This window comes from Nocardia sp. NPDC020380 (genome assembly GCF_044386975.1).
GTDB lineage: Bacteria > Actinomycetota > Actinomycetes > Mycobacteriales > Mycobacteriaceae > Nocardia.
The window spans coordinates 57,672-112,293 of record NZ_JBIRVQ010000024.1; the positions used below are offsets into that span (position 1 = coordinate 57,672).

General features: G+C 65.0%; 60 protein-coding genes and 3 pseudogenes (1 of these 63 running past the window's edge). 35 read left to right on the plus strand and 28 right to left on the minus strand.

Features of this window, described 5'->3' with window-relative positions; translation table 11 throughout:
• Positions 1–387: the 5' portion of an adenosine deaminase gene (locus ACH438_RS42645; protein WP_397016431.1), read on the minus strand. It extends 654 nt beyond the left edge of the window; only the first 387 of its 1,041 coding nucleotides appear in the window; the start codon lies at positions 385–387; the stop codon falls past the left edge of the window.
• A gap of 340 nt (positions 388–727) precedes the next feature.
• Between ACH438_RS42645 and ACH438_RS42650 the strand changes: the two are divergent.
• Positions 728–976: pseudogene (locus ACH438_RS42650) on the plus strand (hypothetical protein); the annotation flags it as partial.
• A gap of 68 nt (positions 977–1,044) precedes the next feature.
• Here ACH438_RS42650 and ACH438_RS42655 read toward each other — a convergent pair.
• The 4 genes from ACH438_RS42655 to ACH438_RS42670 form a co-directional block, all read right to left on the minus strand.
• Positions 1,045–1,332: a hypothetical protein gene (locus tag ACH438_RS42655; protein ID WP_397016310.1), complete on the minus strand. Its 288-nt coding sequence runs from the start codon at positions 1,330–1,332 to the stop codon at positions 1,045–1,047.
• A gap of 165 nt (positions 1,333–1,497) precedes the next feature.
• Positions 1,498–2,154 carry an MBL fold metallo-hydrolase gene (locus ACH438_RS42660; RefSeq protein WP_397016312.1) on the minus strand — a complete coding sequence of 219 codons (657 nt, stop codon included), beginning with the start codon at positions 2,152–2,154 and terminating at the stop codon, positions 1,498–1,500.
• Between the two features lie 290 nt (positions 2,155–2,444).
• Positions 2,445–3,605, minus strand: coding sequence for an epoxide hydrolase family protein (locus ACH438_RS42665; protein ID WP_397016314.1), 1,161 nt, complete (start codon positions 3,603–3,605; stop codon positions 2,445–2,447).
• Between the two features lie 293 nt (positions 3,606–3,898).
• On the minus strand, positions 3,899–4,513 hold the full coding sequence (locus tag ACH438_RS42670) for a TetR/AcrR family transcriptional regulator (protein WP_397016316.1): 615 nt from the start codon (positions 4,511–4,513) through the stop codon (positions 3,899–3,901).
• A gap of 151 nt (positions 4,514–4,664) precedes the next feature.
• On the opposite strand from ACH438_RS42670, the gene ACH438_RS42675 reads away from it, so the two are divergent.
• A complete protein-coding gene (locus ACH438_RS42675; RefSeq protein ID WP_397016318.1) occupies positions 4,665–5,399 on the plus strand; it encodes an SDR family NAD(P)-dependent oxidoreductase in 735 nt (244 codons plus the stop codon).
• Positions 5,400–5,500: 101 nt separating this feature from the next.
• Complete coding sequence (gene arr, locus ACH438_RS42680) at positions 5,501–5,914, plus strand: NAD(+)--rifampin ADP-ribosyltransferase (protein ID WP_397016320.1); 414 nt, start codon at positions 5,501–5,503, stop codon at positions 5,912–5,914.
• A 172-nt stretch (positions 5,915–6,086) separates the two neighbouring features.
• Here arr and ACH438_RS42685 read toward each other — a convergent pair whose 3' ends face one another.
• Positions 6,087–6,902 carry a cupin domain-containing protein gene (locus ACH438_RS42685; protein ID WP_397016322.1) on the minus strand — a complete coding sequence of 272 codons (816 nt, stop codon included), beginning with the start codon at positions 6,900–6,902 and terminating at the stop codon, positions 6,087–6,089.
• 269 nt (positions 6,903–7,171) lie between these two features.
• On the opposite strand from ACH438_RS42685, the gene ACH438_RS42690 reads away from it, so the two are divergent.
• Positions 7,172–8,020, plus strand: coding sequence for a helix-turn-helix domain-containing protein (locus ACH438_RS42690; RefSeq protein WP_397016324.1), 849 nt, complete (start codon positions 7,172–7,174; stop codon positions 8,018–8,020).
• 52 nt (positions 8,021–8,072) lie between these two features.
• Here ACH438_RS42690 and ACH438_RS42695 read toward each other — a convergent pair whose 3' ends face one another.
• From ACH438_RS42695 to ACH438_RS42705, 3 genes are read right to left on the minus strand one after another with little or no spacing between them, the layout of a single operon-like run.
• Positions 8,073–9,530, minus strand: a complete 1,458-nt coding sequence (locus tag ACH438_RS42695; protein WP_397016326.1) for a flavin-containing monooxygenase — start codon at positions 9,528–9,530, stop codon at positions 8,073–8,075.
• Positions 9,527–11,149, minus strand: coding sequence for a GMC family oxidoreductase (locus tag ACH438_RS42700; RefSeq protein ID WP_397016328.1), 1,623 nt, complete (start codon positions 11,147–11,149; stop codon positions 9,527–9,529). The genes ACH438_RS42695 and ACH438_RS42700 overlap by 4 nt, the downstream gene beginning before the upstream one ends.
• A gap of 3 nt (positions 11,150–11,152) precedes the next feature.
• Positions 11,153–11,794, minus strand: coding sequence for a TetR/AcrR family transcriptional regulator (locus ACH438_RS42705; protein ID WP_397016330.1), 642 nt, complete (start codon positions 11,792–11,794; stop codon positions 11,153–11,155).
• A gap of 202 nt (positions 11,795–11,996) precedes the next feature.
• Between ACH438_RS42705 and ACH438_RS42710 the strand changes: the two genes are divergently transcribed.
• A complete protein-coding gene (locus tag ACH438_RS42710) occupies positions 11,997–12,881 on the plus strand; it encodes an aminoglycoside phosphotransferase family protein (protein WP_397016332.1) in 885 nt (294 codons plus the stop codon).
• 115 nt (positions 12,882–12,996) lie between these two features.
• Positions 12,997–13,446 carry a hypothetical protein gene (locus tag ACH438_RS42715; RefSeq protein ID WP_397016334.1) on the plus strand — a complete coding sequence of 150 codons (450 nt, stop codon included), beginning with the start codon at positions 12,997–12,999 and terminating at the stop codon, positions 13,444–13,446.
• A gap of 130 nt (positions 13,447–13,576) precedes the next feature.
• On the opposite strand, the gene ACH438_RS42720 is transcribed toward ACH438_RS42715, so the two are convergent.
• Together ACH438_RS42720 and ACH438_RS42725 are read right to left on the minus strand one after the other, a co-directional pair.
• Complete coding sequence (locus ACH438_RS42720) at positions 13,577–14,113, minus strand: GNAT family N-acetyltransferase (protein WP_397016433.1); 537 nt, start codon at positions 14,111–14,113, stop codon at positions 13,577–13,579.
• A 298-nt stretch (positions 14,114–14,411) separates the two neighbouring features.
• A complete protein-coding gene (locus ACH438_RS42725; protein ID WP_397016336.1) occupies positions 14,412–14,852 on the minus strand; it encodes a hypothetical protein in 441 nt (146 codons plus the stop codon).
• A 352-nt stretch (positions 14,853–15,204) separates the two neighbouring features.
• Between ACH438_RS42725 and ACH438_RS42730 the strand changes: the two genes are divergently transcribed.
• Positions 15,205–15,942, plus strand: coding sequence for a class I SAM-dependent methyltransferase (locus tag ACH438_RS42730; RefSeq protein ID WP_397016338.1), 738 nt, complete (start codon positions 15,205–15,207; stop codon positions 15,940–15,942).
• A 246-nt stretch (positions 15,943–16,188) separates the two neighbouring features.
• Positions 16,189–16,893: an enoyl-CoA hydratase-related protein gene (locus ACH438_RS42735; protein WP_397016340.1), complete on the plus strand. Its 705-nt coding sequence runs from the start codon at positions 16,189–16,191 to the stop codon at positions 16,891–16,893.
• A gap of 304 nt (positions 16,894–17,197) precedes the next feature.
• Here the strand turns inward: ACH438_RS42735 and ACH438_RS42740 are convergent, their stop codons facing one another.
• Complete coding sequence (locus ACH438_RS42740) at positions 17,198–18,532, minus strand: hypothetical protein (protein WP_397016342.1); 1,335 nt, start codon at positions 18,530–18,532, stop codon at positions 17,198–17,200.
• Positions 18,533–19,105: 573 nt separating this feature from the next.
• On the opposite strand from ACH438_RS42740, the gene ACH438_RS42745 reads away from it, so the two are divergent.
• Positions 19,106–19,282: a hypothetical protein gene (locus ACH438_RS42745; protein ID WP_397016344.1), complete on the plus strand. Its 177-nt coding sequence runs from the start codon at positions 19,106–19,108 to the stop codon at positions 19,280–19,282.
• Positions 19,283–19,624: 342 nt separating this feature from the next.
• On the opposite strand, the gene ACH438_RS42750 is transcribed toward ACH438_RS42745, so the two are convergent.
• Positions 19,625–20,542, minus strand: coding sequence for a LysR family transcriptional regulator (locus tag ACH438_RS42750; RefSeq protein ID WP_397016346.1), 918 nt, complete (start codon positions 20,540–20,542; stop codon positions 19,625–19,627).
• A 112-nt stretch (positions 20,543–20,654) separates the two neighbouring features.
• Here ACH438_RS42750 and ACH438_RS42755 point away from each other — a divergent pair, with 112 nt between their 5' ends.
• From ACH438_RS42755 to ACH438_RS42775, 5 genes are all read left to right on the plus strand, one after another.
• The gene (locus tag ACH438_RS42755) at positions 20,655–21,302 is read left to right on the plus strand and encodes a disulfide bond formation protein DsbA (RefSeq protein WP_397016348.1); all 648 of its coding nucleotides are present in this window, start codon (positions 20,655–20,657) and stop codon (positions 21,300–21,302) included.
• Positions 21,303–21,333: 31 nt separating this feature from the next.
• Positions 21,334–22,029 (plus strand): dienelactone hydrolase family protein, encoded by a 696-nt coding sequence (locus ACH438_RS42760; RefSeq protein ID WP_397016349.1) that lies wholly within the window; start codon positions 21,334–21,336, stop codon positions 22,027–22,029.
• Positions 22,030–22,044: 15 nt separating this feature from the next.
• On the plus strand, positions 22,045–23,454 hold the full coding sequence (locus tag ACH438_RS42765) for an MDR family MFS transporter (protein WP_397016351.1): 1,410 nt from the start codon (positions 22,045–22,047) through the stop codon (positions 23,452–23,454).
• Positions 23,455–23,572: 118 nt separating this feature from the next.
• Positions 23,573–24,094 (plus strand): hypothetical protein, encoded by a 522-nt coding sequence (locus ACH438_RS42770; RefSeq protein WP_397016353.1) that lies wholly within the window; start codon positions 23,573–23,575, stop codon positions 24,092–24,094.
• A 203-nt stretch (positions 24,095–24,297) separates the two neighbouring features.
• Entirely contained in the window at positions 24,298–25,263 is a 966-nt protein-coding gene (locus ACH438_RS42775; protein WP_397016355.1) for an NAD(P)-dependent alcohol dehydrogenase, read from the plus strand.
• Between the two features lie 43 nt (positions 25,264–25,306).
• Here the strand turns inward: ACH438_RS42775 and ACH438_RS42780 are convergent, their stop codons facing one another.
• Together ACH438_RS42780 and ACH438_RS42785 are read right to left on the minus strand one after the other, a co-directional pair.
• Entirely contained in the window at positions 25,307–25,930 is a 624-nt protein-coding gene (locus ACH438_RS42780) for a carbonic anhydrase (RefSeq protein ID WP_397016357.1), read from the minus strand.
• Between the two features lie 63 nt (positions 25,931–25,993).
• Positions 25,994–26,857: an NAD(P)-dependent oxidoreductase gene (locus tag ACH438_RS42785; protein WP_397016359.1), complete on the minus strand. Its 864-nt coding sequence runs from the start codon at positions 26,855–26,857 to the stop codon at positions 25,994–25,996.
• Between the two features lie 97 nt (positions 26,858–26,954).
• On the opposite strand from ACH438_RS42785, the gene ACH438_RS42790 reads away from it, so the two are divergent.
• A complete protein-coding gene (locus ACH438_RS42790; RefSeq protein ID WP_397016361.1) occupies positions 26,955–27,530 on the plus strand; it encodes a CGNR zinc finger domain-containing protein in 576 nt (191 codons plus the stop codon).
• Between the two features lie 93 nt (positions 27,531–27,623).
• Entirely contained in the window at positions 27,624–28,361 is a 738-nt protein-coding gene (locus ACH438_RS42795; RefSeq protein ID WP_397016363.1) for an SDR family oxidoreductase, read from the plus strand.
• 34 nt (positions 28,362–28,395) lie between these two features.
• On the opposite strand, the gene ACH438_RS42800 is transcribed toward ACH438_RS42795, so the two are convergent.
• Entirely contained in the window at positions 28,396–29,013 is a 618-nt protein-coding gene (locus ACH438_RS42800) for a helix-turn-helix domain-containing protein (RefSeq protein WP_397016365.1), read from the minus strand.
• A gap of 472 nt (positions 29,014–29,485) precedes the next feature.
• On the opposite strand from ACH438_RS42800, the gene ACH438_RS42805 reads away from it, so the two are divergent.
• The 3 genes and pseudogenes from ACH438_RS42805 to ACH438_RS42815 form a co-directional block, all read left to right on the plus strand.
• Positions 29,486–30,307 carry an alpha/beta fold hydrolase gene (locus ACH438_RS42805; RefSeq protein ID WP_397016367.1) on the plus strand — a complete coding sequence of 274 codons (822 nt, stop codon included), beginning with the start codon at positions 29,486–29,488 and terminating at the stop codon, positions 30,305–30,307.
• 58 nt (positions 30,308–30,365) lie between these two features.
• Positions 30,366–30,767 carry a hypothetical protein gene (locus ACH438_RS42810; RefSeq protein WP_397016369.1) on the plus strand — a complete coding sequence of 134 codons (402 nt, stop codon included), beginning with the start codon at positions 30,366–30,368 and terminating at the stop codon, positions 30,765–30,767.
• Between the two features lie 594 nt (positions 30,768–31,361).
• Positions 31,362–31,553, plus strand: a pseudogene (locus ACH438_RS42815) (type II CAAX prenyl endopeptidase Rce1 family protein); the annotation flags it as partial.
• Here the strand turns inward: ACH438_RS42815 and ACH438_RS42820 are convergent.
• Positions 31,499–32,998, minus strand: coding sequence for an MFS transporter (locus ACH438_RS42820; protein WP_397016371.1), 1,500 nt, complete (start codon positions 32,996–32,998; stop codon positions 31,499–31,501). The pseudogene ACH438_RS42815 and the gene ACH438_RS42820 overlap by 55 nt on opposite strands.
• A gap of 184 nt (positions 32,999–33,182) precedes the next feature.
• Here ACH438_RS42820 and ACH438_RS42825 point away from each other — a divergent pair, with 184 nt between their 5' ends.
• A complete protein-coding gene (locus ACH438_RS42825; RefSeq protein WP_397016373.1) occupies positions 33,183–33,797 on the plus strand; it encodes a helix-turn-helix domain-containing protein in 615 nt (204 codons plus the stop codon).
• Between the two features lie 253 nt (positions 33,798–34,050).
• A complete protein-coding gene (locus ACH438_RS42830) occupies positions 34,051–34,743 on the plus strand; it encodes an alpha/beta fold hydrolase (RefSeq protein ID WP_397016375.1) in 693 nt (230 codons plus the stop codon).
• A gap of 33 nt (positions 34,744–34,776) precedes the next feature.
• Here the strand turns inward: ACH438_RS42830 and ACH438_RS42835 are convergent, their stop codons facing one another.
• Entirely contained in the window at positions 34,777–35,037 is a 261-nt protein-coding gene (locus tag ACH438_RS42835) for an FAD-dependent oxidoreductase (protein WP_397016377.1), read from the minus strand.
• Between the two features lie 562 nt (positions 35,038–35,599).
• On the opposite strand from ACH438_RS42835, the gene ACH438_RS42840 reads away from it, so the two are divergent.
• On the plus strand, positions 35,600–36,016 hold the full coding sequence (locus tag ACH438_RS42840; RefSeq protein WP_397016379.1) for a TetR/AcrR family transcriptional regulator: 417 nt from the start codon (positions 35,600–35,602) through the stop codon (positions 36,014–36,016).
• Positions 36,017–36,032: 16 nt separating this feature from the next.
• Here the strand turns inward: ACH438_RS42840 and ACH438_RS42845 are convergent, their stop codons facing one another.
• The 4 genes from ACH438_RS42845 to ACH438_RS42860 all read right to left on the minus strand — a co-directional run bounded on the left by ACH438_RS42845 (position 36,033) and on the right by ACH438_RS42860 (position 38,713).
• Complete coding sequence (locus tag ACH438_RS42845) at positions 36,033–36,527, minus strand: pyridoxamine 5'-phosphate oxidase family protein (RefSeq protein ID WP_397016381.1); 495 nt, start codon at positions 36,525–36,527, stop codon at positions 36,033–36,035.
• A 122-nt stretch (positions 36,528–36,649) separates the two neighbouring features.
• Positions 36,650–37,324, minus strand: a complete 675-nt coding sequence (locus tag ACH438_RS42850; RefSeq protein ID WP_397016383.1) for a DUF3558 family protein — start codon at positions 37,322–37,324, stop codon at positions 36,650–36,652.
• Positions 37,325–37,372: 48 nt separating this feature from the next.
• Entirely contained in the window at positions 37,373–37,624 is a 252-nt protein-coding gene (locus ACH438_RS42855) for a hypothetical protein (RefSeq protein WP_397016385.1), read from the minus strand.
• Between the two features lie 156 nt (positions 37,625–37,780).
• A complete protein-coding gene (locus ACH438_RS42860; protein WP_397016387.1) occupies positions 37,781–38,713 on the minus strand; it encodes an NADP-dependent oxidoreductase in 933 nt (310 codons plus the stop codon).
• Between the two features lie 48 nt (positions 38,714–38,761).
• Between ACH438_RS42860 and ACH438_RS42865 the strand changes: the two genes are divergently transcribed.
• Complete coding sequence (locus tag ACH438_RS42865; protein WP_397016389.1) at positions 38,762–39,142, plus strand: winged helix-turn-helix transcriptional regulator; 381 nt, start codon at positions 38,762–38,764, stop codon at positions 39,140–39,142.
• A gap of 194 nt (positions 39,143–39,336) precedes the next feature.
• Here the strand turns inward: ACH438_RS42865 and ACH438_RS42870 are convergent, their stop codons facing one another.
• The 3 genes from ACH438_RS42870 to ACH438_RS42880 form a co-directional block, all read right to left on the minus strand.
• Complete coding sequence (locus tag ACH438_RS42870) at positions 39,337–39,918, minus strand: YciI family protein (RefSeq protein ID WP_397016391.1); 582 nt, start codon at positions 39,916–39,918, stop codon at positions 39,337–39,339.
• Between the two features lie 93 nt (positions 39,919–40,011).
• Positions 40,012–41,274, minus strand: coding sequence for an MFS transporter (locus ACH438_RS42875; RefSeq protein ID WP_397016393.1), 1,263 nt, complete (start codon positions 41,272–41,274; stop codon positions 40,012–40,014).
• Between the two features lie 249 nt (positions 41,275–41,523).
• On the minus strand, positions 41,524–41,958 hold the full coding sequence (locus ACH438_RS42880; RefSeq protein ID WP_397016395.1) for a nuclear transport factor 2 family protein: 435 nt from the start codon (positions 41,956–41,958) through the stop codon (positions 41,524–41,526).
• A 113-nt stretch (positions 41,959–42,071) separates the two neighbouring features.
• Between ACH438_RS42880 and ACH438_RS42885 the strand changes: the two genes are divergently transcribed.
• Both ACH438_RS42885 and ACH438_RS42890 read left to right on the plus strand, forming a co-directional pair.
• Positions 42,072–42,326, plus strand: coding sequence for an Ada metal-binding domain-containing protein (locus tag ACH438_RS42885; RefSeq protein ID WP_397016397.1), 255 nt, complete (start codon positions 42,072–42,074; stop codon positions 42,324–42,326).
• A gap of 6 nt (positions 42,327–42,332) precedes the next feature.
• Positions 42,333–43,121, plus strand: a complete 789-nt coding sequence (locus tag ACH438_RS42890; RefSeq protein ID WP_397016435.1) for a helix-turn-helix domain-containing protein — start codon at positions 42,333–42,335, stop codon at positions 43,119–43,121.
• A 35-nt stretch (positions 43,122–43,156) separates the two neighbouring features.
• On the opposite strand, the gene ACH438_RS42895 is transcribed toward ACH438_RS42890, so the two are convergent.
• Entirely contained in the window at positions 43,157–43,702 is a 546-nt protein-coding gene (locus ACH438_RS42895; RefSeq protein WP_397016399.1) for a hypothetical protein, read from the minus strand.
• Between the two features lie 198 nt (positions 43,703–43,900).
• On the opposite strand from ACH438_RS42895, the gene ACH438_RS42900 reads away from it, so the two are divergent.
• Positions 43,901–44,275 carry a hypothetical protein gene (locus tag ACH438_RS42900; RefSeq protein WP_397016401.1) on the plus strand — a complete coding sequence of 125 codons (375 nt, stop codon included), beginning with the start codon at positions 43,901–43,903 and terminating at the stop codon, positions 44,273–44,275.
• 98 nt (positions 44,276–44,373) lie between these two features.
• Here the strand turns inward: ACH438_RS42900 and ACH438_RS42905 are convergent, their stop codons facing one another.
• Positions 44,374–45,030, minus strand: coding sequence for a TetR/AcrR family transcriptional regulator (locus ACH438_RS42905; protein ID WP_397016403.1), 657 nt, complete (start codon positions 45,028–45,030; stop codon positions 44,374–44,376).
• 100 nt (positions 45,031–45,130) lie between these two features.
• On the opposite strand from ACH438_RS42905, the gene ACH438_RS42910 reads away from it, so the two are divergent.
• The 8 genes and pseudogenes from ACH438_RS42910 to ACH438_RS42945 all read left to right on the plus strand — a co-directional run bounded on the left by ACH438_RS42910 (position 45,131) and on the right by ACH438_RS42945 (position 53,580).
• Entirely contained in the window at positions 45,131–45,913 is a 783-nt protein-coding gene (locus tag ACH438_RS42910) for an SDR family NAD(P)-dependent oxidoreductase (RefSeq protein WP_397016405.1), read from the plus strand.
• Positions 45,914–45,988: 75 nt separating this feature from the next.
• A complete protein-coding gene (locus ACH438_RS42915) occupies positions 45,989–46,633 on the plus strand; it encodes a hemerythrin domain-containing protein (RefSeq protein ID WP_397016407.1) in 645 nt (214 codons plus the stop codon).
• A gap of 78 nt (positions 46,634–46,711) precedes the next feature.
• Positions 46,712–47,629, plus strand: a pseudogene (locus tag ACH438_RS42920) (IS5 family transposase).
• A gap of 458 nt (positions 47,630–48,087) precedes the next feature.
• Positions 48,088–48,507, plus strand: coding sequence for a DUF4913 domain-containing protein (locus ACH438_RS42925; protein ID WP_397016409.1), 420 nt, complete (start codon positions 48,088–48,090; stop codon positions 48,505–48,507).
• A gap of 358 nt (positions 48,508–48,865) precedes the next feature.
• Entirely contained in the window at positions 48,866–49,948 is a 1,083-nt protein-coding gene (locus ACH438_RS42930; RefSeq protein ID WP_397016411.1) for a serine hydrolase domain-containing protein, read from the plus strand.
• 185 nt (positions 49,949–50,133) lie between these two features.
• Positions 50,134–51,483 (plus strand): serine hydrolase domain-containing protein, encoded by a 1,350-nt coding sequence (locus ACH438_RS42935; protein WP_397016413.1) that lies wholly within the window; start codon positions 50,134–50,136, stop codon positions 51,481–51,483.
• A 157-nt stretch (positions 51,484–51,640) separates the two neighbouring features.
• Complete coding sequence (locus tag ACH438_RS42940; protein ID WP_397016415.1) at positions 51,641–52,237, plus strand: hypothetical protein; 597 nt, start codon at positions 51,641–51,643, stop codon at positions 52,235–52,237.
• A 140-nt stretch (positions 52,238–52,377) separates the two neighbouring features.
• Positions 52,378–53,580, plus strand: a complete 1,203-nt coding sequence (locus ACH438_RS42945; RefSeq protein ID WP_397016417.1) for a dipeptidase — start codon at positions 52,378–52,380, stop codon at positions 53,578–53,580.
• Between the two features lie 164 nt (positions 53,581–53,744).
• On the opposite strand, the gene ACH438_RS42950 is transcribed toward ACH438_RS42945, so the two are convergent.
• The gene (locus ACH438_RS42950) at positions 53,745–54,275 is read right to left on the minus strand and encodes a helix-turn-helix domain-containing protein (RefSeq protein WP_397016419.1); all 531 of its coding nucleotides are present in this window, start codon (positions 54,273–54,275) and stop codon (positions 53,745–53,747) included.
• A gap of 94 nt (positions 54,276–54,369) precedes the next feature.
• Here ACH438_RS42950 and ACH438_RS42955 point away from each other — a divergent pair, with 94 nt between their 5' ends.
• Positions 54,370–54,567 (plus strand): hypothetical protein, encoded by a 198-nt coding sequence (locus ACH438_RS42955; RefSeq protein ID WP_397016421.1) that lies wholly within the window; start codon positions 54,370–54,372, stop codon positions 54,565–54,567.
• The last annotated feature ends 55 nt before the right edge of the window (positions 54,568–54,622 follow it).

The window sequence follows — 54,622 nt, forward strand, 5'->3', positions numbered from 1 at the left end:
CATGCCCCACTGGTGGTGACCGTCTTCGAGTGCGGCCAGGACCGGGTTCATGATCGTGGCGATCTCGACTCCGTGGTCGAGGAAGGTCTGCGGGCCGAGGAACACCTCGGCGTGCACCACATTGTCGGCGTGTGCTCGCCGCAGATACGCCATGGTCATGTCGTAGAAATCGGGCTCGCCGACGAGCACCCGGCAGCCTTGGTAGTACAAGTCCAGGAAGGACTGGAGGTTACGGAAGTCGTAGGCCGCCTGCAGATCTCGCGGCGAGGGCCAGGGCAGCTCCACGCCGTTGCGGCCGGCCAATTCGAACATCAGGTCCGGTTCGATCGAACCCTCGAGGTGCATATGCAGTTCCGCCTTGGGCAGACCCGCGATGAAGGCTCGCATATCCACGCTCGATCTCCCGCTCTGGCAACGAAGTCCGCGCTATCTGTTGTATCACGACCCCACCCCGGGTGAGTCGCACCCCTACCTTCGGAATTCCCTGTCCGGCAGCCGCATTCACAACCATTCCGCTCGGGCATCGTCCGGTGACTTACCGGCCGCCTGTGAGAAAATGGGCCGGCTGTCGGAACTTCCGATGTTGCCCCAGGTCAGAAAACGATCTTTCCCGCGAGGGGAATGTCCGGGTAACTCGGGGTGCGGGGATCGAGTTGCGGGTGCTGTGGCGCCAACCGGCTGTCGAGGATGGCCGCTACCCGGGGGATAAAAGCAGCAACACGGATTTGCGGTGATGCTCCGGAACGCACTGATCAAAGCACCCGAGGTGTTCACCGACAGCAAGCAGCAACTCGGCGATGCCGTGGACCAGCTCGTCGCCGCAGCACACGACACCGGCGACATCCGCCAGGAGATCACAACACGCGACATCCTGCGCATGGCCTACGGCATCGCCATCGCTTTCGAAGAGGCACCCGAAGCCTGTGACCGCATCCTCACGGTCATGTTCGACGGACTGCGCCCCGCGGTTGTGTAGCGCTCTGCCCCTTGATTATCCGGTACCTAGGGGGCCGGCTCGGACCGCCCGCCTCGCGGCACAATCGCTCATTCTTGCAAGCCGGAGTCAGATTGCCGATCGGTGCGCCGCCAGGCTTGCACAACACTCGGCCAGGCCAGAACCCACACTGTCACGCCTACGGCGAGGCTGGCGAGCATCGACCACGAATAGCGGCCGGACAACAGGTCCGCACCGATCGAGATCACGCTGCCGACGGTGAGGATCACCAAGAAGAGGGCGCCCCCGCGCAGCCTGACGACTCTGGCTGGCAAAGCCAGAGCCTTCTCCCGCGCATTGTGCGTACCGGGGTGGCCTTCCCCATCGGTGTGGGTCATACCCGCAGCGTAACGACCATTCAGTCCTTTAAGACCTGATGGGCGGGCAAATCCACGAGAGGAACCAAGGCCTGCTCCTGCAGGTCAGGAGTGGGCCTCGGTCGAGTCAGCCGGTCGGCGGCGGTCGGTGCTGATGCTCAGCCGATGCCTGATTCGTGAAGGGGTTCACCAGCCGCGCTCTCGCCACTCCTGGAGGTGCGGGCGTTCGGCGCCGAGGGTGGTGTCTGCGCCGTGGCCGGGGTAGATCCAGGTCTGGTCGGGGAGCTGGTCGAAAAGTTTGGTCTCGACGTCGGCGAGGAGGCTGGCGAAGGCTTTCGGGTCTTGGTGGGTGTTGCCGATGCCGCCGGGGAACAAGCAGTCCCCGGTGAAGACATGGGTGTGCCCGTGCGGGTCGTCGTAGATCAAGGCGATGCTGCCGGGGGTGTGGCCGACCAGGCGCCGCGCGGTCAGTTCGATCCGCCCGACGGTGATGGTGTCGCCGTCTTCCACCGGTATATCGGTCGGGACGGGGATGCCCTCGGCGTCGTAGCGTCCGGCGTAGGTGCGAGCACCTGTCGCGTCGACCGTCTCGCGCAACGCGGCCCAGTGGTCCGGATGCCGGTGGGTGGTCACCACGGAGGCGATACCACTGTCGCCGATGAGGGTGAGCAGTGTGTTCACTTCCGCCGCGGCATCGATCAGTAGTTGCTCATCGGTCGCGCGGCACCGCAGTAGATAGGCGTTGTTGTCCATCGGGCCCACTGCCACTTTCGAGATCGCCACATCGGTCAGTTCCCGCACGTCCGCCGGGCCACCGACCTTCACTACTCCCGGATATGTCATGGGACAAGATTACGGCCAGGGACCCGCACCGATCATTGAATCCACGTTCACCACAACACTGTTCAGATCCTGTCCACGATCCAGACCGTCGTTTCCAGCCTCAGGAGACACCGAATCTCGATGTCTCACGGAGACCCCACACGTCGCCGTCGAAGCACTAGAATCACACAGGCCGATGAGCCGTAGCTTGTTCGTCAGTGGCCGCTTGAGACAGCACGGGTCGCGGCATCAGCGGACGTCGGAAAGCACTACCGTCCAGTGGATCTCACGGTCACGGTCGTCGGGCCCGTCTAGCGACTTCGGGCCTGCCGGAAGGCGTTTCGCAGCTCGCTGACCAGCACATCGGAGTGTTCCCAGCCCGGGTAGTGCCCGCCGTACTCCATCTCGTTCCAGCTGATGAGGTTGTGGTAGCGGCGTGCTGCCCAGCGCTGGGCGACCGGGAACGGTTCGCCCGGAAACAGCGTGCAGGCGGTGGGCACGGTCACCGCCTGCTCGTTCTGCGCCTCTGCGGTGCGCGGACCCCACCGCAACGCCTCCCAGTACCAGCGAGCGGTGGAAGCGCCGGTGCCGGTGAACCAGTACAAGGCGATATCGTCCAGCTGTTGCTCGACGCTGACACCACCGCCTGCCTCGGGTCGCGTGTCGGAAAAGGCGACCAGCGCCTCGCTCAGCCACGCGGCGAGCCCTGCGGGAGAGTCGAGCAAGGAGTAGCCGAGCGTCTGCGGGAGCATGCCCTGGACGATCACATGGGTGGGGCCGGTCATCATGAATCTGGTCCGTTTGGCGATCATGGCTTTCTCCGCCTCGTCGGCCGTTGTCACGTCCTCGGGGAGGGGAGAGGCGATCGGCATGGTCAGATGCAGTGCCGCAACGCGCTCGGGTGCCAGGCGCGCCAGTTCGGTGCTGACGAATGCGCCCCAGTCGCCGCCGTGCGCCCCGAAGTGCTCATACCCCAGCCTGGTCATGAGATCTGCCCAGGCCCGTGCGGTACGGCCGGGGTTCCAGCCGGGTTCCTGGGGCCGCTCGCTGAACCCGAAACCGGGCAGGGCGGGCACGACCACGTCGAAGGCGTCCTCGGCGGAACCGCCGTGCGCGACCGGGTCGGTCAGCGGCCCGATAATGCTCTCGAACTCCAGCACCGAGCCGGGCCAGCCGTGCGTCAGTATCAGCGGGAAGGCGTCGGGCTCGGGCGAGCGCACGTGCCAGAACGCGATGTTCAGCCCGTCCAGACGGGTACGGAAGTGCGGCAACGCATTCCATCGCTTCTCCACCGATCGCCAGTCGTGCAGTCGCCAGGCGCCCAACAGGCTCTGCAGGCGTTCCAAGCCGATGCCCTGCGTGCCGTCGGGAACTGTCTCCGCTTCGGGAAGCCGGACGCGGTCGAGACGCTCGTGCAGGTCCTTCAGGTCACGTTCCGGAATGCTCACGGGAAAACGTTCGATCTCGGTCACCACCGCGATAGTAGGCCGCGGATGCCCGACATGCCCGATGCCCGAAATTACGTGCCGCCCTGCAGTGTTGATCAGTTCGATCATGTTGCGCTGCCGGAGGGGCGCTATGAGCACGCGGCGCAGGCAGTCTGGGGCTGCTGCCCTCAGGGACGCGGTGGTTGGTAAATTTCCGCTCGTAGGGAATTGCGTACTCCCTGCGCCGCAGCCGATCTCGCCGCGCAGAACGCCTGCCCAGTGGCGTCGTCGCTCACTGCCAGCTCTGTCGACCTCGGATCTGGTCGGCAGCGTTGCACTCAGTCCTCGGCCGCCTCCGGTTGTGCCGCAGGGAGGGCATTGTCGATGAGTATCGCGGCGATGGCGGCGGCGGACGGGAGGGTCTCGATGTCGAGTGCTCGGGTGCGAGCCGAGGCGCCGTCGAGGAGTAGCGCCAGTTGTTCGCCGAGTTGTTCGGGGTGGGTGGCGCCGGCCTGGCGGGCGGTTTCGGCGAAGCGGGCGGCGACGGAAGCCTTGTAGTCGTGGGCGCGGCGGCGTGCGGGGTGATGGGGGTCGGTGATCTCGACGGCGGCCGCGATGAACGGGCACAGCGGTGTCACCTCCTCCGGTGGTAGCTGCTGTGGCTTGTCGAAAGCGGCGAGCAGACGTTCACGGGGAGTGAGGTCGAGGCGGTCGAACACGTCGGGCATGGTGTCGGGGTCGAGCTGGCGCAGGTACTCGGTGACGAGCTCGTCTTTGCTGGTGAAGTGCTGGTATGCAGTGCGTTTCGACACTTGGGCGACCGCGCAGAGCTGGTCCATACCGGTGTTGTTGATGCCTTGTTCGCGAAACAGCCGCCGTGAGGCGTCGAGGATCCGTTCGTGCGCCCCCCTTCCTCGACGTTGGCCGCGGGGACCCTTCTCCAACTCGGTCATCGTTCGATTCTACCGCGCGGGTAACGGTCGGTGTACTTAGCTTGCGTGCCGGTCGGCAAGCCGCTAATTTAAGTACACCAATCTGTTTACATAGCTTGGTTTATGCAGGTAGAAGCGATGCTTCCGGCCGATGCGAAATGAAGGAGTGATCATGGGCAAGCTCGATGGCAAGGTCGCGGTAATCACGGGAGGGACGAGCGGTATGGCGCTGGCCAGCGCCAAACTGTTCGTCGAGGAGGGCGCGTACGTCTACATCACAGGCCGGCGGAAAGACGCTCTGGACGAGGCCGTCGAGCTGATCGGGCGCAATGTGACCGGCGTGCAAGGCGATGCGTCCGACCTGGGCGACTTGGACCGCCTGTTCGAGACGGTCGCACGGGAGAAGGGCAGTATCGACGTGCTGTTCGCGAGTGCCGGGACAGCGGAGGCGGCCAAGCTCGGCGAGATCACCGAAGCGCACTTCGACAACACCTTCGGACTGAACACGCGCGGCACGTTGTTCACGGTGCAGAAGGCGCTGCCGCTGTTCAACGATGGTGGATCGATCTTCATGACCGGGTCGATCGCCTCGGTCAAGGGCTGGCCCGACTACAGCGTGTACGCGGCGAGCAAGGCCGCGCTGCACGCACTCGCTCGCGTGTGGTTGTACGAGCTGAAGGACCGGCGGATCCGGGTCAATGTGCTGAGCCCGGGCCAGATCGCCACGCCGATCCAGGAACAGTTGTTCGACGCGGAGACCAAAGCCCGTTTCGAAGCCTTGATTCCGCGGGGGAAGATGGGCCGGCCCGAGGAAATCGCCTCGGTCGCACTGTTTCTCGCCTCGGACGACTCGTCGTTTGTCAATGGTATGGAGTTGGCCGTCGACGGCGGCACCTCCGCGATCTGAGCTCACCTCGCGCCCGAGCCGCACTCATGAGTGCGGCTCGGCCCAGGCGCGCAATGATGCGGGAGAATCGCTCATCACATCAAATAGAGGAGAGGATTCACGTGTCTGGAAAGCTCGATGATGGACCGTTCTTCCATGGCACGATCGCGGATTTGCGGGTGGGCGAGTTCCTGACCGCGGGCCGCCCATCCAACTACCGGCCTGAGATCGTGATGAACCACGTCTACTTCACTGCTCTCGTCGATGGGGCAGGTCTCGCTGCGGAGATCGCCGCAGAACTGTCGGAGGGCGACGCAATTCCGCGTGTGTACGCGGTAGAGCCGACCGGGGAGTTCGAGAACGACCCGAACGTGACCGACAAGAAGTTTCCTGGTAACCCGACCCGGTCCTACCGCAGTAGCGCCCCGCTGCGCATCGTCGGCGAGATCACCGACTGGACGCGCCTCACACCCGAACAGTTGCAGACCTGGCGGAATCGGCTGTCGACCGTTGTGCGTGGCGAGATCCTGAACTGACGATCACCCGTGACCCACCAGGGTGGCTATTGCAGTGGGTACGAGCCCGGGTCTCAACTGGTCGTGTCGAGATCCGAGTGGCTCCTGTACGTACGGCCTCAGACCCACTCTCCTCGCGACCGTGCCCGTCAGGGTGCTGCTCGTTGTTCATTCTTGTCGATCGACGAGCTGGTCAGGCTGCCTCTGGGGTGACCAGCTCGGCATTCACCCCGTCGGCGAGCAGGAAGTACGCGAGGAACGTGACCCCCTCGTTTTGTGCGTCGAAGCGTGATATGCGTGCGCCCGCGGGCTCGTAAAATGTATCACCGGGCTCGAGCACGGTCTCCGGCTGGCCCTCGATTTGATAGATGGCTGAGCCGGTTTCGATATTGCCGAAGACCGGGCCGTTGTGAATGTGCAGACCTGCGGCGTGTTCGGGCGCGAGGGTGATCCGTCTGATCTCGACCCGCTGGGCGGTCAGGGGCTCAGGCAACTCCTGGTCCATGACGATCGCACGGCTCATTTGCGGTAGGGGCTCGACCTGCTCTTCGCTGCCGTATTCGGCGTCGGTGACGACCTCCGCGAATTCTGCCGTTCTCCCGTCTTCCGGCAGCTCTTCGATTGCCACATGAGTCATCGAGCTGGTGGATATCGCACCGTGCCAATGCCATTCACCGGCTCCGATCCGCACGGTGTCGCCCGCTCGGATGGTCTCGACCTGCCCGCCACGGCGCTGTACGAACCCGGTGCCCGCAGTGACCACGAGCACCTGTCCGACCGGATGATGGTGCCAGCGGGTGCGAGCGCCCGGTGTGAAGTGGACGCTGTCGACCTGGGTACGTGAGGGGCCGTCGGGGGTGGCGAGTTCTTCGATACGGGCGTCGCCGGTGATCCACTCGGAGGAAGCGGGTACGCCTGTGTGAGGAGCGCGGGATATGCGCATGCTGTGGTGCTTCTTTCGATCGTGTGTGGTGTTCGGTGCTCGGTGGGCTGGAAGGCCGAGCAGCACAAGAATTCCCTCGATCGTCCAGCCGAAATGCAGTTCGTCGGCGACGGTGGGAACGCAGCGCTGCTGTTCGGCTGTCCGAAGCGTATGGGCGTCGAGAAGGGAAATCGATTACCTGAGAGGTAATTCCGCAGCGCGGACACCGGCAGCCGGGTGAGGCGATCGGCGCCGCGTGGTAGCAGGAGGAATGCCATGCACCTGGATTGTGTTGTCGCAGCTGCGCAGGGCGGGGACCGTCGTCCGGCGATATCGACAGCACATGAGGAGTTCGCTTGCCGAAGGCCACCAGCTCGTTCGGCGATTTGTTGCGCGTATGGCGGCGCGCTCAGGGGGTCACCCAGCTCGAACTCTCGATCGCCGCCGGGGTATCCACGCGCCATATCAGCTTTCTCGAGACCGGCCGTGCCACCCCGAGCCGGCCGATGACCTTGCGTCTGGCGCACGAACTCGACGTTCCGGCCCGCGAACGGAACACCTTGCTGATTGCCGCCGGGTACGCCCCGGACCATGTCGAAAGCGTGTGGGACGCACCGGAGATGGCGAGAGCCCTGCAGTCGGTCGATCTGCTCCTCGACAGTCACATGCCTTTTCCCGCGATGGTGACCGACTCGATGCGCAATATCGTCCGAGCCAATCCGGCCATCGAGATCTTCACCGAAGGTCTGCCGCCGCACCTGCTCGGTGACGACGGCACCGGTGGCAATGTGGCACGGATGGTGTTGCACCCCGAAGGGTTGTCGACCCGCCTGCTGAATCTGCCGCAGATCCGCGCCGCCATGCTCGAGAGCCTGCGCGCCCAGCTGTCCGCCCGGCCCGCGCCGCGCCTTGCCGCACTGTTGCTCGAATGCGAGTCCTATCCATGCCCACCGGCCACAGCCGAACCTGCCTCGGTCGGCGAGGTGTTGCTGTCCGGGCAACTCCGCCGCGGAGACCGCGTCCTGTCCTTCCACAGCGCCCTGTCGACCTTCGGCACGGCCGCAAACCCGACGATCGCCGACCTCACCCTCGAACTGGTCTACCCCGCCGACGAACAGACCGCCGAGTTCATGCACCGCTTCGCCAACGGCCAGCGACCCGCTAGCTGGAACCAGCGATCCCTCCGCGCACAATCTGTTTCCTGATCGAGTGGATCCGGCCGGAACCGACACGAACGGGAGGCATTCGGGGACGTGCTCACGCTCGCGTCGCGATGTAGTCCGTGGGGTTGAAGCGTGCAGTCATGCGGCGGAGGCGACGTGCCGACCAGGGCCAGGAGAAGCCGTTGCGGCCGTTCTTGTCGAAGTAATAGCTGCGGCATCCGCCTGAGTTGTAGACAGTGCTCTGTAGCGCGGCTTGGACGTCGTTGTTGAACTGCTGCATCACGTGTGCCCGGACTTCCAGAGATACCGCGCCGCTGCGCCGCAGATGAGTCAGTGCCTGAACCACCTGCTGCAACTGGGACTCGATGATCAGGAACCCCGACGCGACGGCCGATACGTTGGGCCCGAAGAGGATGTAGAGGTTCGGAAAGCCGGGCACGGTGGTCCCGAGGTAAGCCTGTGGGCTGCCGTCCCAGTGCTCGGACAGACTGCGTCCATCACTGCCCTTGACCTTGCCCGCGATCGGCATGTCGAGGATCTTGAATCCGGTCGCCATGATCACGACATCGACCTCGGTCTTGGAATTGTCTTCCCCGACAAGGGTATTCCCGCGAACGGCGGTCAGGCCGGTCGAGACAACCGAGACGTTCGGACGCGCGAGCGCCGGGTAGTAGTCACTCGACATCAACAGCCGTTTGCAGCCGACCGACCACTCGGGCGTGAGGGCGGCACGCAACGCGGGGTCATCGATGGCCGCGCGGATGTTCTGGCGTCCGATCCACTTGAAGGCCGCCTGCCCCCAGCGATGGTTGAACGCGATATTGGTGAGTTCGAGAATCAGTTCCTCACGCCGGCGGTTGAATTCGTGCACCCACCCCAGCCGATGCACACCCAGGCGTCGCACGATCCGGGACGGCGCGGGTTCCATCTTGGGCACCACCCACTGCGGAGTCCGTTGCAGGACATGGAGTTCGGCGACCTGCTCGGCGATGCTCGGCACGACCTGGATCGCCGAGGCTCCGGTTCCGACGATCGCCACCCGCTGTCCGGTCAGATCGACGTCGTGATCCCAGCGCGAGGTGTGGAACACCGGCCCCGGGAAGGAGTCGAGGCCGTCGATGTCGGGCAGACTCGGCTCATGCCACGGTCCAGCGGCGGCGACGAGCGAACGGGCACGGATCTCGCCGCCGCTGGTGTCCAGCACCCAGCACCGCTGCGGCTCGTCCCAGCTCGCCTCGAACACCTCGACCCCGAGACGCAGATGCTCGCTGACACGGAAGCGATCGGCGGTCTCGCGCAGATAGGACAGAATCTCCGGCTGCGGCGCGAACTTACGACTCCAGTCATCGTGGGGCGCAAAGGAATACGAGTAGGCGATCGAGGGGATGTCGACCGCACACCCCGGATAGGTGTTGTCCCGCCACACGCCACCGACACTGTCGGCCTTCTCCAGCACCACGAAGTCGGTGATCCCCGCCTCGCGCAGCTTGATCGCGGTGCCGAGACCGGAAATGCCGGCGCCGATCACGGCAACCTCGAACAGGGGAGTCATGCGTCCTCCAGGACCAGTTGGGCGGCGCGCTCGCCGATCATCATCGACGGCGCGTTGGTGTTGCCGCCGGGAATGGACGGCATCACCGATGCGTCGGCGACGCGCAGCCGCTCGATGCCGCGCACCTTCAATTCGGGGTCGACCACGGCTCGCTCGTCCACGCCCATACGGCACGTGCCGGTCGGGTGATAGACGCTCGAAATGCGTTGGCGTGCATCCTCTCGGACGGCCGCGGGCGAGGTGCCGGCGCGGCCGGGCGCCACTTCGGCGCGGACGTAGGACGCGGCGCCCGGGTGTGCCATCGCGGCGCGGACGATCTCCAGTCCCGACATCAGCACGTCGAGATCCGCGGATGCGCTCAGGTAGCGGGGGTCGATCACGGGCGCGGCATGCGGATCGCGCGAGGCCAGCCGAACCGTGCCCGAGCTCTCCGGATAGAGCAGCACCAGATAGACCGTGAAGCAGGCACCGTCGATATCGGGGTGAACTCCCGGGATCGTGGCATCGGCGCCGCGGCGACCGAGCGGAGTCGCGAACAACTGCAGATCGGGAACGGCGTCGGCGAACTCCGACCTGAGGTGAGCGATGCCCTCCATGTACGAGCCGGCCAGGAAGGTCGAGTTCGCCCGAATGCGCTCCCTGGCCATCGCGGCAACGAACTTCGCCGGACCGAGGACCGGACCTTCGGTGACGTTGTAGACCACAGGGACCACGGCGTGATCTTGCAAGCCCTCCCCCACCGGCAGATCACTCAGTACCGAGATCCCATGTTCGGCCAGGTGTGCGGCCGGTCCGATTCCGGAGAGCATGAGCAGTTGAGCGGTGCGGAACGAACCGGCGGTCACGATGACTTCCTGGTGCGCGACAAGGCGTTCCGTGCCTCGCTTGGTAGCGATCTCGACGCCGACGGCGGCGCCTTTGTCGATCAGGATCCGCGTGACCTGCGCGCCCGTGCGCACCCGCAGGTTCGGCGGCGCATCGCGCAGGTACGCCTCCGCCGAGCTCTGACGACGCCCGCCGGCGGCATTCCATTGAGCGACCGAGACCCCCTCCTGTTCGGCCGCGTTGTAGTCGGCGTTGCGGGCGACTCCCGCGGTCGTGGCGAGCGTGTCGAGGAAGGCTTCGGTCACCTCGGCGAGGTTGCGTGCACGGGTGACACCGATCGGGCCCGAGCCGCCGCGGTAGTCGTTCGCGCCGTCCTCGAACGCCTCCATGCGCTTGAAGATCGGCAGCACGTCCGCGTGACTCCAGCCGGCGCAACCGGCTGCTGCCCAGTCGTCGTAGTTCTTGTGGTGCCCGCGGGACCAGATCATGCCGTTGACAGCGCTGCCGCCACCCAGTCCGCGCCCGTGCATCTGCGACACCCGGCGTCCGGCGGCATTCGGCTGCGGGCAGGTGCGCGGTTGCCACGTGACACTGCGCTGCAGCGCGCCGACCCCGTGCATGGCCCCGACCATGCCCGGAACGCGGACGAGCTGGGAGTCGTTGCGGCCGCCAGCTTCCAACAGCAGGACCTGGGCGCCGGCATCGGCGATCCGACGTGCCACTGCCGATCCGGCGCTGCCGCCGCCGACCACGATGTAGTCCGCGGATGTTTCGTGCGGGAGTTCTCGAGCCATGGGTTATTTCTCCTTGTCGGATCGCTCGATGGCGACGGACGGGTAGTTACGGCGAAGTGCGACAAGGGCATTGCTCAGCTCGACCGCAGCCTGCAAACGAGCGTCCTCGAGCTCCGGGCGCGGCAGGACTTCCCGGAGGACGGCCTCGCCGTCGAACATGTGCACCAGCGACGTGCCCATCAACCGCAGCACTGCGGGGTCGACTCCCGCGCCCGATGAGGGCACCACCGCGAGCTCGTCGACGGCAGCGTAGAGCCGGGTCGCCACCGGAGTGAGCTGCTCGCGCAACTCGGCGTCCGTGCGCGCGGCGATCAGCAATTCGAACCAGACCGCGTTGATCTGCGATCGCGACTGGCTTCGCGTCAACGCGAGCATCTCCCCGACGGGCGCGTCACCGAGGGCGCGAAACCCCGCAAGGTGCCGGCGGCCGACCTCTTCGGCGACTTCGACGACCAGCGCGAGTCGCGAGTCGAAGTGGCGGAACAGCCCACCCTTGGATACCCCTGCCCGGGTGCAGATCTCGCCGAGGGAAGCACGGTGGTAGCCGATCTCGGCGATTGTCTGAATCGTCGCCTCCACCAACGCGGCCTTCGTGGATGCCGTGCGCTCCGCCTGGGTGCGGCGCACATGCTGCTTCTCGCTCACACAGCAGATTGCAACCAATCGGTCGCTAAATGTCAATAGGCCGAAGAGCATTGGGGGACATCAACATTCGACCGGAGCCGCTCACGACATCACGGGGCGGAAACCATCTCATTGACCGGGACTTCTCCTTGCCACAACGATTCTCGATCCCGGTCCCGGCGAGCGGTCACGGAATGACTCGGCCTCGGTACTGTGACTTCGTATGACCGACGCCGAGATCGAGATCAGCGCGGACCTGGTCCGCGACCTGCTGCGAGAGCAACATCCAGACCTTGCGGGGTTGGCGATCCGTGAGGTGGCGGGCGGCTGGGGCAACCAGATGTGGCGTCTCGGCGACGAATTGGCTGTGCGCATGCAGCGCATGGATCCAACGCCGGAGCTTCAGTTGAAGGAGCGGCGGTGGCTGCCGGTACTGGCCCCGCGCCTGCCGCTCCCGGTGCGGTTCGGCGAACCGTCCGAGCGTTTTCCCAAGCACTGGACCGTAATGACGTGGGTTCCCGGCGATCCGCTGGACCACAGCATGATCACCCGCGGTACCCATTCGGCTGACACGCTGGCGGGTTTCCTCCGGGCGCTCCATGTGGCGGCACCCGACGATGCGCCGATCGGCAGAGACCGCGGAGCCCATCCCGGGAACTACACCGACCGCTTCGAGACCGTTCTCCAGGCCGTTGTTCCCGACGATATGGCTGTCGACGTCCGGAGCGTCTGGGATGCCGCCGTCGCGGCCGATGAGTGGGAGGGCCCACCAGTGTGGGTACACGGCGACCTCCATCCCGCGAATGTCGTCGTCTCGGACGGGACGCTCTCGGGCATTGTCGATTTCGGTGACATGTTCGCCGGGGATCCAGCGTGGGATCTTGCCGCTGCATGGGTGCTGCTCCCCGCGGGCACAGCCGCACGCTTCTTCGACATGTACGCGCATGCGAACGAGGCCGCGATCCGGCGCGCCCGCGGGCTGGCCGCTCTGAAGAGCCTGTTCCTGATGCTCATGGGGCAGAACGGAGATCGGGGCCTTCCCGGCGGCAAGCCTCACTGGGGACCTGTCGGTCAGGCATCGCTTGATCGTGTACTGAATGGTGTTTGACGTAAACGCACATCGGCAGAAGAGTGCGTTCGCTGGCCGGTGCCGCGTCCTCACCGGAACGATCGAGTCGCAGCCGTAAGCGCGCCTTCACCGGCTGGGCCGCCATGCTGTTGACATGGGTACCATCGCGTTCTTCATTGCACCCAACGATCAGGCTGCCGCCGGGACACGATCGAGGGGTCCAGGGACGAACTATCCCTCGGTCGCATGCCAGGACTTCGATCCCGATGATGCAGTTGTCGAGTGGGACATGTACTTCGAGGCTCCTTCCGCAGAGCTTCCACCACTCGAGGCGCTGTACACGAGGCCGTGGCCGATCTGGGTAGCCGAGATCGTCAACGATGGCACCGGCGTGTTCGTTCTCCCGGATCGATTGGTCCGCGCACTCGCCCACGCCGGCCCCAAGGATCTGGACGAGCTAGCCCATCGCTGGACCACGAGGTTGCGACAGGTGGACGGAGACAACATGACCTGCGACAACCCGCTGGAAATCCTGCAAAAGGTCGCTCGGCTCGCCGCGACCGCGATCAGCACAGGTGACCGACTCTACTGCTGGCATTTCTGAACGACTGACGCTGCGATCGGACTCAACCGGGCGTGCTGCCGGTCTCGGATCCGTTCAGCCCGTCGGTCTTCGGCCGACGCGCAGGTCAGCGCGGCCCGCGGCATGAGCGGATATCACCAACGGGTGCCGGTCAAGCGCGTAAGTTCTGCTCCGAGCGCAGGATTCCCATCAACACGATGTCCTCGTACGCGCCTCGGACCCAAGCATGTTGGCGTTGCCGGCCTTCGACCACGAACCCCGCTTTCTCGTAGGCGCGAATTGCGGCGACATTCGAGGCGATCGCCTGGAGATGAATTCGGCGGAGGTTGCGGCGTACGAACCCGAATTCGACGAGTTGGGCGATCGCAGCCGTCCCTATGCCGCGGCCCCGGGCACTGGGCACCAAGCCGATCCCGGCCTCGGCATGGCGGGCGAACGAGTCGAACCCGAACAGCGACACGGTACCGACGGCCACGCCTTCGACGTCGACCACGAAGCTCACCGTGTCCTCAGATGCAGCGCTATCGGCTGCGCGCGCGAGCCGCGCGTCGAACCTTTCCCTGGTCAGCGGGCCTGGTGCGGACGGGTTTCGCTCCTCCCAGGTGGCCAGATCCGCAGCGATGCTGAACAAAACATCAAGGTCGTCGTCGGTGCGCGTGCGAAGGGACACGATAGGCATGTCAGGCATAGCCAGCACCGTAACTCCAACTTCTGCGATCAGCGCATCGATACGACGCGTCCGGATCGGTCACTAGACCTTGGTGGCCAGCGCGATTCATGCCTGCACGCTCGTCGCGAACACGGTGCGTTCACGAACGCCCGCTCGGCGGCAATATCGCTCACTCTTGAACACCAGAGTCAGCTCCCCGATCGGTGCGTTGCCAAATTCATCGATCGAGTAGCCGCCATCGGCGATGCTCAGGAGGGCTCGCGGCCTGGTTGGTTTCCGAGGTTGAGGGAGGGGCGATCACCGCAATGGGTTCGCGCTACCAGTTTCCGCTGTTAGGAGCGCTGCAGCTCGCACCGAGTGGAGGATTCCGGACAACATTGATCGGCCCCAACGTCAGCGATGGGCTGCCGAAGCCGAGCGTCGCCGCACTGTACGGGTATAACGTGAGGGTCGTCTGCCCTGCATATTCGGGCATCCAATCTATTGTCCAGTCCTGGCCGCTGGTCCACGGCATTGAGCCCTTGGTGCGTTCGGTGCTGGAGACAAGGATGATTTGGTTGTAGGACGGGTTCGTCTCCAACACTGCGGCATCAGCGGCCGGCACGGTGATCGTGTAATCGGTACGGACACAATAGGCTTGCGCCGGTGTCACGGTTACATCTGCTGATGCATCCGTGTCCGAAGCGATGGTGGTCACCCCCATCGCCGCAACAGCCGCGATACCGACTGTCGAATGTGCAAGGACCCGCACTTTCATACTTCGCTGCTCCCCGGTGTTGAAGACCCCTGTGCCGGGGGACCTTCCTAGCCTATGGGAGGTGCCCACAACCTGGCCACAGTCCGTGAATCGTGTAGTGCAGTAACAGAATGCGCCATCGCGGCCACATCGACGACTGCATTTCGGTCGGAAGTCGCTCGTCGCGTTGATCTTCCACATGGCTGCCCGGATGTTTCGAAACGCGCGACTCGCGGCAGAAATAGGATGTTCGCGTTGGGCGGTCATGTTATTTAGTGGCGTCTGATGGGCTTGGCGCGCAAAGGGTCTCGGATTCTGCAGGTGGAGGGGAGCGATCGGGCGCATCCGCCACTGCCGTGTTAGCGTCGGGCACGTGGGCACACCAACGCAGCGGACCGACTCCGGCGGCGCGGCCGCATACGATCCGATCGCCAAGGCCTACGCCGAAGAGAACGCGACGAGCCTGCTCAACGAGTACTACAACCGGCCCGCGATCCGGAATCTGCTCGGCGATGTGGCAGGTAAGCATGTACTGGACGCCGGGTGCGGCTCAGGACCCACCCTCGTCGACCTCATCGCAGGCGGAGCGACCGCGGTCGGAATCGACGGCAGTCAGGCCCTGATCGACATCGCCACCAACAGAGTTGGGGACGCCGCAGAGCTACACGTTGGGGATCTGGCTGCCCCTCTACCGTTCGACGACAATACATTCGACGATGTTGTCTGTTCCCTCGCGCTGCACTACCTCGAAGACTGGCGCTCCCCGTTGGCGGAGATGCGCCGCGTGCTCAAGCCCGGAGGCCGCCTGATCCTCTCGGTGGAGCACCCGCTGGTCATGTGGTTCACGCAGGTTCAGGCCGGAGAAACCACGAACTACTTCGCCACACGCCAACGCAAGGTGACCGATATGGCTGGGCAGGAAGCAGACCTGACGTTCTGGGATCGGTCCTTGTCGACTATGTTCCAGACGTTCTTCGACAGCGGTTTCCGTGTCACCCGCGTCGAGGAACCGGCACCCGCACCGGAAGCGGTGGACCGATTCCCCGAGTTCTTCCAGAACCGCGAGGACCCGAGATTCCTGGCCTTCCTGTTCCTGGTGTTGGAGGCATGACTCCTATGCTGCGGCAGGCCAGTTCTGGGCAATAATCGCGCCGCGCACAGCTTCTGCGATTGTCTCTTCGCCATGCAGCCTGGTGCCATCGGATGGTGTGGCTTGAAACCGCCCATTGGTGTTCCGGCAACCCGTCGGTCGCTTCGGTCAGTGCCGAGATGCGGTAGCGCGGCACGCGACAGCCTGGCTGCCGTCTCGCTGCAGATGGGGTGAGAGCCCGCCCCGCTGGTGGGATATGTTGACGCGATGCCGTACTTGCAGCGTGAGGGACAGGTTTTCATCCTCCAGTTGGGTAACCGGGGGGAGCGCGATACCGAGAACCGGTTTCGTCCGGATTGGGTTGGCGAAATGGACGCTCTGCTGGATGAGGTCGCTGCGCTCTCCGGTCCCTGCGGGCTGGTCACGATCGGTGACGGGAAGTTCTACTCCACTGGCTTCGATGTGGAGTGGGCTGCGCGAAACCCGGAGCGGATCAACGATAATGTAGCCGGTTTGCTGCGGTTGTTCGCCAGAATTCTCACACTGCCGATACCGACTGTCGCCGCGATCAACGGTCATGCCTACGGTGCCGGGGCCTTTCTCGCTGTCGCACATGATTACCGGATGATGCGCGGCGATCGTGGCTATGTGTGTTTTCCCGGCGTCACCCTCGGTGTCAACTACGCTCCTGGGATGGTGGAGCTGGCACAGTCGCAGTTGCCGCTCCCCGTGGCCCATCGTGCTCTGGTCACGGGGCACCGCTACGGCGGGACGGAAGCGATGATGACGGGCTTGGTCGACGCGGTCGCTGACGAGCACGATCTGCTGAAATCCGCTGTGGAGTACGCGCAGAGCCTGGCCGCGACCAGCGGGCCGGCCCTCGGCCACGTCAAGTCGTCGCTCTATCGCAAGGCCACCGCGGCCCTGCTCGGGTCTGTCGCGGAATACAACCACGATTCCGCCGCGGGCTGAGGGGCCGCGCGTATCGCACCGAAATCGGCATGAGCGCGCACTGGAGTTCACTAGAGCCGGCAGCGAGGGCGACCGCCGATGAATCCGCCGAACAATCGGCATTTCGGCAGAAACTCACAGTTCGCGGCGGGTTCGCGATGTTGTAGATGTTGTACGTGCCGCCGCGGCGCACCTCGGAAACCGCTGGCATATCACCGTTTTCAGAGGTCCCGGATCGGCCGTTGACGATCTCGGTCCGCTATTCGGGCGCACGGTACCGCTCTGCGTCCGGTCCGCCGTATTCTCGCGCTGGTGCGTACGCCCGTTAATCGTCGATGCCGTGAATGACGAAGTCCACGGATGGCTCGCCCCAGTAGCTGTTGATGGCCGCGTGGATCTGGAAGTCGGTGCCGGCGGGGCCGAGGATGTAGACCCAGACCTTCGGTGTGGTGGCGATCCCGGTGTTGTCGGTGTCGAAAGACGCGTGCGCGTAGTCGGTGCTGCCGTCGAACATGACCGCCCCATTCGAGTTGCCCGAATCGAAGTAGACGGGAACGCCCGCGAAGGGAACGCCGTTGCCTTTGCCGTATCTGACCGACAGTGGTGCGGCCGAGGTCCAGTCCATTCCCGAACCGCCGCCATTCACGGTCTGATTGTTGCCGGAGACGATGGTGAGCACGTCGGCGGTGGGGTTCGCGGGTGCGGCGTTGTTCCACAGGGGCGCGTCGGCGGTGTTCGGGTCGGTGCCGGAGTAGACCGCGAGGGTGCCGTCGTCGGTGATGGTGGCGACATAGCTGCCCTGCGGGCGGGCCGTGGTCGCGATGGCCCAGTACAGGCCCTGGTTGTGGCCCGGATCGGTGCCCTTGTAGACGCACAGATTGCCGTCGGTCTGCATGATGGCGAAGCAGGCGAAGGCCGGTTTGGAGACCTTGTTGCTCCAGTACGGTTGCGGACCGGTTTGAATGCTGCTGCCGGGCGGTGTGCCGCACACCAGGGTGAGCGCACCGAAATCGGCCAGACTCAGCCCGAATTGACCGTTGCTCGAGGGTAATACGGTGTTCGGTGTGATCCATTGACCGGCCTGCAGAGCGTTCCCGGCGGTGGCCCGGTTCGCGGCGTAGCTCTGGGCGGACTGCCAGGTGATGTCGGTGGGGTTCAAGCCATTGTCGGGGACGACGCCCGCTGGGGCCGAGCCGATCTGGAGGTTGCCGTCGGGTGCGAAGACCGCCCAATAGTCGGGGCCGGGCCCGTGCTGCCAGGTATTGGTGGCCCAGCAGGGACCGTGGTTGTCGCTGGGGCCGGTACCGCGATAGATCACGAAATTGCCGTCGGCCTGGATGATCGCGAAGTACACGCCGTTGGTCTGGGCGGGATTGAATTTCCAGCTCGGGTCGATATGCGTCGAACCGGCATCGCCGACCACGGAGTAATAAGGCTGGTCCGGGTCGATGTCGGCGTACGCGCCGCCGGTCGCGCCCGGGCGGGCGAAGTAGAACCGCAGATCTCCATTGGCCTGCAAGACCGCATAGAAGCCGCACAGCTGACCCTGCTTGAAGAAATAGTCGCCGACCCGGAGATAGTTCCCGGCCGCGAGCGCGGACCCCTTGTTCGTCCCGGCGGGAGGCAGCAGGCTGCCGCTGTTCAAACTGGTGTTGGTCATCGGCTTCTCGATTCGTCATCGCCGACCGTCGCTTACCCTCGATGGTCCGGCGAGACGCGTGATCAGGTCAAGAGGCGCGGACGAAACCTCCCTCCCGGCAACGTGACTCAGCCTCCTGTGGCTAGGCTGCACGCAGGCGTCCGGCCAGCGCGCCGGCCTGCTCCGGCTTCCACGCCAGTACACCGCACTCCGCATCGCCACGGCCGCTTGATCTTCGCCAGCGTCACGCTTGCCGCTCAGGTCAGCGCAATATGAGTCATAGCGCGCACTGCCGACGGCCGTGCAGCGCTCTGCCCATAGATCATCCGGTGCCCAGGGCTGGCCGGTTCGAACCGCGCGCCACGCGGCATGAGCGGACGCGGCGGCGGCCCCGAGATGCCGGTGGCTTCGCCATCCTTGACCCGCCCTCCTTCCACTGAGGGCGGCCAGTATGAGGAAGCAGGGGAAAGAGCAGTTGCCGGAGCTTGATCACCTTGCACCGCACCGTGATCACCGTCCACAAGCCCACGAGACGCACCCTCGGTCCGTATCGTCAATCGCAGCCAACCACGGCCTTTCAAGGGAGGAACCACCATGGCCAACCCCAACGAACCAGAAGTCAATCCTCGAATTCAGGGCGATCTCACCCTGCCCGGCGGCCCCGATCCCGACCCCGAGATGCCCATCGATGAGGACCTGGCGATGCCCATTGGGGCGTTGGATACGCCCATGGGGGCGTTGGATTCGGACCCGGACGCCGACGCCAGATAGCTGCGTTCCCATTGTCACGAGCTGGTGCCTCTGTGGTCCGCAATCGGTCCGCAAGGGCACCGGCCGCAGCTTGAGGTCACCAATGCCACCAATGGTCAAACCCACCGGCCAGCCGATGACACCCTCTCTCGCCAACGACAGCCAATCCAGGCAAACGCCGAGAAGCACCAGCTCAAAAACCGTTGTGGCCCATGATCAGCCAGGCGTACACGACCAAACGCTCATCGGCATTACCGCGCACTTGAGTCTGCTAAAGGCAGCGGGGTGATGTTCCGGCGGCCAGCGAATTTCGGTGGGTGTTGTGCAGAAATAGTGATCATTCAGGAGATTTCGCCGAGCTGGTTAGGCAGACGCGGTGTTGGGCTCGTGGTTGGGGTTGGGTTCGGATGGTGTTGTGATGCCGAGGATTTCGAGGAAGGCGGTGGCGGCGGGGGTGCGGCCGTCGCGGCTCCAGGCTGCGCATTCGACGCGGGTGGGGGCATCGGTGACTTCGATGGTGGTGACGCCGGTGAGTTGGGGGACGTAGGCGGAGGCGAGCATGGCGATGGCCAGTTGTTGTTCTACCAGCTGGGAGATCAGGTAGGCGGTGGTTACTTCGAAGGCCACGTCGCGGGTCAGGCCGGCAGCTGTGAAGGCTTGATCGGATTGCAGGCGCGCGGCGGTTCCGGCGGGGAGGTCGACGAAAACCTCGGAGGAGAGGCGGGTCAGGTCGACGGCGGATTCGGCGGCCAGAGGGTGGTCGGGGGCAACCACGGCGACCAGGCGGTCGTGGGCGAGGACTCGGGTGTGCACGCCCTGCGGGTGGGCTGTCGTCGGTAGGCCGAGAAAGGCCACGTCGATGGCGCCGTCGCGGACCTTCTCGATGAGGTCCTCGCTGGCGCCCGCGCACAGGCTGACGCGGACCTGGGGATAGCGCGAGCGGAATTCGCGCAGCGCAGCGGGGATGTTCACCGCGGCGACGGTCGGAATCAGGCCGACGGCGAGCCGGCCGCGGATCTGGCCGACCGCGGCGGCGACCTCGGCAGCGGCGCGGTCGGCGGCGTCGAGGCATTGGCGGGCGGCGGGCAGGAAAGCGGTGCCGGCCGGTGTCAGTCGTACTCGGCGGCTGGTGCGTTCGAAGAGTTTGGCGCCGAGTTCCTTTTCCAGGCGCGCGATCTGGTGGCTGAGCGCGGATTGGACGACCAGGCAGCGTTCGGCCGCGCGGGTGAAGCTGTTGGTTTCGGCCACCGCGAGGACGTAGCGCATCTGCTGAAGCTCCATAGATCAATCTTGATTCACGATCGATGCGCTGACAAACATGTGTTGGACTCACTGATCGCGGCGGACAAGACTTTGATCTGTCAAAGGATGTGCAGCGCAAAGGATTTCCTCAGTGAACGACGCTTCTCAAGATCAATCCGCGCCCGTGATCGATCTATGGTTCGACCCGCGGTGCCCGTGGGCGTGGATCGCCACGCAGTGGCTGCTCGAGGTCGAACAGGTGCGGCCCATCCAGATTTGCTTCCACGTGATGAGCCTCTCGGTCCTCAACGACGGGCGGGAACTGCCGGAGAAGTACCGGCAGGGGCAGATCGACGGATGGGGTTGCGTGCGGGTGTGCATCGCGGCCGAGGAACAGTTCGGCTCGGCGGTGCTGCGGCCGCTCTACCTGGCCATGGGTAGCCGCATCCACCACGAGAAGGCGGGACTGGGCCGCGACATGATCCTTGAAGCCCTCGCCCAGGCGGGCCTGCCGGCCGGACTGGCCGACGCAGCGGACAGCACGGACTACGACGAGGCCTTGCGTACAAGCCATTACGCGGGCATGAATCCCGTCGGCGATGCAGTGGGCACGCCCGTCATCCACGTGCCGACTCCCGGCGGTGCGCCGATCGCGTTCTTCGGCCCGGTCATCTCTCCCGCACCGCGTGGTGAGGCCGCGGGCCGGCTGTGGGACGCGGTGCTCGCGATGGCATCCACCGACGGGTTCTTCGAACTCAAACGGGCCCGCGACCGCGATCCCCAATTCGACGCCGCGTGAACAGCAATCCAGAGAAAGGCATTCGATTCCCATGAGCACAGCGACATTTCGGCAGAACACCACCTTCGCGACCTCCGACGGTGAAGGCTACGGCTACCTGGCCATACCGGAGAACGGACACGGGCCCGGCATCATCGTCATCCAGGAATGGTGGGGACTCACCGACCAGATCGCCGGCGTAGCAGATCGCCTGGCCGCGGCGGGCTTCGTCGCGCTGGCGCCGGACCTGTTCGGGGGCAGGGTGACCCACAATGCGGCCGAGGGCGCGCAATGGATGCGCGACCTGCCCATCGAACGCGCCGTCACACAGCTGTCGAGCGCCGTCGACTACCTCCTGGCCCACGACGCCGTCACCGGCGACACCCTCGGCGCGGTCGGCTACTGCATGGGCGGCGGCTTCGTAGTCGCACTCGCCGCCGCCGTCGGCGAAAAGATCAGCGCCGCGGTCCCGTATTACGGCGCCTACGTCGGTGAATACCCCGACCTGTCCGGTCTACGGGCAGCGGTGCAGGGCCACTTCGGCGCCTACGACACGGCCGTGCCACCCGAGGATGCCCGCCAGCTCGCCGCCGCGATCGGCCGCACCGAACAGGCCGTCGACCTGTACTTCTATCCGGCCGGTCACGCCTTCGCCAACGAGGAAAACCACTCGGGCAACTACGACGAGAACCAGGCCGACCTCGCGTGGCAGCGCACCGTCGGATTCCTCTGCAGAATTCTGGGCTGAAAGGGGTTGCCGGACATGGCGACAGAAGTAACGGCCGCGGTCGGCCTACGCTCGGAACGCGGGCCGATCCTCGCCGCGATCATGCTGGCGAACTCCCTGGTCGCCTTGGATTCGACCATCATCGCCACCGCGGTCCTGACCATCACCAAGCAACTGGGCGGATTCGCGCAATTCCCTTGGCTTTTCAGTATCTACCTGCTCGCGCAGGCAGTCACCGTGCCGATCTACGGCAAACTCGCCGACATGGTGGGCCGCAAGCCCATCATCCTGTTCGGCATAGCGACCTTCGCAGCTGGATCACTGCTGTGCGGCCTGGCGACGAATATGGTGGCGCTCATTGCCTTTCGCGCCATCCAGGGCATCGGCGCGGGCGCAGTGAGCCCCATCTCGATGACCATCGCCGGTGACATCTACACCCTGCGCGAACGCGCCAAGGTCCAGGGCTATATCGCCAGCGTGTACGCGATTTCCTCGGTGGTGGGACCGCTGCTGGGCGGCGTCTTCTCCGAATACGTCAGCTGGCGGTGGATCTTCTTGATCAACCTCCCGCTGTCGGCGCTCGCCGCGTGGATGATCTATCGGTGGTTCACGGAGAGCGCACCGCGACAACGACATCAGATCGACTATCTCGGTGCCGGTTTGCTCACCGCCGCCGCCGGCGCCCTCATCCTGGGGTTGCTCGAAGGCGGGCAGGCCTGGGCGTGGACGTCACCGACGAGCATCGCGCTGTTCACCGGGGGAGTGGTCGGACTGCTCGCGTTCGGCCGCTGTGAGCGGCGGGCAGCGAATCCCATTCTGCCGCTGTGGATTTTCACCCGCCGCATCGTCGTGGCCAGCAGCTCGGTGGCGCTGCTGGTGGGCGCGGTGCTGCTGGGCCTCACCACGTACGTGGCGACCTTCGCCCAAGGCGTGCTCGGCAGCGGCGCACTCATCGCCGGTCTCACCGCGGCCACTCTGACCCTGGGCTGGCCGGTGGCCGCCTCCCAAGCAGGAAAGATCTACCTGCGCATAGGGTTCCGCAAGACCGCACTCATCGGCAGCTCACTGGCCACTCTCGGCGCGGGCTCGCTGATCCTGGTCCACGAGGGCTCCACACTGCCCCAACTGGCAGCGAGCTGCTTCGTCGTCGGACTGGGCCTGGGAATGATCGCAACTCCCACCCTCATCGCAGCGCAGATCAGTACCGAATGGGCCGAACGCGGCGTCGTGACCTCCACGAACATGTTCGCCCGCAACATCGGCAGCGCCGTAGGCGTGGCGATCTTCGGTGCGGTGGTGAACTCCCACACCGGGCACAGCCCGCACCCGGCACCAGCGGCCCTCGCCTCGGCAGCGCATGTGGTCTTCACCGCGGTGGCCGCCCTGGCGCTGATCATGGTGATTGCCTCGGCCATGATGCCCGCGCACGGCCGACAAGCCGATTGATCACCACTGCCACAATCGTTTGCGGCCGGATTCCCAACATCGAGAGAGAATGGATGCTGGGAGATATCCTGAGTCGATGTCCGGCAGTGGGTTTCTCGAGTCGACCGGAGCCCGCCGTGTGAGCCTGGTGGTCTGCATTGCCGGCTCGGTCCTATTGCTCGTCGATCTGGTGCTACTCGCGCTGACCTATATGCCCGCACTCGCTCCAGTGGGTGCTGTATTTCCGCCTATCTTCGCTGCCGTGTTCCCTTTGTTCTTGTGGGCGGTGATCGCTGCACTACGACTTCGGAAAAGCAGTGATGGAACGTTGGTGCGGCGCATGGGCATCGACGTGGATGCCCTCGTTTCCGGTGTGCCGCGCATCGCGTTAGGGACCATCCTGGCGGTCGTGGCAGCAGCGGTGGTGATCTTCGTGACGACCTCTCCATCCAGTGGACAACGGCAGTACGACCACGCAACACACACGTATCGACTGGACAACCAAATCGTCGACCGGTCCACCTACCTGACGGCAATCGAGTCTGTCAATCGCTTGTTCCTATCGGGTTCAGCGATATTCCTGGCCTTTTCAGTTCTCGTGACCCTCAATCATTGCTACCGCCGACGCGACCGCTCCAATTCCCCGCAGTTGGATCGGTAGCCAGTTACCGGTTGTGTCGGAACAGGTTTCCGGGTTTCAACCCGGGCGACTGGTCGATTCCCTGCGAGGAATCGCTGAGTGTTGGTGCCGTGGTGCACGATCCTGTCCGATCGTTCGTCGAAAGGTACAGGACCGTGGGTGAGAAGTCGGCTCGGATGCGCTGCTACCGGCTGGTGCCGGGGTGTGGGTTGAGTGGATTGACGATGCACGAGCGTGAGCTCCCCGAGCCTGGTCGGGGGCAGGTGCTGGTGCGGATTCGCGCGAACTCGCTGGGTTACCGTGATTTGCTGGTGCTGGCGAACAACTATCCGTTGCCGATCACGCCCGGTGTTGTTCCGGGATGTGAGGGTGTCGGTGAGATCGTGGCTGTCGGTGCGGAGGTGAGCCGGTTGGCGCTGGGAGATCGAGTGGCCGCGATGGTGTTTCCGCAATGGCACGATGGGCCGTTCGGAGTCGACGTAGCCGCGCAGCTGGGCACCATGGTCGACGGTGTGCTCGCGGAGTATGCGCTACTCGACGCCCAAGGCGTGGTCCGGATTCCCGAGCATCTGTCCTATCAGGAGGCCGCCACGTTCCCACTGGCCGCGGTTACGGCGTGGCACGCCGTAACCGCGGGTGCACCATTGAGGCCTGGCCAAACTGTGCTGACGCTGGGTTCGGGAGCAGTCTCGTTGTTCGCGTTGCAGTTTGCGATATGGGCCGGTGCTCGCGTCATCGCAACCACATCGGGCGCCGCGAAGGCGGAGCGATTGCGAGAGTTGGGGGCATACAGGGTGATCGACTACCGCCGGACACCAGACTGGCAGACTGCGGTGCGTGACGCCACTGACGGCTCAGGTGTCGACCGTGTCGTCGATACCGCTGGGCCCTTGTGGAAGTCGGTGCAAGCGACCGCTCGGGGCGGCGAGATCGCGGTGATCGGCTACTGGCTGTCCGGTGAGGCGGGCGCCCAGCCGGTCGATCCGGCGCTGGTGTTCAAGGCCGGTGCCGTGCTGCGGCCGATCGCGACCGGCAGCCGAGCACACTTCGAGGCGCTCAATCGGGCCGTCGTGCACCATCGCCTCCGTCCCGTCATCGATCGCGTATTCACTTTCGATGAGGTCCCGGAGGCGTTGGACTACATCGCCGCGGGTGGAGGCTTTGGAAAGGTGGTCATCAGCCACGATTGAACCCCGCACCGCCACCTTCGGCGTCGTGCGAATGGGCGATGGCTCAGGCGACTTCGCCGATGTCGCCGATCACGCGGCGCAGCTGAGCGCGGCCGTCTTCGAGACGGTAAGTGGCACAGGCGATGGCCAGCTTGCCGGAGGCGACTGCCTGGGCGATGGTCTGGGAATGCTCCATGAGCAGGCGGCTGGTCTCGACCACGTGGCGGGCTTCGAGTTCGTCGACGGAGCTCAGTCCTTCGCGGCGGCCGAGCAGGATCGAGGGGGTGACTCGCTCGATGAGACTGCGGATGAATCCGCCGGGGACGACGCCACCGTCGAGGGCATCGATGGTGGCCTTGACCGCACCACAGCTGTCGTGGCCGAGGACCACGATCAGCGGGACGTTGAGCACCTGCACGCCGTACTCGATGGAACCCAATACGGAACTGTCGACCACGTGGCCCGCGGTGCGTACGACGAACATGTCGCCGAGACCCTGATCGAAGATGATCTCCGCGGCCACCCGCGAGTCCCCGCAACCGAACAGGATCGCGGTCGGATTCTGGCCGGCGACGAGCTCGGCGCGGTTGACCGCGTCCTGGCTCGGGTGCTGTTGGCGGCCGTCGACGAAACGATCGTTGCCATCGCGTAGCGACTTCCAGGCACTGATGGGGTTCGAGTTCGGCATGCCACCGATTCTGCACAACCTCTGCAAAGGTGACAAACAGTCATTTGTTGACGGTCCTGTCGTTCATCGTGGCTGCTGCTCGGCGATCGCGGCCCAGTCGTCCGTTGAGTGGCCGTCGGCGATCGCCTGGTCGAACACGCCTCTGAGTAGGTCGCCGAACGGCAGCGAGACCTCTTGGGCGGCTGCTGCTTGCAGGGCGAGGTGCAGGTCCTTGCGGCCGAGAGCTGTGGTGAATGCGGCCGGCTGGTATTTCCGCTGCGCGATCATCGACCCGTATCCGGAGTAGACGGGCCCGGGAAACAGGGTCGACGCCAGTAGCTCGACGAACTGACCCGGGTCGGCGCCGGCTGCCTCGGCGACGCTGACCGCCTCCCCGAGCGACTGGATCGCGCAGGCGATGAGGTAGTTGCCCAGGACCTTGGCGGTGTTGGCCTGCTCGGGCCGCTCGCCCAGGCGCCAAGTGCGCGAACCGATCACGTCGAAGAACGGCTGAACCCGGTCGATGAGCTCTGGTTCTCCCGCGGCGAGAATGTTGAGCGCACCGGCCTCGGCGACAATGACCCGGCCGAACACCGGGGCGGCGACATAGCCGATCCCGTGCTCGGCGTGCACCTGTGCGGCCCGGCGGCACAGCTCGACGCTCACCGTGGCCACGTTGACGTGAACCGCTCCCGGTCGAGCCTGCTCCAAAACCCCGGAGTCCAGAAAGGTTTCGGTGAAGGCGGTGTCGTCGGACAGGACAGAGAACACCACCGGGCATCGCAGGGCCTCCGCAACGGATGTGACGCGCAGCGCGCCGGCCTGCGCGAGTTCTTCCGCGGGCCCCGATGACCGGTTCCACACCACAGTCTCGTGGCCTGCCCGCACCAGATTGCGCGCGATCGCTCGCCCCATCCCGCCCAGACCGATGACTGCAACCTCGCCCATGACCACAACCTCCACAATGCGAACCGTTTAAGACGGTTCACATTGTGACCCGAGTCGGCGTTCGTGTCGAACCGGTTAAGATGGTTCAGTTAGGTCCATGGTGGTACGTGCGAAAGGGATGACCTTGGAGGCCCGTCGACTGTTCCGGCTGGACAACGAAGTGCTCGCGTTCCGCTTCACCGCCACCGTGAGCGACCGGGCCGGCGCGGCGTCTCAGGAGCGGCTCACCGACTGCGGCCGGCTCGAAATCTGGTTGCATGCCGCAGGTCTCGACGTGCGTGACGTCTCGCCCACCGAGTTCCTGGATGCGCTGACACTGAGAGAGGCGATCTACCGTGCCGGGCTGGCCGTTGCCGCCACCCAACGCCCCGATCCGGGTGACGCGGCGATCCTGAACAGGACCGCGGCGGCAGGACAGCCGCGCCCCGGCCTCGAGAACGGGCTCGCCGTCTGGCATCTCGGCAAGCACGCGCCGGTAGCGGACGCACTCGCAGTGCTTGCTACCGACGCCATCCAAATCCTCGGAGGCCCCGACCGCAGCCGGATCAAGGCATGTGAAGGCCCCGGCTGCGCCGGTCTCTTCCTCGACACCAGCCGCGGCACCAACCGGCGCTGGTGCTCGATGAACACCTGCGGCAACAAAGTCAAGAAAGCCCGGCTCGCCGACAAATAGCGACCATTGGGAACCAGCGTGACTGTTCAACTGCCGCAACGGTATCGAAGAGGCATAGAGCCTTCGGGTTGGGGAGTGGTAGATGTGGAGCCTATGAGCGATCTCATCGATCTGACCGGTAAGACGATCATCGTTACCGGTGCCTCTTCCGGAATCGGCGCAGCCATCGCACGCCAATTGCACTCCGCCGGTGCACATCCCGTACTGGCCGCGCGGCGCGCCGACCGATTGGCCACACTGAGCAAGGAACTCGACGGTGCACTCGCCGTTCCCACGGACGTGACCGACCCTGCGCAGGTGCGCGACCTGGTCGCCGCCACTCTCGAACGACACCAGCGCGTCGACGGGCTGGTCAACAACGCCGGCGTCGGCTTCGACGGACCCTTGGACCGCGTCGACCCGGCCGAGTTCACCCGAATCCTGCAACTCAATGTAGTCAGCCTGTTGACGATGACCCAAGCCGTGCTCCCCACCATGCGCGCACAGCGTTTCGGACGCATCGTGAACATCAGCTCCGGCACCACCCGCCGCGTCGCCGTCGGCGTGGGCGCCTACGCCTCGACCAAATCAGCGGTCAACATGCTCAGTGCCGTGCTGACCCAGGAACTGGCCGCTGACGGTATCGCCGTGTCACTGTTGCTGCCCTCGACCACGGCCACCGAATTCGGTGACGGCATGTTCACTCTCGGCGCCTCGCCCCGTCCGGGCATGGTGGTGCAGAGCCCGGACTATGTCGCCGGATTCGTACTGCGACTGCTGCGCACCGGTGAGGAATCCTTCGACATCCCACACGGCCCGGAACAACCCGACCTCGCCCGCGTGACCGGCTGATCGGCGCAATTGGATTGGGACCCTTGTGTACCGGTCAGGTCGAGGGTCCCGCCGTGCCGTGCCGGTTCTGGCTGCGTGTTTCGCCGCCGGCAGGTGTTCGATCGTTGGCGGGGTGCGTGGAGATGATCAGGATTTCCGCGGTGTCGTCGCCGGTATTGCTGATGACGTGGGGCAGGCGTGCGGGGAACTGGAGTGCGTCGCCACGGTCGAGGTCGAGGGTGTCGGTGTTGAGGGTGACGTCGACGTTGCCGGCGAGTACGCAGAGGAATTCCTCCCCGGCGTGCTGGGCTTCCGGTGTGGAAGAGCCGCGTCGCAGCGCCAGGTGCATCGCCTCGATGCCGGGGAAGCGCCCGGACAGCGTCGACAGTTCGCCGCCGGCGATCTGTCTGGGCACGAGGTCCGTGCGGCGTGTGAGGTGGTAGACGGTCGGAGCCTCGTCCTCGACGAGCTCGCTCAGCGTGACCCCGAAGGTCCGGGCCAATTCGATGAGCGTCCCCAGAGAGGGCTGGCGTGCGGACGATTCGATTCTGGACAGCTGGGTGGTGGACAGGTCGACGCGATCGGCGAGCGTGGCCAGGGTCCATCCCCGTTCGCTACGCAGCTGGGCGATCCGCCGTCCGATCCATCCGGCGTCGATCTCACGTTCTGGCATGCGCCCAATCTAGCTCGTATTGCCTCAGTGGCAAAGCAACTTGCCTCTGAGGTTGACAACGGCCGGTCGGTATCCGATGCTTATCGCACATCGCCACCGAATCGGTCCGGCGGCCATCTCGAAAGGCTCGACCATCAACGCATAATGTGCGAAACGTATTGTGCTACTGACATATTCGGCAATTAGCTGAATCGGTAGCATCGACATCACCGCCGCAACGTTCATCACGATCGCGGCCCTCTCGCCTCATCTGGCGAACTCTCCAGCGCCCCATCGGGTGCCGCAACGCTGTTGCCCACGGGGCCTTGCATGCCTCGATCGTGGTGACGCGTGCACTGTCATCGAATCTCGGCACCCGCCATCCCACTCTACATGTCCGCAGGTGGATGGTGGCTGCGCTCATCGACCCAGTGCAGAGATCGCCGAACTGCTCACTCTCGTGTCGTACCAACCATTTCAAGGAGCAATTATCATGTCGCACAACAACATTGCCTCGACCGATTCGATCTGGACCGGCATGGTGCCGGTGGAGGATACGGCGCTGGCCGTCACCGATACCGGCGGTGCGGGCATCCCCGTCGTCTACCTCAACGGCTCCTATGCCACCCAGAAGGACTGGAAGCACGTGATCGCCGACCTCGGTCCGGACTTGCGGCACATCACTTTCGACGAGCGCGCCCGTGGCAAGTCCAAGACCTCGGCCGACTACTCCTTCGAGGCATGCCTGCGTGATGTCGATGCCGTCCTCGCGGCGCGCGGTGTCGAGCAGCGGCCCATCCTGGTGGGCTGGTCCTATGGTGCGCTGGTCGCGGTGCATTGGGCCGAGCGCAATCCCGGCCGCATCGCAGGAGTGGTGTCGGTCGACGGCGCGCAACCGTACGGGCTGACCGACGAAGCAGGCAAGGAACGCATCCGCAAACTGTTCCGCCAGACCCGGCCGTTGATGCCGCTGCTGCGGCCACTCGGTCTGGCCGCGCGAATGAGCGCCGACCAGCACGCGGAGATCAACATCGAGCTCAACGAGCTCTGCGCCGCCCTCGCCCCGACCCTCGAGCGGGTGAGCTGCCCGGTGCGCTGCGTCCTGGCCACGGGCGGCAACCTCGGTGGCAGCGAAGAGGAAATGGAAGCCGTACGAGCATCCCTCGAACCGGTCCTCGCCCGCAACTCGAACCTGCAGGTCAGCGCGAAGGTCGCCAGCAACCACAGCAAGATCCTGGCCAAGGACTTCCGGGCCGTCGCCGACACCGTGCGCGAGACAGCAGCGCTGGATCGACAGGCCGTGCCGAACCGATAACCGACACCGGTTCGATCAATTGACTTCCACCACAAACGATTTCAAGGAGTACATCGTTATGTCCCGCGCCCTGACAGATCAGGACAAGACCACCCTGCGTACCGCCGCCTACGGCGCGGTGTCGCTGCTGGCCGCCGCCGGCGCTGCTGGTGGCTCGCCCCACAAGATCGCCACCACCGGCACCGTCGCCCTGGCCTCGGCGACCGGGCTGGTCGGGCGAGTCCTCGCCGAGAAGCGCAAAGCCGTGAACCTCGACGGTAAGTCGGTCGCCGAGATCGCCGAGCAGGTCCTTCCTGCCCTGATAGCGTCCATGGGCCTGCTCAGCGAGCAGGTTCCCGCCGAGGCCGATAACTTCCGCAGCACCGTCCTCGTCGCCATCGACACCGCTCAGCAGGGCCGGTCCAACCCCGCCATGGCCGAGATGACCCGCAAGATCACCGCAGCTCTCGACGTCGCGTAAAGCGATGGGCCGCACAACTACTGCTGCTGTCAGGGGCCGATCATGCGGAACCTGGCAGCAGCGGGGTGGCGGAAGCGCCATTCGCTAAACAACCCGAGGAGCTCCTTCGTCATGCACACAATGGAAGAAACACAGGCGAATTCGATAGTCCAGCGGCTGCTCAGCGAGCACCATTCCCTGCCGTTGTCGATCCTGTTGCACCTGCTGCCCGGCGCTTTGATCGTCGTCGCCTACCTGCTCGTCGGAGAACCGTTCATCGAGGTCATTCATTACCCGACCCTGCTCGGTTGGGCTATCGCGCTCGGCGTGGTTCTGATACCTGTCCTGCTGGGATTGCTGTGGCTGGGCTATGCGCGCACCGGCCGCTTCTCCCTGCACGGCGTGCTGCACTACATCGATATGCCGCTCCCGCGTAGGAAGCTCGTGGCGATGGTCATCCCGCTGATCGTGTGGATGATGGCGTTGAGCGTGGTGACCGAGCCGATGAACCGTTATTTCCTCGGCCACTTCTTCGGCTGGGTCCCGTTCACCGGCGGCGCCGGCAGCTTCACCGCATTCCTCGACGGATACTCGCACTCGACCATGCTCACCGCGATGCTGATCTGCCTACCGCTGACCGGCATCTGCCTGCCATTGATCGAGGAGGTGTACTTTCGCGGTTTTCTCTTGCCCCGCATTGCCCACCTGGGCGGGTGGGCGCCGGTGGCCAGCGCAATCCTGTTCTCGATGTATCACTTCTGGACGCCGTGGGTGTTCGTTTCGCGGGTGATCTTCATGTTCCCCGGATTCTGGTTCGCCTGGCGCCACAAGGACATCCGCGTGTCGATCGGGATGCACGTCGGTGTGACCTCGACCCTGGCGATCTTCGGCGTCCTCGCTGTCGCGCTCGATCTCCTCTGATCGGCCCGATCCATATCGGCCAGGTCGGCCCCGTAGGTCTCTCGATAGAACAGCAGCGCCACCACGGTGACAGCGGCCGACGCCGCCAGGTACACCGCGATGGGGACGGACGATCCGTACACATCCAGCAGCCGCACCGCGATGATCGGCGCCAGCGACCCGGCCACCACCGGCGTCACCTGATAGCACAGGGACACAGCCGAATACCGCAGCCGAGTCGGGAACATCTCCGCCATGAGCGCCGACTGTCCGGCATACATGAACGCATGGCACACCAAGCCGGCGACAACGGCCACCAGGATGGCCCAGCTCTGCTTGCTGTCCATCAGGGGGAACGCGAAGAACCCCCACGCGCCGCCGGCGAACGCGCCGATCAGATACAGCGGCCGCCGACCGTAACGGTCACTGAGCCTGCCCACCAAGGGAATCACCGCGAAATGCACAGCGTGCGCGACCAGCAGCCACCACAGGATCATCGCGGTGCACGCTCCGACATGGACCTTCAGATACGTGACGCTGAAGGTGACCACCATGTAGTAGAGGATGCTTTCACCGAAACGCAGCCCCATCGCGGTGAACACCTCACGGGGATAGCGGGTCAGCACCTCGATCACGCTTGACCTCGCACGCTGCGACGGCATCGTAATCGCTTGCGCGGCAGCGAAGATCGGCGCATCGGTGACCGTGGTGCGCACGTAGTAGCCGAGCAGCACGACCACGGCCGACAGCCAGAAGGCCACCCGCCATCCCCAACTCAGGAACGCCGATTCCGGAAGGGCCGCGGTCAGTATCAGCAACACCACCGTGGCCAGCGCATTACCCGCGGGCATCCCCGTCTGCGGCCACGACGCCCAGAATCCGCGGCTGCGGCTCGGACTGTGCTCGGCGACCAGCAGGACCGCCCCGCCCCATTCCCCGCCGACCGCGAAACCCTGGATGAACCGCAATGTCACCAGCAACGCCAGCGCCCAATAGCCCGCCTGCCCGAAGGTCGGCAGACAACCCATGAGGAAGGTGGCGGTACCCACCAGGATCAGGCTCAGTTGCAGCAGCCCTTTGCGACCGTAGCGATCTCCGAAGTGCCCGAACACGATTCCGCCCAGCGGCCGGGCCACGAAACCCACCGAGTAGGTGGCGAAAGCAACCAGGATGGCATCCATCTCGCCGGTTCCCTCGGCGAAGAACACCTTGCTGAAGACCAGGGTCGCCGCGGTCCCGTACAGGAAGAACTCGTACCACTCGACAACGGTGCCGGCCATGGATGCCGCCGCGACACGGCGCAACCCGGTGGGCCCCGGCCCGATTCGCGACCGTGCCCCGCGAGTACTCATCCTGCAAACTCCTCACCGTAGAACCGGATAACCATACCGGTGAGTCGGTATCGCGGAGGTCCGGCGAAATGGATGCTCTGCCAGGTCCCCGCATCGGATATGCGCCAGCCTCTCGGGCGGCCTCATTGGCAATCGCTCTTGCCTCTGTGGCTACGAGTGTCGGTTTCTGCGGTAATTTGGCCGCATGTCAGAGAGCGAGATCGACACCGGCTGGATCGGGCGGCGCATCGCCAAGCTGCGCGCCGAGCGAGGATGGACCCTGGCTGCCCTCGCCGCCCGTGTCGAGCTGTCCACCACCCAGCTGTCCAGGATCGAGTCGGCCGCACGGCAGCCCTCCATCGGCACTCTCATCGAACTGGCTCGCGCCTTCGGTGTCACATTGAGCGAGCTCGTCGACGGCGAAGAGACCAGCCGCTATCACCTCACCCGCAGCAAGGACCGGACAACCCGGGAGATCGCCGGCGGGCAGGCATCCACCTTGAGCGGTCGCTACCCCGGCCTCGATGCCTTGCTGCTCACCCTGGAACGCGGCGCGTCGATACCCGAAGCCCGGCACGCAGGAGAAGAACTCCTCTGCGTCCTGACCGGCACCGTGGACCTCACCATCGACACCGAGAAACTCACCGCCCTGACCGCCGGCGACACGGTCCACTTCCCGGCAGATCTGCCCCACATCGTCAGCAATACCGGCGAGGACACCGCCGAAGTGCTGATCGTCGCCACCCATACCCCCACCGCGGCCCTTCCGGCCCTCGGCGCCGGCGAGGCCCCGCATGCCGCGCAAGGGCAGCCGCTGTGACTGCTGCGGCACGGGCCGGCAGGGGTTGCCACGCCGGGTAACGGTTTCCGGCCTCCGAGCTGGAGATCAGGGCTGGATTGTGAATGTTTGCGGTGCAACGGCTTCGGTAGGTGAACCTCGCGAAAGCTCAGCGCCTGCCGGGGCAGCGGGGGAGGATGGTCGTTGTGGGGTCGCCTCGGCCGCCACGGTTCGCACGCGGAGAACAAATCCAGGCGGTGCGGGTCCTTGCTTCGTGCCGAGGAAACGACGCGTCATGTCGACTCCGACCAAGCCGAGTATCGTTTTCGCCCACGGACTTTGGGCCGATGGTTCGTGTTTCAGCAAGGTGATTCCCACTCTGCAAGCCGAGGGACACGAAGTGGTGTCCACTCAGAACAGCCTCGACACCCTCGAAGGCGACGTCGCCGCGGTCAAGCGGGCATTGGGCCGGGTCAGCAGCCCCGCGATCCTTGTCGGGCACTCCTACGGCGGAACCGTCATCACCGCCGCCGGCGCCGATGACCGCGTCGCCGGACTGGTCTACATCGCCGCGCTCGCCCCGGACGAGGACGAGACCTCGCAGAGCCTGCAGGCCAAGTTCCCCACCACCGACGTATTCGCCCACATCGAGGTCGCGGAGGGTCGAATCTGGTTGCGCCAGGACGGAATCGAGTGCTTCGCGGGCGACCTCTCCAAGGAGGAACAGCAAGTCGTGTTCGCGACCCAGGGGGTGCCGGCCGTCGACCTGTTCGACCAGAAGGTCGCAGGCACCGCCTGGAAGTCGAAGCCGAGCTGGTACATCGTGGGCAAGAACGATCGCACCGTCCACCCCGAACTCGAACGCTTCTGCGCGAAACGCATGGAGGCCAGCATCTACGAGGCCGACAGCAGCCACGTCCCGATGCTCTCCAAGCCCGACCTCGTGATCGACGTGATCCGCACCGCCGCCGACTCCGTGCAAAAGTAGCGACCAGCCCAGCATCAAAGACCAAGCCGCGCTTCAGCGTTGAGAGTTGTCACTGAAGTCCGGCACCTCGGGAGCGAGCAGCTCCGCGGCTCCGCCGTCGAGTATTTCGGCGGCGGCGTTGGCGCGGGGCAGCATCGTGTCGGTATAGGTCCGCAGCGCATCGCCGACGGTGTCGGCTCCGGCCAGCGCCTGTGCGAGTTCGGCCGCGTCGAGCATCGCGTAGTTGACTCCGACACCGAGCGGGGGCATGAGATGGGCGGCGTCACCCAGCAGGGTGACAGTCGGATTGTGCACCCAGGTGTGGGGACCGGGAGAGCGAAGATCGGCCGATCGACGTACTCTCCGTCGTTGTCGCTGATGAGCCGCAGAAGGCTCGGCGACCATGCCGCGTACCGCTGCAGCAGCAGCGCGCGAATACCCTCGGTGTCGTCGAGGGTGAGGCCGGCACGGGTGATCCAGTCGGCCGGGACCCGCTGAATGATGTAGGCGCGGATGTGATTTCCACTGTTGCGCTGAGCGAACAGCCCGCGATCACCGTCTCCGGCGGCCGCGCCGCCCTGCCCGACCAGCTCGGCGATCTCGGAGTGGCGGATGTCGACATCGGAGAACCACGCCTCGAGGAAACTGATCCCGGTGTACTGCGGCACGGCCGGCGACACAGCACGGCGGACCCTGGAGAAGGCACCGTCAGCGCCGATGACCAGGTCGGTCTCCACAGTGGTGCCGTCGGCGAAGCGCAACTGCCGCGGCCCGTCGGCAGGTCCGTCGACCGATTCGAGGGCGCGCCCCCACTGCACGGTTCCCGGCCTCAGCGACGAAGAAAACCTTCTTCCGCCACTTCGCCGACAAACGAGAGGTGCTGTTCTTCGGTCAGGACCGCCTGCTACAGCGCTTCTCCGACGGAATAGCCCACGCCCCTGACTCGGCGACTCCGCTCGATGCGATCACCGCCGCACTCGACTCCTTCGATGAAGTATTCGGGCCCGAACGCCGCCAATGGGCACAACAACTGAGAACCATCGTCGCCGGAAACATCGAGCTGCAGGAACGCGAGTTGCTCAAACGCACCGCGCTGACCGCGGCCATCGCGGACGCATTCCAAGCCCGCGGTCTGCCGGAACCGGCCGCGAGCCTGGCCGCCGAGTTCGGCAGCCTGACCTTCCGCACGGCCTTCGCGCAGTGGGTCGAGTCGCCCGAGGAACAGAAATTCTCCGAACTGGCACGACACAGGCTCCACGAACTGCGAACGGCCGCCACGCTACTGGACCGATGACAGGCGTCGCATGTGCTCACATACGGAAGCGGGTTTGGGTGAATCCGTCGCCCTTGCCGAACGCGAGAATCTTGTCCGGGGCGACGCCATAGACGTGCGCGGCACGACCTTCACCGTCGCCGAACCCGCTGTCGTGCACTGTGAAATCCCAGTCCAGTTTCGACTTCCACAGCAGTGCAAGGTCTTGCAGGGTCGCAGTATCGACGACCCGGTGTGCGGTGCCCTCGACCGCGACGTCGAGGCCGCTGTTCAACCGGTCCGTGCCGGTGGTGAGGATGCAACGGGACTCCACGGCAAGGTTTTTCGCCTTCTGCTCGTGCACTCCGGTCGCAATGTGCAGGCGGTTGTCGTGCCAGATCGCAGGAATCGGGGTGACATGCGGACGGCCGTCTGCGCGCACGGTCGACAGCCAGAAGATTTCCGCCTTTTGGAGCACCGCTTCCACGGTGGACCATTCAACGGCGGTCGTGCCGGGTGAGCTGAAATCAGGATTCAGGGTGCCGCTGGGCATGGTTGACTCCTTCGCTACCTAGGTTTCATTACCTACGCCGACGCCGTTCGCGATTGGAATTCATCGGTCGTCGCACAGCGGCGGTATGCCATCATGTCGTCAGCCTCGGAAGGCGGAGGAGTTCAGCGGTTGCCGATGCTCGGCTCGAGGAGGGTCGCAACCTGTTGCGCACTGGCGCAGGTGGTCTCGTCGGAGTATCGGACCTGGACGATCATCACACTGATGGCGGTTCGTAGGGTGACCTCGCAACCGAGCATCGTGTGGGGGCCGACGTACGCGTCGCGGCCGTTGATGGTGGTGACGGTAGGCGCTTCCCGGCCGGGCTGGTCGACGACCGATCGTGCGGATGCGAGATAGGCATCGTAGGTTTGGATGGGGGCGAGAGCGTTGGGGTGCTCGAGATACAGGGTGCCGAGCCCACCCGCCGAGGAGATCTCACATCGCACTGTGTAATTGGCGACGGTCTGAACGGTCTTCTTCGTGCTCGGATCGAACCCGGCGTTACGAATCGTGCTGTCCGCGATTTCTTTGCATGGGTCGAACGCCCCTGTCGGCTTGGGCGAGGAAGCCGAACATCCACTCACCGCGCACAGCGCGAGTGCGACAATGACAACACCGGCCAGCGGCGCTCGCATACATCCCCCGTAAACCATGTTCTCGCTCAGCAACCTTGGACTGACCAAAGCCGGCCCGGCGCAACTATACCCAGCAGGCAGTTCCACATGAACATCGGCAGCGGCGAATGTTCCTGCCCCGCGGGCGATCTGGCAACCGGCCGGACCGAGCCGGCCGGTCAATGACTACTGCACGATGGGCGCAACGGACCGGCGGTGGCATCGTCGTGATTACCAGTCGAACAGTCCGTCGACGACTTCCATGCCGATGCCGAAACCCAAGCCCATGGTCAGACCTTGCCCGACAGTTTCCAAGAAGCCGCCATCCTGTCGCTGCGTGGCTGTGTCACGCTGCTGGCGCAGCTCGACCAGCGCGGTCTTCAAGTCGAGCAACCATTCACGCGCCTGAATGTCGCCCGCCGCCGCAGCGGCCTCCATCTTTGCCGCGAGCTGCGCGAAACGATCGAATTGAGCAGTCATCATCAGTCCTTCTCCGGTTATCCATGCCGCCTGTTCGGCACACCCACGACGATGTCGGCAACCGCTGACAGTGCGTTGATGATGCGCTGACACCATCGGTCAGCGCGGTGGCATAGGTCCTGGGTGTGGCCCTCGTTCACGCGAGGCGCGGCGCCGGGGTCAGAGGGTGAGGACGAGCTTGCCGCGGAGATGACCGCCGTCGAGCACCCGGTGCGCGTCCGCGACGCGCTCGAACGGGAAGCTCTGTTGCACGTGAACCCGTAGCTTGCCCTGTTCGACGAGTTCGACGAGACCCCGCAGGGCGACCGGATCGGGGTCGACCGCAATGCCGCTGAAGCGCATACCGGCCGCCTCGCACTTGGCGGCGAGATCCGAGTCCTCCTCGGCGACCGCTGTCACCAGGTGACCACCCGGGCGGAGCACCGTGAGCGACCGCTCGGTGGTGTCGCCGCCGAGCGTGTCGAGCACGATATCGATATCGCGGATCACTTCGGTGAAATCGACTGCCGTGTAGTCGATCACCTCGTCGGCGCCGAACTCCCGGACGAACATCTGCTTGCTCGCGCGGGCCGTCGCGACCACGTACGCGCCGCGGGCTTTCGCGATCTGGATCGCGACGTGACCGACCCCGCCACCACCGCCGTGGACCAGGACGCGATCGCCCTCGGTCACACCGGCGAGATCGACGAGGCCCTGCCATGCCGTCAACCCGACGACCGGCAGGGCTGCCGCTTCGATGTGCGAGAGCGCCACAGGCTTGTGCGCCAGGTGTAACGCGGGCGCCGCCACGACCTCGGCGTAGGCGCCGGCCGCGCGCGGGAACAGTGGCATCCCGAACACCTCGTCACCTGGCCTGAACCGCCACGTCCGGGGCGCCTGTTCGACCACGCCGCTGATGTCCCAGCCGAGGACGAACGGCGGCGGGCCGATCATCGGCGGGAAGTCGCCGGCGCGCAGGCGCGCTTCCAGTGGGTTCAGACCGATTGCTTTGACGCGGACCAGTACCTCGGTCGGGAGAGATTGGGGCTCAGGCGTTTCCACGATGGTGAGCACTTCGGGACCGCCGAGCGTGTGCTGGGTGATGACTCGCATGATTCTCACGCTATGTCTGTGATAGGAACCCGCAGGTACCTTTGGCGCATGAGCGGTTTCGGGCCCGGAGGTCTCTTTCTTGCCGACTGTCCCGCGCGACTGGCGGTCGAGCTCATCGCCGACAAATGGACGGTGGTCGTACTCGCCGGTCTCAGCGAGGGCCCGGTGCGCCATGGTGAGCTGGTCGAGCTGATCGGCGGAATCTCGCGCAAGATGCTCACCCAGACACTTCGACGACTCGAGGCCCACGGACTCGTTCGCCGCCACGCTTACGCCGAGGTGCCGCCCCGCGTCGAGTACGAGCTCACTCCTCTCGGGGCGACGCTGATCGAGCCGATCCGCGTGCTGACCGAGTGGGCAAGAGCGAACGGTGACGCAGTGCTGGACGCGCTCGACGCCGATCCCGAGGCGGTCGTGCCTAACGGCTGACGCTCGATATGCTGGCCGCCCTATCGAGATCTGAGCAGCGGGTGAGCTCGGCACTGTCACCGAATCCCCAGTGCGGGAAGCGATCCGCAACGCGTTGTCGGTTGATCACCGGATCATGGATGCGGTGATCGCGGACATGGGGGAGCGGTGCCTGTGGGCGTCGCGAACACCGAACTCACCGACTACGCCTCGATTCATGATGGCCGCCCGCCGAACTGCCAGTTGTGGACCTCGATGTCGGCGTACCGGCCCGCAGTCAGGACGGCGTGTGCCGTATCCGGGTCCGGTGCCCGAACCAGTACCGCGGTACCCAGCCAGGTGATGCCGTCGTCGGACAGCAACGGCCCGTACGCGATCAGCTCGTCCCTGTCGTGCGGCACGGCGAGGTCGGCGGCCTGTCCGGTGCCGAGGCCGAGCACCAGGTACCGGTCACCGCCGCTCCGACCGCCGGGGAAATCCCACATTGTGCGTCCCAACGTGTTGCGCCACCGGCGCAGCAGCACATCGCGATACACGCCGGCCTGGTAGTTGGGTTCGGAGAAGGCGAATGCGTGTGCCGCGGCGGGATCGGGTAAATCGAGGATATGCACACTGCCGGTGGGCGTGTGACCATCGCCGGCGAAGGTCGGGCCACGAGCGATCATCTGCGTGGCATACCGGTCCATGTAGGACCAGTGCTCGTTCACCAGTTCCTCGCGCAGCGCCACAGAGCCGGGCCGATCACGGTGGTAGCAGAAGAACTCCATGCCCACAGTCTCCACCGCGATGCGATACATATCCGGTCGAACCGCTAGTTGAGTATCCGTTGGGACGGATATGCCTGGGCCGCAATGAATTACCACGGAGGAGGGTGCGGCAGTTCTCTCGTGTCATGCGCTCGCCGGCTGTGGTGCAGGGGTCGCTCGCACACCGCGTAGCAGCAGGGGAGTGGCCAGCATGGCGATCCCGGCGACCGCCAGTGCCGTACGCACACTGGTCACGGAGGCGAGCACGCCGAACAACACCGTCAAGGCCGCGATCGACAGGTTACTGGTCACCGACCAGGACGACAGAGTGCGCGCCGCGAGTTCCTTGGGGGTCTGTTCGAGGCGGTAGGCGGCGAAGATCGGAATGAAGACACCGCAGCTGGTGACCAGTCCGAACTGCACGGCGATGACGAGCGCGAGACCGGGCACACCGCGGCCGACGAAGGCCAGGCCGATTATCCAGACCGCACGCAGCATGCCGGCGGCGATCATCACCCGGTGCCGCCCGAATCGCTCGGCGAGTGGTGCCGCGCTGCGGGCGCCGATCAGTCCACCGATGCACGGCGCGGCGAAGGCCAGGCTGTACTGCCATGGCGCGAAGCCGAGTTGGCGGAGCATGAGCACGGCGATCAGCGGTTCGCCGGCCATGATGAGCCCGTTGCACAGATTCGAATTGAACATCAGCGGGCGCAGCGAGCGATGAGACAGGATGTGGCGCCAACCCTCGAGCAGATCAGCGACACGCATCCCCGGCCTGGCGGTATGGCCGGGTTGCGGTTCACCCCGGCCGATCGCGGAAATGCCCAGCGCGGAGAGCAGATAACTGATCGCGTCGACCGCCATGGTGACGACCGGGCCGAAGATCCCGATCGCCGCACCGCCGAGCGGCGGACCGATGACCAGCGAGCTCCAGTTGGTCGCCTCGAACCGCCCCGTGGCGACGATCAAGTCCTGCTGGGGCACAAGCGTTTTCAAATAGGCGCCACTCGCCGCGTTGAAAGCGATCTTGGCGGTGGCCACCAGCACCACCACGAGCAGCACCTGGGCATAAGTCAGGACGCCCAGAAAGTAGGCGACGGGGATGCTCGACATCGCGGCGAAGCGGCCCACGTCCATCCCGATCATCACCGGCCGTTTACGACGCGCCTCCACCCACGGAGCCAACGGCACCGCCAGCACCGCCCCCACGGCCAGCCCCGCCGCCGGCAATGCCGACACCGCCGCCGGCCCCGCGTGCAATGCGAGTACAGCGACGATCGAAACCGCCCCGAGCCCGAACCCGGATCCGTAAGCGCTGGCCGCATACGCCGCCCACAACCACCGAAACTCCCGCCCCAACCCTGGTCCCCGCACGACCGCCCGCAGCGTGCCCGTTCCCCATGTCATGGCAGGTGATCAAAGCCGATCCCAGACCCGCCCGGCAAACAACCGGCCGTGCCGATCCCACAACCAACAGTTGTCGACCAAGGCCGAAGCGCGGAACGCCACGTCGTAGGTACGGCGCGAAACCACTGCGGGCTGAGCGTTGCTGGGGGATTCGCTGGAACCGGCTACGGCAGTGTGCATTTCGCCGATTCAATCTTGGCGGACCGCAGTTACCGGCTCTCGGATTCGCTGACTTGGAGTTCGCTCAGATCACCGATGAGGCACGCCACTCGCGGCGAACATTTCCTCGGCGCGACGGGTGTCCATGTATTCGCGAACTCGCGTGATCAGGCCATCGGAGACTTCGAACACGAAGCAGTAGTCGTTGTCGTATTTCTGTCCGTTCCGGAGGGTGGCGCGCATTCGCGTCTCCACCACAACCGTTGTGTCTGCGGCGGTGACGGCCCGGAAGTCGACCTGACGATCGGCCGCGAACACGGCCGGGAATTCGACCGTCAGAAACTGCACGAGCCGGTCGCGGCCAACCAGATGATGGGTCCCGTCGAGCTCACGCGCCGTCGCGTTTCCGGGCGGGGCAAGCCATTCGGCGTCGGCGGCGAACACCGAGGCGACCCGCTCGGGATCCAGAGTGGCGAACTCCCGCCAGGCCCGCAAGATCAGTTCCTTGCTCGTCAGAGTATCCATGCAGCCGATCCTGGTGCGATCACCGCGGCCGATCACGCCATATCCGGACAGGTTCGCCCGGATCCGTCCGAATGTGTCTCGCCCGATAGCGAACAAGAGCGCAGACTTCAGGTGTGGAAGCATTCCAGGCTGTCGTAACCACGGGGATCTATTGCGCGCCACCGTGTCCGGGCCGACCGCTGACGTCGAATGTCGTCACGTTCACCTCAGCGGCGGGCGCCGAAGCAGCAGGCTTTCGCGCCTGCCATCGATGCAGGCCCTATCGCGGCGACCGCAGTCCCGCCACGTCCGAACTGGTGTGTCGCGCTATCGATCTCATCGCCGCAGGCGCCTTGGACGAGACCGACGAGGCCGGACTCGCCGCCTGATTGGCCGTGTCGGACCGGCATCTGCGCCGGATGTTCACCGACCAGATCGGCGCCACCCCCGATCAGCTCGCCCGGTCCCGCCGCGCGCATTTCGCCCGGCGCCTACTCGACGACACCGATCTCCGGATCGCCGAGGTCGCCTTCGCCGCAGGATTCGGCAGCCTGCGCCAGTTCAACCGGACGATGACCACAACCTTCCACGCCACCCCACAGGAACTACGCAAGCGGCGGCGGCGCACGGACCGGCTGGTCGCCGACGGCGGACTCGCGCTCCGCGTACCCCTGGCCCGGCCCCGGCCATTCGAGCAAATCCTCGCCCGGCTCGCTGCCGGCGCAATCCCCGGCCTCGAACAGGTTACGGCGGTGCACTACCGGCGAACCGTCACCCTCGACGGCGATCCAGGCGTGATCGAGATCAGTTCAGCCGGGGCGGACGAGATACAACTGGTCGCGCATCTCCCCAGGCTCGAGGGACTCATCCACTTCGTGGAACAAGTCCAGCGCCTCCTCGTCGGCGACGGCTGGAACACCTACGAAGCCGGCGTACGCGACATCGTCGCTAACAACGTCGGCCGCAGCGCCGCGCGCGAGATTCTGGGCAACATCGTCGAGCAGTACGGCATGCCGCTCTCCGGGCTGCGGTCGTTCGAACTGAGCAGGCTCTTTCCGACACCTGGCGTGCTGGCCACCGCCGACCTGCGTACCACCGGCCTCGACTCAGACGGCGCACAGGCCGTGCGCAAACACGCGTCCGGTTCAGACCGGGTACGTGACATCACCTGCCCTGCCATGTAACTCGCCTCCTTCTGGAGGACTGCGGCGAGAGCCGATCAGCCGCCGATACCGGCCCACTCGACCATCGCCGGATCGGACCACTGACCGGGCGAGTCCACCGTCACTCCCATAAACTGCCCACCCTGCGGCGCGAGAGTCATACCGTCGACGCACGGGAAACTGTTGTGCCACACAGCACAAAAGGATGGCCGCATAGTAGTCCCGTCGGTGAACCAGCCGATTCCGTAGTAATTCGTGCAACCTCCGCCGACGACTTGTCCGCCGACATTGTTGTGCGCGAGGCAATTACCGAGTCCGCTGCGGAAGAGCCACTGGTTGTTATCCGGAGGATCGGCCACCGGGGTCCATTGCTGACTGGCTACCGTCCGGCTGCTGGAGTCGTACTGGCAGGGAGTCATCGATACCGGGGCGCCGCTGCCCAAGTCGGTGATACACAGGCCGGAATAGTAGAGGTTCTCGAGCCTCGGTCCGGTGCCGCCATCGGCCCGTACCGTACCGGCTGTGACCAGGCAGAAGGCCATGACGACAGCTACCGGCAGCACGGAAACAAAGGTTCGCCCGGTCCATCGCATGAGATACATCCCGCGATCATGAGCCGTACCGATTTTATCGGCATTTCAATGTGTGAAAGGCCGCTGTAATCGGTGTGATCGACACTGCTGAACAGCGACGAGCGACGCCGCGGGGGCGGTGTCGTCAACTATCGGAGGTTCGCTATGAGATGCGCCCGAATCGGTGGAGTCGTATTGCTGTCGGCGGTATGGGCGACTGCTTGCGTGATGTCGAGCGGCAGCGCGGCCGCGGATTACCCGGTGACTCTGGTCGAGACTTCCGACCAGGCTGTCGTGTGCGGTCTTGCCGCGAATTTCACGTGGTGCAACGTCGTCAAACCCACCTTCACGACATCGTGCTACGCCTCGCCTACGGTTCAGCTGAATCCGCACGGGGCGGCCACCACCGGGTGCTCGGCCGGCTACTTCGGTAGGCCGACCGTCCTGAATATCGGCCAAACGGTCACGACCGAACCCTTCTACTGCGGCGGCATCACCGATGACGGCGGCGACCCCGCCATCCGATGCGTCACGGACACCAGCGGATACGGCATCATCGTCGGAGCCGACCGCATTCAACTGATCGCCCGCCACGCAGGCTAGGCAGTGTCTCGAAGTTCGGTGAAAACTGTTACCCACGTTGGCATGTTGCTGTCATCAGCCAATGGCTCCAGCAGTGATGAGAGCGGACCATCGACTTCTCATGCCGAATGTTTTGTGTCCGAGCCGCCTGATGCACTCAGGTGCCTGTTCGTCAGCGCAGCGGTCGCGAGTCCGGTGATCACCGGAACAGCATCGAGCAGATTCTCGTCACGTCCGACGAGCGTATCGAACGTCTCGAAACTGGTGAGAGCCAGCAGGACTCGGACCCGCGAATCGAGATTGTCGTGGCGCGATGCCTCGTCGGCATCGGTGAAACGATCCGCTAAGACCGCCAAACCCTCACCGCGACGCTCGTCGCGAGCACTGATGACTGCGTGCACATCGGAGTCGAGTGCGGCCAGAGCGCGCAGTCGGCGCATTGCGGGCCGGTCGGCCTGCCAGAACCGCGCGAAGCAGGCGATGAATTCGGCCAGCGCTGCGGACGGTTCCGGATTGGTGAACGCGTTGAGCAGTTCGGACAAGCCGCCCGCCGCGCCGAGGTCGTCACAGACCGCCTCCAGCAGGCCGGTTTTCGACCCGAACTGGTAGTAGACCGTGGCACGGGCCACGTCAGCGCGTTTGGCGACCGCGTCCACCGTGAACCCGGTGTAGGTATCGGCCTGGCCCAGCAGCGCCCGGGCCGCGTCGAGTACCTGCCGGCGACTCTGCTCGATCTGCGCGGTGCGCTTCCCCAAGTTATACGGACGTGGGCTCATGGCCTTGACGATACCTCGCCAGTCTGATTCATTTAGACAGACAGTCTGATCAAATACCTACCGGTGCCAAAGCGCAACGGAGCAACGAAGGGGAAGTGGCATGACCACTCCGGACTCGGCAAAGATGGGCAACTACCCGGATCTGGCGGGCAAGACTGCCGTCGTGACCGGCGGTTCTCGCGGGATCGGCGCAGCCACCGCCGCTGCGCTGGCCCGCAATGGTGTCGCGGTGGCGGTAGTGGGCCGCGACCAGGCCGCGCTGGACGGTGTCGTGGCGGGGATCAACGACGCCGGCGGGCGCGCCATGGCAGCCGCGGCCGATTGCACCTCGCAATCGGACCTGGACCGGCTACACACCCAGGTCCTGGATCAATTCGGCGCGGTCGACATCGTGATCGCCTTCGCCGGCGGATACGGCCAACCAGTGCGATCCACGGAGGAGACCGCCGAACACTGGCGCCACGTGGTCGATTCCGACCTCACGGCGACCTTCCTGACGATCTCGGCCTTTCTGCCGGACCTGATCGTCCACCGCGGCACCGCCGTCACCATGGCATCATCGTCGGCTCGACAGGCCACCCCCGCGTCGGCCGCCTACGCGGCAGCGAAGGCGGGAGTGGCGTCGATGACCCGCCATCTGGCGAAAGAGCTTGCGCCACAAGGGGTTCGTATCAACTGTGTTTCGCCTGCCACGATCGAGCACGAACGGATGCGCCGCTTCATGTCCGACGAACAGCGCCAGCACCTGCTGGCCGGCTTCCCGCTGGGAAGACTGGGCGCTCCCGACGATGTCGCATCCGCAGCGTTGTTTCTCGCCTCGGGCGCCTCGTCCTGGATTACCGGCATCACGCTCGACATCGCAGGCGGCTCGGTCATGCCGTAAGCCGCGGAACTCGACCCCCGCATTTGAACACACTGTATGCCCAAAAGTATTCAATATCGATTCGAGGTTGCCCCCATGAACACCGACAGACCCGACACGACGATCGACTTTTTCGGAATGTACCTGGCTCACGACGCATGCCGGCGCGACGCGCGACGCCTCGCGGCAGCAGCGGCCCAGAACAGCCTCACACAGCCGTCCGTGCGGACCGGATGGCAGACATTCCTGCGCCAGATGCACCGGCATCACAGTACCGAGGACGCGGCCCTGTGGCCGCTGGTCCGCACCGCCATCACCGATACGGAAGACCAGACGATCCTCGACGATATGGACGCCGAACACTCCGGTATCGAGCAGCTACTGGCCAAAGTGGAATCCGCAATCACCAACCCCGACAACAGCTCCCGTTTCGACCTACTGGGCAACGTGGAAACACTGGCCGTCGCACTCGATACCCACTTCACCCACGAGGAACAGCGCGCACTGCCGCTCATCGATCGAACCGTGGGCGGACCCGGATGGGCGGCATTCGGCGCGGAAATGCGCAAACGCAACGGACTTCGCGCTCTCACCGAGTACCTGCCGTGGGCCCTCGATGACGCACCCGCCGACGCCCAGGCCAAAATGCTCGACTTCCTGCCCGCCCCGATTCGCACCGTATACCAACTTGTCCTCAGGCCCCGCTACACCCGCACCCGCCGCGATTGGCAGCAGCTATAGCCTGCCCGATCAGTGCTAGGCCATGTCTCCCAATCGAGTTTCTCCGATCGGACCCGGTAGGTCGTCGGGTCGGGCATCATGTTCGCCGTGGCGACGGTTGTCAGTGATCGGTATCAGGTTCTGACGGACAACCAGTGGGAGCTGCTCGAGCTGCTGCTACCGAAATCCGATGGCCGCGTGGGTCGCAACTTTGCCAATAATCGCCTGGTGGTAGAGGGAATGTTGTTCCGATTACGGACCGGGGTGCCGTGGCGGGACCTGCCGGAGGCGTTCGGTCCGTGGCAGACGGTGTGGAAACGGCATCGTCGGTATGCCGGGGACGGGACCTGGGACCGGGTGCTGGTCGCGGTGACCGCCCTCGCGGACGCGACCGGGAATCTGGATTGGGTTGTGTCGGTGGATTCTTCGATCATGCGGGTGCATCAACACGGCGCGAACAGCTCTCGCGGTGGCGACACGGCCGTCGGCTCGGACGGCGAGCTATGAGCCTGCCGATCATGCGATCGGTCGGTCCCGGGGCGGGCTGACCACGAAAGCGCATTTGGCTACCGACGGCAATGGCCGCGGGCTTGCGGTGCTGTTGACCGCAGGTCAGGCCGGTGACTCACCGATGATGCCTCTCGTGCTCGACGCGATCGCGGTGCCGCGGTTGGCCGGCGGCCCGCCTCGCTGCAGCCCTGAGAAGGTCCTGGCCGACAAGGCGTACTCGTCGGCGGCCAACCGGGCTTTGTTGCGCAGCAAAGGTATTCGGGCTGTCATTCCCGAACGCGCCGACCAGATCGCCAACCGGAAACGACGAGGCCGCGCGGGTGGGCGGCCCACAGGTTCGACTCGTCCGCCTACAAGGGCCGCAACGTGGTCGAACGGGCCTTCAACAAGGCCAAGCACTGGCGTGGTGTCGCCACCCGATACGACAAACTCGCCCTGACCTACCGCGCAGGGTTCGTCATGGCGCTGACGGTTGAATGGCTGAAGCTATTGGGAGACATGCCCTAGTTGCTGATAGGTCATCTGCTGCCCATTCCCATTGTTGACAGCGACAACCGTGCCCGGATCGTAAGATTGCGCCTGGGCCACTCCAGCGGCACCGGCCAGGGTAAGCAGCGCAGCAGCGGCTACGCCGATCATGGTGAATCTCATCCGAACGCCCTTCAATGCTCCATGTGTAGACGAGAAGCGATCCTAAGCGATCAAGATCACGATTGCCGCCCGGACGCATGATCTGTGCGGGTTGACGTAAAGCCGGCTGCGGAATCGCCTGGGAAACAGACTAATTGCCAGATAAAACGCCAACCTGCGAGTCTGCACTGCACTCGCCGGAAGAGTGCGTTCGGCACACCGCGATGACCGCAGGCCCGTTGTGCTACGGGAGCGCGGTGCGGGACCCGTGAATTCACGCCCGGGTCGCGCTGGCGCGGAACGTTGAGGGCAACCGTTCGGGTTGGTATCGAACTATGCAGTCGGCCTGGTCCAAGCGTGCCGAACTTCTTGCGGCCGAGTATGTTCAAAGTTCTGTGGACCCAAGAAACTCTCCGACGGTATACGGATCTGTCGTTGAATTCGTGGAGAACTACCTCAGTCTTCTGTACCGGCGAGAAGTCGGTAAGGGCCGTCGAGTGTGGTGTCCGCAGTGGTGGTCGCACGCTGAGGCCGTCGCGCGACTGGATGCTGTGTGGCGGGCGTGGGAGCATCTTCGGCTCGACAGCAGAACGGGTTTGAGCGTGTGGTTTCTCGACCACGCCGATCCGCATATGAGCGTCCTGTTCGACCCGCACGGCCCCTTCCAGTTTTGCTCCACCGCATCCGGGCACTCCGACGAAATGCCGCCGCTGCAGCTGATCGCGACGCCGTCGGGCCTCTACAAGTCACCCTGAACTGTTGCGCGCTCAGCACAGCTGCTTCGAGGTGGTCCGCTGGTTCAGCCTCTGGTGATCGACTGCCATCGTGCAATCGGAATGATGGTGTCTGGGGTAGGGCTGGCACCAGCCGGGACCGGGCGATGGCCGTAGCAGCGGTTCGGATGCTGGCGGGATGGGGTACGGCGGCGCGGAATTTTACCGTGGTGTTGCTGTAACCGCCCGATTGCCCGAAGGGAATCCGTTGAGATCGAAGATGTTTGGTGCCGCTGGGCCGATGCTGGTCGCCGCGGCTCTCGTCACGGCCGCGTGTCAGCCCGACCGGCCCACAGTTGCGGCACCGAGTGCGACGACGACACCAGCCTCCGCTGCCGAGATGACCGTGCTTCAGCGCGATGCCGACGCGATTCGCGATGTCGGCATCACGGGTGTGCAGGCCAGGCTGGTCGCCGCCGACGGCGGTAACACGGTGGTGACCAGTGGCGTCGCCGATATCGCAAGTCAGAGTCCGGTCGCCGCGGATGGTTACTTCCGGGCCGCCAGCGTTACCAAGACGTTCACCGCCACCGTGCTGCTGCAACTGGTCGGCGAGGGCAAGCTCAGCCTGGATGACACGGTCGAGAAGTGGCTGCCGGGCGTGGTGCGCGGCAACGGCAACGATGGCACGAAGATCACAGTGCGCCAACTACTCAACCACACCAGCGGACTGGAGTACCCGAATCCGTACCAGCTGGCCTCACCCGAGGACTACCACCGATATGCCCTCGAGGTCCCACCCCCACCCGAACAAGTGGTGGCCACCGCTGTACAAAGCCCGCCGACTTTCGCCCCCGGAACCGGCTGGCGCTACAGCAATACTGGCTACCTGCTGGCGGGCATGATCATCGGCAAAGTCACCGGTACACCGTGGTATGAGCAAGTCGGCAGCAGGATCATCACCCCGCTCGGCCTGAAACACACCAGCTACCCCGGCAGCGCGGTCACGATTCCCACCCCGCACGCCACCGGATACACGCGATGGCCCACAGGCGGAATGGTCGACACCACCGATAACCGGATCAGCGGATTCGCTGCCGCCGCGGGCGCGCTGATCACTACCACCGCCGACCTCAACACCTTCTTCCGGGCATTGCTCGGCGGCAAACTCTTGCCGCCCGCACAACTCGCCGAAATGAAGAAGACAGTCGACACCGACGCCGAGATCCGATCGATCTTCCCCGGCGCCCGCTATGGCCTGGGCTTGTTTTCGATCGAATTGTCCTGCGGTGGAAGGTATTGGATGCACGGCGGCGACATCCCCGGCTACAAAACCAGAGACGGCGTAACCGACGACGGCACTCGCAGCGTCGTGGTGTCGATGTCCACCCTCCTGCAAGACACCGACGACCATCAGATCGCTCAGGAGAACGCCGCGATGTCCCTCGTCGACCACGCTCTGTGCGGTACGGGAAACAAGTAGTCTCGCCTCCGCCGCCCTGTCCCGGTCCACCTGCGCCCGATCCTTCGAGGCAACAGACTGCCCGACCACGGCGCAGATGAAGTTCGGCGACACAGCCGTGATTCGGTCGGGCCGAAATGTTCTTGATCTGAAATACGGTCTGACAGCATGATATTGGCGCCACTGTCTGCTGAAGGGGACCCAGGATGAGTGAGCCGACCTACCGCGCTGCTGTCGAGGAGGCGTGTGCGCAGTTCGGCGTGCCCGGGGCCAGCTGGGCGGTGGTCGTCGACGGGGAGATCGCAGCGGTCGGAGCGTCCGGTGTGCGGACGGCTGGCGAGGCGCGGCCGGTGACGAGCGCAACGAGATTTCAGGCGTGCTCGATCAGCAAGCCGATCGCGGCGCTGGCGATGCTGCGGCTGGTCGATCGCGGCGTGCTCGACCTGGACGCCGACATCAACACCACGCTCCGCTCATGGCGGCTGCCGCGCACCGACGACTGGCAGCCGGTCGTGACGCTGCGCCAGCTGGTGAGTCACTCTGCGGGCCTGACGACTTCGGGGTTTCCGGGTTATCGGCGCACCGACGAGCTGCCGACCCTGGTGCAGATCCTGCGTGGGATGTATCCGGCGAATACGCCCGGCGTCTGGGTGGACACTGTCCCCGGCATACAGTTCCGCTACGCCGGCGGTGGGACGCTCGCGATGCAGTTATTGCTCGAGGAGGTGACAGGCACACCCTTCCCGGCGCTGATGCGTGAGCTCGTGCTCGACCCGATTGGCATGGCGGACAGCGATTACGCGCAGCCGCCGTCGCCCGCGCTGAATGACGTGCTGGCCTCCGGGCACGACGCCAGCGGTGATGTCGTCGCGGGCGGCTGGCATGTCTACCCCGAGCTGGCAGCCGCCGGGCTGTGGACGACGCCGAGTGACTTGTGCCGGTACGCGCTCGCAGTGCGAGCCGCTTATGCGGGCGCGCCGGGCGGGTTGATCTCGCAGCGGCTCGCACGCGAGATGCTGACCGCGCAGATCTTCACGACCGCGCCGGATCCGATCGGCGGACTGGACGCGGTAGGTCTGGGGCCTTTCCTTTCCACCAGCGGCCCTGCGAGATTCGGGCACAGCGGCGGGAACGAAGGCTTCCGGTGCCACCTGCTCGCCTACCGAGACCTCGACGTCGGCGCGGCGGTGATGACCAACGGCGACCTCGGAAACTATGCGGTGCAACGCGTGTTCGCCGCGATTGCGAAGGCATACGACTGGCCGGACTGCCCGATCGATGTAAGCGATCCTGAGCTGCCCGCCGAATCGACACTCGCGCAGTTCGCGGGCCGATACCGGCTGCGTGCGGGATTCGAGCTGGCGATCACCACAGTCGGCTATGACCTACAGGTCACGTTCGCCGGACAGCCGCCGATGACGTTCACGTTCATAGGAACGACCGGCGACAAGGCTCCGACATTCACCTCGGTCACGACCAACACAATCCTGCGCCTGGAGGGTGGCATTCTCATGTTCATCCAGAACGGGCGGAATATCGCCTGTGAGCGACTCTAGCGCGGGGCCGAGGTACGCCGGGCAGGGGGGAGTGGCAATAGCGCTGTGTAATCGTAGGGTCGGTGGGAGGCACGGCCGGGGATGGTGCGGTCGTGATCATATGCTGGAGGGGGAGTTCGCAATTGGTTAACGCCGGATCGTTTTCGCCGTCTCGATCGTGCTGGCGCTCTGGACGTCTGGTTGCTCGACGCGGACGGGGCCGGCCGAATCGCCTCCTGCGAGCCCGGCCGATACGCGGCAGGCGGCGTTTCCTGACAGCCCACCGGAGAGCGCACATTGTCAAGGTAAAGTGTTCGGCCACAACGATATTCCGCACCCGCAGTTGGGCACTGTCCGCGTGTTCCTGGTTGTACGACCGCAAGCCGGGAATCTCAACGCCGGATGTGTGGCCGCGGTCGCCGCCGGGGGTCAAGTGCTGCCGACCATCGACGTCGAGACGATGCCGTACGCTTTGCAATTCGCCGATCCGGTCACCGATTCGACCGGGAACGCGTTCATCACTTTCAACCCGGGCCGCTATGACGGTGTGCTGGTACTGGTGCCCAGCCCACACGGTTTCGAGGACATCGGGTGGAACGACAGTGTCCAGCACCTCGGTGGGCGCCTGGCCTACTACGACGCAGACCTGCAAGGAATCGGTGCGGACGGTCGCTACACGATCCGCCAGGACCGCAACACGTGCATACCCAACTGCGCTACCGGCACCATCCCGTCGTTGACGTTGCACTGGAACGGCCTTCAATACGTGCCCTGACCCAACGCCATGCGTGGAATCTGATCGGCACCGCCGTTTCGGAATCCTCTCGGTTGCTGGGTTTTTCGACTGCGCAGTCCTTGCGGGTGTATCGCGTTCAGGGGTCGACGCGGATAAGGGAGCGCGTATAGAACGAGGTGGTGACATCTCACTTTCTCGATCGCGCACACGCCGTCCTCCGCGACACCCCGGTGGTGGACGGCCACAACGATCTTCCGTGGGCCATGCGCACTCAGGCGGGCTATGACCTCGATGCCATCGACCTGGCATCGGACCAGAGTGCACGATTGTCCACCGATCTGACTCGGCTCCGTGCCGGTGGGGTGGGTGCTCAATTCTGGTCGGTATATGTGCGTAGCACCCTCGCCGGGGACGCCGCGGTGAGCGCCACGCTCGAGCAGATCGACTTCGTTCGATTGCTGTGCGAGCGATTCCCGGATCGGCTGCAATTGGCGTTCACCGCTGACGATATGGAGGCGGCTCGTGCCGCAGGCCGGATCGCCTCGCTGATGGGTGCCGAGGGCGGGCACAGCATCAACTGCTCGCTCGCGACCTTGCGTGCACTACATCGGCTGGGTGTGCGGTACATGACCCTGACGCACAACGACAATGTGCCGTGGGCTGATTCGGCTACCGACGAGCCGAAGGCCGGTGGGCTGAGCGCGTTCGGTGAAGAAGTGGTACGGGAGATGAACCGCCTCGGCATGCTGGTAGACCTCTCGCACGTCTCACCGGACACCATGCGCGCGGCCCTGGCCATCTCCGAAGCGCCCGTACTGTTCTCGCACTCCTGTGCCCGCGCGCTCTGCGACCATCCGCGCAACATCCCCGACGATGTCCTGGCTGCGCTGCCCGCCAACGGCGGCGTGGCGATGGTGGCCTTCGTCGGATATTTCCTGCTGCCGGCCGCCAGAGACTGGGAGGCACGGGCCGTCGAGCACCTGCGCGCCCACGGCTTCGAGCGTCTGGACCGCTCGCCCGAGGCGACGGCATGTCGGCAATCATTCGAGGCCACTGACCCGCGCCCACAGCTGACCGTGACCGCCGTCGCCGACCACATCGAGTATCTGCGAGAGGTGGTGGGAATCGACCACATCGGCCTCGGCGGCGACTTCGACGGCGCCGACTACCTACCCCGCGATCTGAGCGACGTCTCCGGTTACCCGAACCTGATCGCCGAGCTGCTGAGTCGTGGCTGGTCCGAATCCGATACAGGAAAACTGGCCTGGCATAACGCCGTTCGCGTTCTGCGTGACGCGGAAGCCGTCGCCCGAAACCTGCAACTCACCCGCCGTCCGTCGATCGCCGCTATCGACCAACTTGACGGCTCCGTGCAGCGATGAGGCGATGATGTCCGCGCCTGCGACAGTCAACCTGGTGCGCTGTCTGTGGTAGGAGCGGACGATCCGGCGGCCTCGAATCAGCTCGGCCCGTTGATCTTCGGCTGCCCGGCACGGGCTGGCTCGGTCGTCGGCTGCGGCCGTCGTCGTGTGTGGGCGGGCGCGGATCAGGCCGGGTCCGCTGGTAGGTGGATGATGCGCACGAGGCGGCGCTTGCGTCCGGGGGTCGCGGTGTTGGCCGATCTTTTGATGATCGCAGCGCGGAGTTCGGCGCCCATCTCGGCGAATTCGGTGTCATCGAGCCAGAGCGCGGCCAAACGGTATCCGACCCCGTCATGGACGATATCGAGGGTGTCCCTGGCCAGGTAGTTGTCGAAGTCGGCGAGGAGTCCGGCGACGTAGGCCATGAAGGCACGCCGATGATCGGCGATGTTCATTGCTGCGACCTGTTCTGGATCGATGCGGGTCATCTCCAGCTGCAACCGATAGGTGCGCTCGACCGTGCCACGCTTTCGTTGTTCGGCGACGATCTCGAGCACCCCGGCATCGGCCAGGCGCGCCACATGGCGGTAGAGGCTGCCCGGCGACACGTCGTCGAGTTCCGCGCTCAACTCGCTCGTGGTCAGCGTTCGGTCTCCCAAGAACGCCTGGACGATTCGCAATCGAACCGGGTGCAGCAACAGTTCGACAGAGTCCATGGGATCGAACCCTACCATTGTTCTCACTATTGATAATATTCGTGAAATCGAGGATGATGAGGGTGCTCGACAATCGAACAAGGGGTGTGGCTACATGACGAATCCAGACCGCGTTCCCGAACCGCAGGGCACCGTGCTGGGCGTGCCGTACGACTGGCGGCGCCCCACCGTGGCCCGGCTGCGGGCCCGGTGGTGGAACCCCGACGAGGCGAGGCTGTTTCCTCCCAAGAGCTTTGGATGGGGCTTCAGCGTGAACCTGTACCGGCTGGTTCACCCGCGCACGCGCAAGTGATGGGCTCGATGAAGCTCACGGCGGGGATCTTGGCAATGTCGATGTGCGTCTTCGC

What these genes read in the sequence shown, in the direction of transcription:
- ACH438_RS42655 (WP_397016310.1), bottom strand. Translation starts at nt 1,332, where the DNA reads ATGACCCACACCGATGGGGAAGGCCACCCCGGTACGCACAATGCGCGG.
- ACH438_RS42660 (WP_397016312.1), bottom strand. Translation starts at nt 2,154, where the DNA reads ATGACATATCCGGGAGTAGTGAAGGTCGGTGGCCCGGCGGACGTGCGG.
- ACH438_RS42670 (WP_397016316.1), bottom strand. Translation starts at nt 4,513, where the DNA reads ATGACCGAGTTGGAGAAGGGTCCCCGCGGCCAACGTCGAGGAAGGGGG.
- ACH438_RS42675 (WP_397016318.1), top strand. Translation starts at nt 4,665, where the DNA reads ATGGGCAAGCTCGATGGCAAGGTCGCGGTAATCACGGGAGGGACGAGC.
- ACH438_RS42695 (WP_397016326.1), bottom strand. Translation starts at nt 9,530, where the DNA reads ATGACTCCCCTGTTCGAGGTTGCCGTGATCGGCGCCGGCATTTCCGGT.
- ACH438_RS42700 (WP_397016328.1), bottom strand. Translation starts at nt 11,149, where the DNA reads ATGGCTCGAGAACTCCCGCACGAAACATCCGCGGACTACATCGTGGTC.
- ACH438_RS42710 (WP_397016332.1), top strand. Translation starts at nt 11,997, where the DNA reads ATGACCGACGCCGAGATCGAGATCAGCGCGGACCTGGTCCGCGACCTG.
- ACH438_RS42715 (WP_397016334.1), top strand. Translation starts at nt 12,997, where the DNA reads ATGGGTACCATCGCGTTCTTCATTGCACCCAACGATCAGGCTGCCGCC.
- ACH438_RS42720 (WP_397016433.1), bottom strand. Translation starts at nt 14,113, where the DNA reads ATGCCTGACATGCCTATCGTGTCCCTTCGCACGCGCACCGACGACGAC.
- ACH438_RS42725 (WP_397016336.1), bottom strand. Translation starts at nt 14,852, where the DNA reads ATGAAAGTGCGGGTCCTTGCACATTCGACAGTCGGTATCGCGGCTGTT.
- ACH438_RS42735 (WP_397016340.1), top strand. Translation starts at nt 16,189, where the DNA reads ATGCCGTACTTGCAGCGTGAGGGACAGGTTTTCATCCTCCAGTTGGGT.
- ACH438_RS42740 (WP_397016342.1), bottom strand. Translation starts at nt 18,532, where the DNA reads ATGACCAACACCAGTTTGAACAGCGGCAGCCTGCTGCCTCCCGCCGGG.
- ACH438_RS42745 (WP_397016344.1), top strand. Translation starts at nt 19,106, where the DNA reads ATGGCCAACCCCAACGAACCAGAAGTCAATCCTCGAATTCAGGGCGAT.
- ACH438_RS42750 (WP_397016346.1), bottom strand. Translation starts at nt 20,542, where the DNA reads ATGGAGCTTCAGCAGATGCGCTACGTCCTCGCGGTGGCCGAAACCAAC.
- ACH438_RS42760 (WP_397016349.1), top strand. Translation starts at nt 21,334, where the DNA reads ATGAGCACAGCGACATTTCGGCAGAACACCACCTTCGCGACCTCCGAC.
- ACH438_RS42765 (WP_397016351.1), top strand. Translation starts at nt 22,045, where the DNA reads ATGGCGACAGAAGTAACGGCCGCGGTCGGCCTACGCTCGGAACGCGGG.
- ACH438_RS42775 (WP_397016355.1), top strand. Translation starts at nt 24,298, where the DNA reads ATGCACGAGCGTGAGCTCCCCGAGCCTGGTCGGGGGCAGGTGCTGGTG.
- ACH438_RS42780 (WP_397016357.1), bottom strand. Translation starts at nt 25,930, where the DNA reads ATGCCGAACTCGAACCCCATCAGTGCCTGGAAGTCGCTACGCGATGGC.
- ACH438_RS42785 (WP_397016359.1), bottom strand. Translation starts at nt 26,857, where the DNA reads ATGGGCGAGGTTGCAGTCATCGGTCTGGGCGGGATGGGGCGAGCGATC.
- ACH438_RS42790 (WP_397016361.1), top strand. Translation starts at nt 26,955, where the DNA reads ATGGTGGTACGTGCGAAAGGGATGACCTTGGAGGCCCGTCGACTGTTC.
- ACH438_RS42795 (WP_397016363.1), top strand. Translation starts at nt 27,624, where the DNA reads ATGAGCGATCTCATCGATCTGACCGGTAAGACGATCATCGTTACCGGT.
- ACH438_RS42800 (WP_397016365.1), bottom strand. Translation starts at nt 29,013, where the DNA reads ATGCCAGAACGTGAGATCGACGCCGGATGGATCGGACGGCGGATCGCC.
- ACH438_RS42805 (WP_397016367.1), top strand. Translation starts at nt 29,486, where the DNA reads ATGTCGCACAACAACATTGCCTCGACCGATTCGATCTGGACCGGCATG.
- ACH438_RS42810 (WP_397016369.1), top strand. Translation starts at nt 30,366, where the DNA reads ATGTCCCGCGCCCTGACAGATCAGGACAAGACCACCCTGCGTACCGCC.
- ACH438_RS42820 (WP_397016371.1), bottom strand. Translation starts at nt 32,998, where the DNA reads ATGAGTACTCGCGGGGCACGGTCGCGAATCGGGCCGGGGCCCACCGGG.
- ACH438_RS42825 (WP_397016373.1), top strand. Translation starts at nt 33,183, where the DNA reads ATGTCAGAGAGCGAGATCGACACCGGCTGGATCGGGCGGCGCATCGCC.
- ACH438_RS42830 (WP_397016375.1), top strand. Translation starts at nt 34,051, where the DNA reads ATGTCGACTCCGACCAAGCCGAGTATCGTTTTCGCCCACGGACTTTGG.
- ACH438_RS42845 (WP_397016381.1), bottom strand. Translation starts at nt 36,527, where the DNA reads ATGCCCAGCGGCACCCTGAATCCTGATTTCAGCTCACCCGGCACGACC.
- ACH438_RS42855 (WP_397016385.1), bottom strand. Translation starts at nt 37,624, where the DNA reads ATGATGACTGCTCAATTCGATCGTTTCGCGCAGCTCGCGGCAAAGATG.
- ACH438_RS42860 (WP_397016387.1), bottom strand. Translation starts at nt 38,713, where the DNA reads ATGCGAGTCATCACCCAGCACACGCTCGGCGGTCCCGAAGTGCTCACC.
- ACH438_RS42865 (WP_397016389.1), top strand. Translation starts at nt 38,762, where the DNA reads ATGAGCGGTTTCGGGCCCGGAGGTCTCTTTCTTGCCGACTGTCCCGCG.
- ACH438_RS42870 (WP_397016391.1), bottom strand. Translation starts at nt 39,918, where the DNA reads ATGTATCGCATCGCGGTGGAGACTGTGGGCATGGAGTTCTTCTGCTAC.
- ACH438_RS42875 (WP_397016393.1), bottom strand. Translation starts at nt 41,274, where the DNA reads ATGACATGGGGAACGGGCACGCTGCGGGCGGTCGTGCGGGGACCAGGG.
- ACH438_RS42880 (WP_397016395.1), bottom strand. Translation starts at nt 41,958, where the DNA reads ATGGATACTCTGACGAGCAAGGAACTGATCTTGCGGGCCTGGCGGGAG.
- ACH438_RS42895 (WP_397016399.1), bottom strand. Translation starts at nt 43,702, where the DNA reads ATGTATCTCATGCGATGGACCGGGCGAACCTTTGTTTCCGTGCTGCCG.
- ACH438_RS42900 (WP_397016401.1), top strand. Translation starts at nt 43,901, where the DNA reads ATGTCGAGCGGCAGCGCGGCCGCGGATTACCCGGTGACTCTGGTCGAG.
- ACH438_RS42905 (WP_397016403.1), bottom strand. Translation starts at nt 45,030, where the DNA reads ATGAGCCCACGTCCGTATAACTTGGGGAAGCGCACCGCGCAGATCGAG.
- ACH438_RS42910 (WP_397016405.1), top strand. Translation starts at nt 45,131, where the DNA reads ATGACCACTCCGGACTCGGCAAAGATGGGCAACTACCCGGATCTGGCG.
- ACH438_RS42915 (WP_397016407.1), top strand. Translation starts at nt 45,989, where the DNA reads ATGAACACCGACAGACCCGACACGACGATCGACTTTTTCGGAATGTAC.
- ACH438_RS42925 (WP_397016409.1), top strand. Translation starts at nt 48,088, where the DNA reads ATGCAGTCGGCCTGGTCCAAGCGTGCCGAACTTCTTGCGGCCGAGTAT.
- ACH438_RS42930 (WP_397016411.1), top strand. Translation starts at nt 48,866, where the DNA reads ATGACCGTGCTTCAGCGCGATGCCGACGCGATTCGCGATGTCGGCATC.
- ACH438_RS42935 (WP_397016413.1), top strand. Translation starts at nt 50,134, where the DNA reads ATGAGTGAGCCGACCTACCGCGCTGCTGTCGAGGAGGCGTGTGCGCAG.
- ACH438_RS42950 (WP_397016419.1), bottom strand. Translation starts at nt 54,275, where the DNA reads ATGGACTCTGTCGAACTGTTGCTGCACCCGGTTCGATTGCGAATCGTC.
- ACH438_RS42955 (WP_397016421.1), top strand. Translation starts at nt 54,370, where the DNA reads ATGACGAATCCAGACCGCGTTCCCGAACCGCAGGGCACCGTGCTGGGC.